The organism is Oceanisphaera marina (assembly GCF_014643915.1).
Taxonomy (GTDB): Bacteria; Pseudomonadota; Gammaproteobacteria; order Enterobacterales; family Aeromonadaceae; genus Oceanimonas; species Oceanimonas marina.
Genome location: NZ_BMKE01000016.1, coordinates 1 through 57,671 on the forward strand (window position 1 = coordinate 1; position 57,671 = coordinate 57,671).

Consider the following 57,671-nt stretch of genomic DNA (forward strand, 5'->3'; position numbering starts at 1 on the left):
ACAAAATTTGCTCATCAAAACAGGCCGAATATACGTATGCAGTTTTATCCTGATTACCCAAAATAACAGAAACCCCACTTGCAGAAAGCGAGGTGTCCATATATGTGCCTGCAGCGTGTCGGTGGAGGAGGCCCTTGGTCCGACTTTTATAGAGCAAGAAAATAGATCTGCTATTTAATCTGTTTGGTATGACTCCTGCGATCACAATCTTTACGAAGTATCACAGACGCATATTTTTTGTTTACTGCTGTCTGTATCACGACGTTAACGGCACCAAAAAAAGCCCCGGCGGTGAGGCCGGGGCTTTTTGTTCACGGTTTATCTGTATCAGCTGGTCGCGGTGAGCGGCGGTTTGATCCCTTCAGCTGGCTGGCGGCGGCGTTGCAGCCATACCACCAATGCCAGTATCAGGAAGCCGGGGAACCACATCAGCTCTTTAAGCCAGCGTTCGGTGGGGGCTCTGACCAGCACGATTTCCTGGTCAAAGTCGAGTCCCGCATCGGCAGCCAGGCTGTTGAAAGCCACGCTGTCGATCAATACCTTGCCATCTTCTTCATACAGCGTCAGGCCCAGCTTTTGCAGACGTTCGGCACCGCTGTCACCTGCCGGAACCGGCAGTAGCATGCTGAACTCCTGTGTCTCACCTACCGCATCTATTCCCTTGATGCGCAGGCGCAGCTGGCTTTCTGCATCCACATCGCCTATTACCTGCTCCAGCTGGGTCGGTGCGACGTCACGATAAGGGTCGTGCAGCATATCCATCCAGAACCCTGGGCGGAACAAGGTAAAGGCCACCAACAGCAACAAGACTCCTTCATACCAGCGACTGCGTACCAGGAAGAAGCCCTGGGTACCGGCGGCGAAGATCAGCATGGCGGCGGTGGAAATGATAAAGATCACTATGCCATGCCAGAAACCCACATCAATCAGCAGCAAGTCGGTGTTGAAGATGAACAGGAAAGGCAGGGCGGCGGTACGCAGGCTGTAATAAAACGCGGTAAGACCGGTTTTTATCGGATCGCCCTTGGACACGGCCGCGGCGGCAAACGACGCCAGGCCCACCGGCGGCGTGACGTCTGCCATAATGCCAAAGTAGAACACAAACAGGTGTACGGCGATCAGTGGCACTATCAGGCCGTTTTGCTGGCCCAGGGTGACCACCACAGGCGCCAGCAGGCTGGACACCACTATGTAGTTGGCGGTAGTGGGCAAGCCCATGCCCAGAATGAGGCTGAACACGGCAATCAGTACCAGCATCAGCAATAAATTGCCCATCGACAGCAACTCAACCAGATCGGCCAATACCAGACCGACCCCGGTTTGCGAGACCGCACCTACAATCAGGCCGGCGGCGGCGGTGGCAATACCGATACCAATCATGTTGCGGGCACCGGCCAGCAAGCCTTCACGCAAGTCGACCAGACCGTCTATGAAGGTGCCATGATCATGTTGACCGTCGGTACGCATCCAGCTCAGTAGCGGGCGTTGGGTGAGCAGAATAAACACCAGCATCATGCTGCCCCAGAAGGCAGACAAGCCGGGTGATAAACGTTCTACCATCAAGCACCAGACCAGTACCACGACCGGCAGCAGGAAATGCAGGCCAGACAAAAGTACGGCACGGGTTTGGGGCAGTGAGTCGAGCGGCGCATTGGGGTCTTCCGGTGGCAGCGGTGCTACGCTGGCGGCTACTTTCAACAACCCCAGGTAGGCAATCGCCAACAGTACGCCTACGCCTTCCAGCACGTAGTCGCCCAGCACGGGTTTTAGCCAGCCCAGTCCGTAATAAACCGCCAGTGACAAGCCACTGATCAGGGCCGCGCCGAAGGCAAAGCCGGTCAGGCGACGCAGCCACGGCTTGGGCTGATGGCCGCCTATGGGCTGTAAACCCAATTTAAGCGACTCCAGGTGCACAATATAGAGCAAGGCAATGTAAGAAATGGCGGCCGGCAAGAAGGCATGCTTGATGATTTCTACATAGGGCATGCCGATGTACTCAACCATCAAGAAAGCGGCGGCCCCCATCACCGGCGGCATGATCTGGCCGTTAACCGACGAGGCCACTTCAACGGCGCCGGCCTTTTCGGCAGAAAATCCGGTGCGCTTCATCATGGGAATGGTAAAGGTGCCCGTGGTGACTACGTTGGCAATGGATGAACCCGAGATCATGCCGGTCAGACCGGAGGCGACCACGGCGGCCTTGGCCGGGCCACCGCGCAAATGACCCAGCAAGCTGAAGGCCAGCTGAATAAAGTAATGGCCGGCACCGGCGCGTTCCAGCAGGGCGCCAAACAGTACAAACAGGAATACAAAGCTGGTCGATACGCCCAGCGCTATGCCAAACACGCCTTCGGTGGTAATCCACTGGTGATTGGCCAGCGCGCTGAAGGTAACGCCGCGGTGCGCCAACAGGCTCGGCATATAAGGGCCGGCCAGGCTGTAGGCCAGAAAGACCAGGGCAATAATGGCCAGCGGGGGGCCCAGGGCACGACGCGTCGCCTCCAGCAACAGCGTAATACCCACGCAGGCGGTAACAAGATCGGCGGTGGTTAAACTACCAGGACGCTGCGACAGTTCCTGATAAAAAATAAACAGATAGGCCGCACTGGCTGCAGCAATCAAGCCAAGGGCAATATCGATGAAGGGAACGCGATCGCGGGGGGACGATTTAAAGGCCGGAAACACCAAAAAAGCCAGCATCAGGGCAAAGGCTAAATGAATGGAGCGGGTTTCCGTACTGTTGAGCACGCCCACACCCAGCAGGAAGGGGAGGGGCGAAGCAATCCAGAGCTGGAACAGGGACCATAGCAGAGCCAGGCCCGCGCTCACCCTGGCGATAACGCCACTGGGAGTCCGCGCACCCACATCCTGGGCAATCAGCTCTTCTACGGAGAGTTTTTTTTCTGACATAGGGTGTATCCTATCCTGGTGTTGCAATAGAGAAGACCAAACCTCTTCTGATGAAACAGAAGAGGTTTGGTTTATGATAAGAATACATCAGTTAGGCAGAAAGCCTGATAGCGATTATCTCATTGTCTCTACTGAAGGTAGCAGACTGTTATAACCAGCCTTTCTCTTTGTAGTAACGCTTGGCGCCTTCATGCAGTGGTGCGGTAATACCGGCACTGATCATGTCTTCGGCTTTCAGGTCGGCAAACGCCGGGTGCAGGCGCTTGAAGCGATCCAGGTTATCAAATACCGATTTAACCAGCTGATATACCACTTCAGGGTCGGTTTCTTCGGTGGTTGCCAGCACCGCTTTGCCGCCCATGGAAGGAATCGGCTTATCAACACCCGGGTATAAACCGGCAGGAATATCGGCACGAGTAAAGTAGCTGGCTTGTTCCAGCAGTTTGTCGACGCCTGGGCCTGTGACCGGGATCAGCTTGGCATCGGCGGTCGTCAGCGCTTCTTGAATGGCGCCGCTGGGGTGACCGACCACATAGGTGATGGCATCCAGGTTGTTATCGCCCAATGCGGCGGCCATTTCGGCAGGCTTGAGTTCGGCGGCCAGGGAGAAGGTCTCCTTATCCCAGTCGTTGGCTTTCATCAGCTCTTCAAAGGTATCGCGGCTGCCAGAGCCGGGAACGCCAATGTTGACGCGCTTGCCTTTCAGGTCTTCCAGAGTGTCGATATTGCTGTCGTTACGCACCACTACCGTCAGTATTTCGCTTTGCAACGAGAACACGGCACGCAGGTTTTTTACCGGCTTTTCATCGAAAGGTGCCTGACCCTCCAGGGCCTTGAACTGGTGATCCGATTGAATAAAACCAAAGTCATAATCTTTATTTTGCAGGGCAACGATGTTGCCTACGCTACCCGCCGATGAAGGTGCATTACACTTGATGTCATGCTCTTCGGCACCGCGATTAAGGAAACGGCACACGGATTGTCCCGCAGTATAATAAACCCCGGTCTGTCCACCGGTTCCTATGGTCACATAACGGGCTTCTGCACTTACTTGAGTGCTCAGCAACAGGGCGGTCATGGCGCCAGTCATTAGCTTGATCATGTTATGATTCTCCATTCATCTCTTTGGGTTATTTTCCAAATAACATCGACACTGCATCTATGTACCAAACATTGTTTAATGTGTAGTCATATGAGCCGAATACGTTAATGTAATCCTGATCCTTTTGCTAATAAAATGTTGGTAACCGAGACGGCGCGCATAAAAATAATCAGTCGGACAGCTGTAAACCGGTTAATGCAATCTCGGATGGCTCATTATCGATCACATTTGCCAGGCTGGCAGCACTGCCACAGGCCAGGGTGAACCCTAGGCTGCCATGGCCGAGATTGAGCCACAGATTCTTGATGCCGCTTTTGCCCAGTAAAGGAGTGCCCTGTGGAGTGGTGGGTCTTAGTCCCGCCCAGGCTTCAGCCTGTTGATAATCCCCCGCTCTGGGAAAGCTGGCTTGAGCCTGTTGGCGCAGCGAGGCAATTCTACCGGCATCCAGTTCGGTGCTGGCATTGCCAATATCGACCATGGCGGCCACGCGTAACTGCTCACCGAGGCGCGCATAGACAATTTTACGATCGTAATCGGTAACATTGGTCTGCGGCACACTGGCGTTGTCCTGAACCGGTAAGGTCAGGCTATAGCCCTTTAACGGATACAGCGGCACCTTGACTCCCACCGAGTTCAACAGGCCCAGGCTGCCCATGCCGGCAGCCACCACCAGATGATCGACAGCCACTTCGTCATTATTCAGTACCAACCCGCGCACCTGTCCGTTTTCTACCACCAGTTTTTGCACGCTCGTGCTGGTGTGCAACCTGAAATGCGGATGGGCATTCAGCTGCTGCAACAGTTGCCGACAAAACAAATGGCAGTCACCCACTTCATCACCAGCAGAAAAGATGCCGCCCTGTAACTGTGGCGCCAGATCGACCAGGGATGGCTCGGCATTGACACACTGTCGGGCCGTCAGCACTTTCTGGGAAGAGGGCTCGGTTATTTTACTGGCGGCATGGCTGAAATGGCTGCCATCGCGATAAATCACCAGCTTGCCATTGGCGCGCCAGGCAAAGTCTTTTAGCCCAAAGCGCGCCTGCCAGTCATGCAGCACCGCCTGACTGTGCAGTGCCAGACGTAATAAATGGGCGGTATTGGTCTGATTGACGCTGGCACGACAGGCGAGCAAAAAGTCCAGACACCAGTGCCATTGACTTATGCTCATCCGGGGTCGAAAGCGAAGTGGTGAGTCTTTTTTGAACATCCAGCCCAGCGCTTGCCAGGGCACGCCGGCATCGGCCAACGGAGACACATAGCGATAGCTGAGCTGGCCGCCATTGGCAAAACTGGTGGCCATGCCCACGGCGTCATGCTGTTCGAACAAGTCTACTTGATGGCCTTTATTAATCAGTGCAAAGGCGGTGGTCAAGCCAATGACCCCACCGCCAATAATCGCGACGCGCATGCCGGTCTCCTGTAAAACGCAATGGCCTCAGCATAGGTATTGTGGTGTCAAACGAACAATGAAAAGATAAGACACAGGTATAACCACAGGTTATACCTGTGTCAGGAGAGAGTGAATGCGATTACGTCATATCGAGTTGTTTCAAGCCATTTTACAAACCGGCAGTTTAACGGCGGCGGCCGAGCTATTGCATATTTCACAACCGGCCGTCAGCAAGAGTTTGCAGCATGCCGAACAGCAGTTGGGATTTGCCCTGTTTCATCGTGTGCGCGGCAAGTTGCAGCCCACAGCCGAAGCCTTGATGTTGCAAGCCCCCACCGAGCAACTTTCGTCAGACTTGCAAAACCTGCGGCGCCTGGCTGCCAACCTGCGTCGTGCCAACGCCACTCGACTGCGTTTGATATGCACGCCTACGCTGGCACAAAGCGTGTTACCCAAAGCGCTGGGACAATGGCGGTTACAGTATACCGACACCGAGTGCGAGCTGGCCACTCAGCATACCCGCGAAATGATACAGGCCTTGCTGCTGCAGGATGCGGACATCGGCCTGACACTGACACGGGTCGAGCACCCCAGTTTGCAGGTTGAGGCGTTGGCGGAGAGCCGCTTGATGGCGATCGCTCCTGCCGGCTGGTGGCCCGAGACCGACAGCCATCGCCCATTGCGCCTGCAATGTCTGGCCGGTCTCAGCCTGATAGGGCTGGATGGCCGAGATGGCCTGGGCGCCTTGCTGAACAGCCATTTACAGGAACTGAAGCCTGCGGTGAACATGATGACGCGGGTACAAACCTATCAATTGGCGCGCCAGATGGTGGCGGCAGGGCAGGGCCTGGCATTGGTGGACCCTTTTACTGCCTTGATGGGCCCTTCGGGCGATATACAAGTGCGCCCGTTGGAGCCCAGGCTCGGCGTTACGCTCTACGTGTTACGCCGGGCCGGAGAAGCGCCGGTGGCGGCACAGCAAGCGTTGCTGGAACAGATCCAGAATACCGCGATTGAGTTACTGCAAGCTGTAGAGTGTTAGCGTCGGCAATACTCTGAGCGCCAGGGAAGTCAGCCTCCCACCTGCTTTACCTTGAGTCCGGCCTTGACGAGCAGAGCTTGCACCTGTGCCAGGCGATCGCCCTGGATCTCGATCACCCCTTTCTTGATGGCGCCGCCGGTGCCCAGCTGCTTTTTCAGCTGTTTGGCGAGCGCGCCTACGTCCTGGCCGGGCACGCCATAAATACAAATGACTCCGGCACCCTTGCGGCCCTTGGTTTCGCGGCGCAGCCTGACAACGCCGTCGTCGGGAAACAGGCTGTCTTGCCCAGGGGCGGAAGCTTGAGAGTCTTGCCAATCGGGGTCTGTGCTGTATACCAGTTTATTCATAACGCTAACCTGTTCGCATGATTAAGATGAGGGTTTTGCTACTCACTGAATTGACCGTTTACCAAGGTGTTTCTAACGGTTAAATCTTCGTTCAATACCACTAAATTGGCGACTTTGCCCACGGCAATCGAGCCCAGCTCCTGATCTTTACCCATGGCTCGTGCCGGATACAGGCTGGCCATGCGCAGCGCTTCCGATAGCGGCAGGCCGATACGTTCAACCAGATTGCGTACGCCGGCAATCATGGTCAGAGACGAGCCGCCCAGAGTGCCTTGCTCATCTACGCATTGGCCGTTTTGTATCAGCACACGGGTACCGCAAAAGTTGAACTGCGTCAGTTCGGGGCCGGCACCGGCGGCGGCCGTGGCGTCGGTGACCAAGCACAGCCGTGCACCCAGTACCTTGTGCGCCAGACGTATGTTGGCGTCGTGTACATGAACCCCATCGGCAATAATACCGGCATAAATATCTGGGCTGTCGTATATGGCGCCGACCACCCCGGGTTCTCGGCCGTTGCCGGTGGGCGTCATGGCATTGTAAAGATGAGTCGCAAAGCCTATACCGGCGGCAATGCCTTGCATGGCTTCATCATAACTGGCCGCTGTGTGTCCCAGGGCGACCATGATGCCCGCCGCCTTCAAGCGACGAATGTGCTGTAAATGATTACATTCGGGTGCCAGAGTGATTTTGGCAATCACGTTGGCATGCTGGCACAAAAACGCCAGCATGGGCTCGTCCAAGACGCGGATCTGTTGGCCCGGATGAATGCCTTTACGCTTGATATTGGTATAAGGGCCTTCCAGATGCAGCCCCAATACCTGATGGGCATGTTTTGCCATGTAGGCTTGCGTCACGGCCACGGCCCGTTTCATATCTGCGTCGGGCGAGGTGATCAAGGTCGGCAAAAAGCTGGTGGTGCCGGAGGCCAGGTTAGTGCGTTGCATGGTCGCCAGCGTCGCCTCGCTGATGTCGCTGTTGAACATGACGCCACCGCAGCCATTTAATTGCAGGTCAATAAAACCGGCGCTTAGCAGGGCACCATTCAGGGCATGGCAAGGCAGTTCAGGGGCAAGGCTGGCGAGCGGAGTGATGGCACAGACGCGGTCACGGTTGATGATGACCGCATGGTCATGCAGCCATTGTTCACCATTGAAAATCTGACATTCGGTTAATGCAAACACGAGCAGCCTCTCTCGTTCAGATGATTAGACGGCGACCGGGATATCGTGAACATCCGGGATCTGCTTAAGGGCAGTTGTAGCGGCGTGGTCGCACACTATCATGCTGCGTTGATGCAGTCTCAAACAGGAAATGGGCCACAGCGGCGAGATCTCGCCTTCAACGGCTGCCCGCAGCGCCTGAGCCTTGTGCTTACCGGTGACCAACAGCATCACTTCTTTTGCGTCCAGCAAGGTGCCCAGCCCAACGGTAATGGCGTGAGTGGGCACCTCGGACAAGTCATTATCAAAAAAGCGCGAGTTGTCCTGCCGAGTGATGTCGGTGAGGGTAGCAACCTGGGTACGGGAGTCAAACGCCGTCATCGGCTCGTTGAAGGCAATATGCCCATTGCTGCCCACGCCGCCCATAAACAGATGAATGCCGCCGCACTCACGAATCGCGTCTTCATATTGCCGACATTCAACATGGATATCGGCGGCATTGCCGTTGGGGATATGAATGTTGCCCGGCAAAATATCGATATGCTGAAAGAAATGCTCATGCATAAAGTGATGATAGCTGTGCGGGTGAGTGGCAGGCAGGCCTATGTATTCATCCATATTGAAGGTGACCACGTGGCGAAAGCTCAGCGAGCCTGCCTGATGCAAACGGATCAGCTCCTGATAGGTGGCCAGAGGTGTACTGCCGGTAGGCAGGCCAAGTACGAAAGGGCGCTCGGCCGTGGGAGCAAATGCAGTGATCCGCTTGGCAATGTAATGGGCTGCCCAGTGGCAGACTTGGGCGGCATGGGTAAAGGGGACTAAACGCATGGCAACATTCTCGTCATAAAGTGCCGCAAGCCTACCATATTTCGCCGGATCAATAACAAAGTTGCGTAAGAGATGGTTGTAGAAAGCACAGTACCTTTATTTTTTTATTACTTCATAGCATATGGTGGTTCAACTCGATGAAAAGAGCACTAAAGTCAGCTTGATCTGGCTGTAACTCATCAGTTAATTGTAAATTCATCGTAAGTGCAGCTAAACAGCATGTTGTTTTGGCTGATAGTCAAGTCAATTTTTTTACCGGATGAAAAGGCGGAAGGTTATACACAATGCCGCCGAGCCAGCTGGAGTCAGGCTTGGCACGACTTATCCACTATTTCTGTGGATAAGGTTGTGGGTTACCTCTCCACAACCCGTGCAAAGCCAGTAGTGGCAGGCTTCTCAGATAAGTCGGTAATTTTTTGACCAAAAAATAAATGTTTTAAAATCAGAAGCTTAAAAAAGGCACAGCAAATTATCGTTTATTATCTAACCGATAATAACGATACTTAGAGTAAAAGCACAAAATGTGGGTTTTTATGTTAAAGCAAGAGAGAGGGAGTGGATAACTCTGAAGATATAGAACTAAATTGGCTCCCCCTGCTGGACTTGAACCAGCGACATACGGATTAACAGTCCGGCGTTCTACCAACTGAACTAAGGGGGAATCTCGTGAAGAGGCCGCAGATGATACGCAGCTCGACATAAGGGGTCAAGGATAAAATCAAATTTTTAGTCCTTAGGGCGATTGAGGCAGTTTTTGCTTAATTTAACTGCTTCACAGGGGGTAAACTGGCGATAGAGACGAAAGGAGACTGAAAAATGAGCAAAGACTTCCAACTGGTCAGCGGCTATGAGCCCGGTGGCGATCAGCCAACGGCGATTGCCCAGCTGCTGGAGGGGATAGATGCGGGTCTGGCGCATCAAACCTTGCTGGGAGTCACCGGCTCGGGCAAAACCTTTACCATGGCCAATGTGATTAACACCCTGAACCGGCCCACCATGATACTGGCGCCCAATAAAACACTGGCCGCCCAGCTGTATGGCGAGATGAAGGAGTATTTTCCTCATAACTCGGTTGAGTATTTTGTGTCTTATTACGATTACTATCAGCCCGAAGCTTATGTGCCGACCACGGATACCTTTATTGAGAAAGACGCCTCCATCAACGATCATATCGAGCAAATGCGCCTGTCGGCCACCAAGGCGTTGATGGAGCGGCGCGACGTGATCATTGTGGCTTCGGTGTCGGCCATTTACGGTTTGGGCGATCCCCAGTCTTACTTGAGCATGATGCTGCATTTGCGTACCGGCGACGTGCTTAACCAGCGCGATATGCTGCGCCGCCTGGCCGAGCTACAATATACCCGTAACGATGCGGGCTTTCAGCGCGGTACCTTTCGAGTGCGCGGCGAAGTGATCGACATTTTTCCGGCCGAGTCCGACAACCAGGCGCTGCGGGTAGAATTATTCGATGACGAAATAGAACGCCTCAGCCTGTTTGATCCCCTGACCGGTGGGGTATCGCAAACGCTGGCGCGCTTTACCATCTATCCTAAAACCCATTACGTCACCCCGCGTGAAAAGCTGCTGGATGCCGTCGAGCATATCAAGGTCGAGCTGCAGGAGCGCAAGGCGCAGTTGCTGTCGGCCAATAAACTGTTGGAAGAGCAACGCATCAGCCAGCGTACCCAGTTTGATATCGAAATGATCCAGGAGTTGGGCTATTGCTCGGGTATAGAAAACTATTCGCGCTATTTATCCGGGCGTGGCGAAGGCGAGGCACCACCCACGCTGTTCGACTATTTACCGGGCGACGGCCTGCTGATCATCGATGAATCCCATGTGACGGTGCCGCAAATCGGCGGCATGTATAAAGGCGACCGTTCGCGCAAGGAAACCCTGGTGGAATATGGTTTTCGTCTGCCTTCGGCACTGGACAACCGGCCGATGCGCTTTGAGGAATTTGAAGCCTTGATGCCGCAAACCGTGTTTGTGTCGGCCACCCCAGGGCCTTACGAGTTGGATAAGTCCGGTGATGATGTGGCCCAGCAGGTAGTGCGTCCTACAGGCCTGCTTGACCCTGTCATCGAGGTGCGCCCGGTGGCCACCCAGGTTGACGATGTGTTGTCGGAGGCCAGACTGCGGATTGCGGTGAACGAGCGGGTATTGGTGACCACCTTAACCAAGCGCATGGCCGAAGACTTGTCGGAATATTTAACCGATCATGGCCTTAAGGTGCGCTATCTGCACTCGGATATCGACACTGTAGAGCGCATGGAGATCATCCGGGATCTGCGGTTGGGGGTATTCGACGTGCTGGTGGGCATTAACTTGCTGCGCGAAGGGTTGGATATGCCTGAGGTGTCGTTGGTGGCGATTCTGGATGCCGATAAAGAAGGCTTCTTGCGTTCGGAGCGTTCGCTTATTCAGACCATAGGTCGCGCCGCGCGTAACCTCAATGGCAAGGCCATTTTATATGCCGACAAGGTCACCCGCTCCATGGCCGCGGCCATTGGCGAAACCGAGCGTCGACGGGAACTGCAGCAGGAGTTTAACCAGCAGCACGGCATCACGCCCAAAGGGCTGACCAAGGCGGTGACCGATGTACTGGATCTGGACGGCACCAAACGCATTGGCTCCAAGCGTGCCAAAGACAAAACGGCGCTACCCGAGCACCTGCCCACGGCCAAAGAGCTGGATAAACAGATCACCGAGCTGGAAAAACTCATGGTGACGCAGGCCCAGAATCTGGAGTTTGAACTGGCAGCCGCCACCCGCGACCGCATTCATGCGCTGCGCGAACAACTGATCCGCAGTTAAAGCACCGCTGTACGCCGTCAGTAAAAGATAAGCACCGTCTTCTTTACCGATAGCGTGCAGCGTAAGGCGTATACTTTAGTTCAGTCAACCAGCTCTATGTTGAGGCTGTACAGCAGGCTCAAGGCCTCAAGGCGGGAAAATCGGGACCCCTCTTTTGTGTTTTCCAACATATTTATGTTGAAGTCAGAGGCGTCGGTAAAGTCGACGCCTTGCAGCTTGGTACGCATAAACAGGCTGTTGCTGAAAAATCACAGTGCTTAAAGAGGCAATCTTCAAACTTCACGCCTACCCAGTGGGTCTCAGCCAGTGCCAGCGCACAAAGTGCTACTCGACACAGGTTTCATTATTCCGAAGAGACGGCACTGGATTCCCCGGGCTGCCGATATGCCAGGGTTCCCCACAAGGGCACCGTAGACATGGCGTGCTTGTAGCTGCCGCTGGTTTCCTTGGTACTGTAGGCCAGATACAGCAAAGACTGGCTCTGTTCATCATAGATGCGACGTATTTTCAGGCTTTTCAAGAAAATGCTTTTTGATTTCTTGAATACGATATCGCCACTTTTCGAGCGATCGATGCCAGCGATCATGGCCGGTGTGATCTCGCCGGTTTGCCGGCAGCTAATCGACATATCAGACGGATCGGCCAGGTTCAGGTTGGCGACCACGTTCGACATGTGACAGGTGACGCCGGGCACCAGCGGGTCGGTCAGCACTTCTATTTTAATGTCTTTGGTGGTGAACAGGCCCAGAGAAACATCACCCACTTCATTGTTGTCACAACCGCTAAGAACTAATACGGCCATACTGGCCAGTATCCGTTTTTTCCACATAGCACTCTCCTTGAGTTACAACCAGCCTTTGCGTTTAAAGAAATAATAGGTGCCACAGGCCGACATCAGCATCATCACCAGCGACATGGGATAACCATAATCAAAACCGAGTTCGGGCATGATTTCAAAGTTCATTCCATAAATGCTGGCGATCAGGGTAGGAGGAAGAAACACCACGGCGGCGACCGAGAAGATTTTGATCACCTTGCTCTGCTCCAGGCTGGTAAAACCCATGGCCGCTTCCAGCTGAAAGTTTATCTTGTCGAACAAGAACTGGGTATGTGGCAGCAGAGATTCAATGTCGTACAGCATCTCGTCAATCCAGCGGCGTTGCTCGTCGTCCGATACCTGACGTAAAGCACGTTTGATAAAACGCAGTGCCCGTCGCGTATCGTACAGCGCCAGTCGAATGTGACCGTTACCGTCTTCCTGCAGCATCAGCTCCGACATGGTGGTGCGCAAGTCATTAACGTGCAGTACCTGCTTGGCGGTTTCTTCCAGGGTTTTGTAGCCGTCTTCGATGAGGTCGGAAATATATTCGATTTTAAGCTGAAAAATTTCCAGCAGCAGCTCGGTGGCATTGCTAGCCTCGAGGCGGTCGTGGCGCATATAGTGGCGCAGCAGACGCATCAGCCCCAGATCATCTTCCCGAAAACTGATCAGCATGTCTTTGCGCAGGGTAAACAGCACGTTGATGCCGTCTATTTCTTTGCCCATGCGCTGCGGAAACAGAGAATGTATGTGCAGGCCGTCTTTATCACGATAAAAACGGGCCGAGGCTTCAATGTCGTCCAGCTCGTCGAGCTCTGGTAATTCTTCTACAAACAGCTGCTTCATCCACAGCTGTTCTTGCTCGTCTGGTTTGTGAATATCCAGCCACAAGGTATTGGGAGGGACGGCACTCTCCAGGTTGAGTAGCTGAATATGGAGAGATTTACCATCCAGGGTGTAGGCTGTGATCATGCAGCGCTCCAACCAATTAACAATGTGCTGCACTATATAGAGGCCAAAGACGGATGTCAGGCCATCTGTCGCTTTTACTGCATTTTTTGCTGCTTAACCCGAGCAAATAAGTTTAGACTCAAATGACTTGGTGCCACCAGCTACTTATAATGATGCGGTCTGCCGCCTATAATGATGGGATGCTGGCGCAAATATGATTTCGGAGAGCTATTGTGAAACAGCTTGGGTTTGCCTTGATAGTCTTGCTGGCGATGCCTGCCATGGCCAATGAAATGGTGCTTAAAGCGCGCCAAACCGTGGATATTTATGGCTCCAGCGCCCTCGTGCCCAGCCTGGCCGATGTGGATTACCGGTTATCCTGGCAGCTATCGGGTGAGCAAACCGAGGCTGGCTGTCAGCCCTCCCAGGTGCTGGTGTCGCTGACCGCCACCGTGACCGAGCCCCTTGAGTGGCCGCAAACGCCGGCCTGGCAAAACTACCGTCTGGCATTAACCGGTTACGAGCGGTTGGTGCGTGAGCGCGCCTTGTTGTCTGCCGAATGGCTCGAACAGTCGTTATTCAGTATTGCACCACAACCGAGCTGTGAGCATTTGCAGCAGGTGGCGGACAATGTGGGTTATCATCAGCTGGATATTGCCCGCACCCTGTTAAGAGACTTTCAGCAACAAAACGACTACGGACGTCACCTGGGTCTTATTCGCCCCGAATAACGTTTACGGCCAACCGAGCTTATTCTACCGGCTTTCCTTTCAGTAGTTTTCTTACCCAGTGGCGGTTGGGATTCAAGGCGGCCAGCTGCGTCTGCGACAAGGGATAGGGCTCATCCAGCAACTGTGCCGCAATCAACTCTGCCAGCAAGGGGGCTGAGCACAGGCCACGCGACCCCAACCCCGACAGCACATACAAACCCGCATGATCTGCCGGCAACGGCAAGGCTTCACGGTGACGGCGCGGCATTTGATGATATTGCGCCAACTGTTCGGTCTTGTCGGGGGCGCTTCCCACCAGAGGTAAGTGATCACGGCAGGCTGCGCGCACACTGACTCTTCCAGCACCTGCCTGTGGCGTCATATCGTCAAGCGCCGGCAAGGTGCGCAGCAACTTGTTAAGATTTTCCTGTTCGTCTTGCTCTCTGTAATCCAGCGCGGTTTGCCTGCGACCATAACTGGCGCCAATGCAGTGACTGCCTTGCCAGGCGGGTGTTAAATAGCCTTCGTAGCAAATCACGGTTTTCAGTGGGCTGACGGTGGGGCTGGTGGCTTGATAGTTCACCTGGCCGCGAACCGGCGACAATGCCAGAGACTGGGTTTGTGGCCAGGACGTCATTTGATGGCCATTAGCCAACACCACATTGTCGGCCACGATTACCTCGTTCGGGGTTTCAAGGTGCCACTGGTTATCCTGTGGATGCAACGCCATGACGTTTGTTTGATACCGACAATGCAGCAAGCCGGTTTGTTGTGCTTCTTCAAGCAGGGCGGCGGTTAATTCAAACGGACAAATCCAGCCTCCCAACGGATATTCAATGCCGGGCAAATCGACGGTAATACCGGTGCGCGCATTAACCTGTTCTGCGGTTAGCGGCTGCAGCAAACCGGGTGTCAAGGAGCTGGCCAGCAGCTTGTCGATTTTGGCGCTGCTTTTGTCGTTATAGGCCAGCTGGACCACACCACACCAGTCATGATGCACCCGATGGCGATTGGCCAGGGCTGGCAGCATGCGGCGACCGTATAAAAAGGCCTGTAAAAAAAACTGGCTCAGGGTGTCATGGTCGCCATTGAGCAAGGGATATATCGCCGCCTGACGATTACCGGAGGCCCCCTGGGCGGGTGCGTCATTCTGCTCCAGCAGGGTTACACGCTGGCCACGGCGGGTTAGCGCATGGGCCAGGGTGGCTCCGGCAATGCCCGCACCCACTATAACCGTATGGCCAGTACGACCCGGCTGGCGCCAATACCAGGGCGTCGGGTAGGGGGCGCGTTGCTCACAACTGCGCATTCCTGCCAGCATTTCGCGCTTGCGGCCAAAGCCTTTGACTCGTGACACCTTAAAACCAGCTTCATTCAGACCACGACGTACGAAACCGGCCGCCGTAAAGGTCGACAGGGTGGCGCCATTACGCGCCAGGCGCGCCAGTTGTTGAAACAACTCGGGAGTCCACATCTCGGGATTTTTGCTGGGAGCAAAGCCGTCCAGATACCAGGCATCCACCTTGCCTGACAGGCCGGTTTCCATCTGTACCAGCACCTCGGCCACGTCGCCCAGCCAGAGATCCAGGCTCACATTGTCGTCCAGCCACAACCTGTGGCAGCCGGGTACGGCAACAGGATATTCAGCTAACAAACGTTCGCTTAAAGTGCTAAGCTCTGGCCATTGGCTCAGAGCCTGCTTTAGATCGGCGCGGGTGAGTGGAAATTTTTCTACGCTGATCAGGTGCAGGCGCTGGGTGTTACCTTGCGGATGTTGCCGACGATAGTCTATAAAGGCTTGCCAGGTGGCCAGCATGTTCAGGCCGGTGCCAAAGCCGGTTTCGGCCACCACAAACAGCGGGCGATCGTGTTGTGACCAGCGGTCAGGCAGGCCATTTTGGCCGAGAAACACATAGCGGCTTTCGGCCAGACCATCGTCGTTGGAAAAATAGACATCGTCGAACGCAGCGGCGACCGGCGTGCCCTGGTCATTCCAGTCCAGACGCGCGGTTGTAATGAAGTGGGGTGACACTGAACCTCCGGGGCCGTAAAAGCGGCTATTTTATGTGAAAGCAGACCACTTTGACCATTTTTTATGGTTAGAATTGGCGCTAAATCAATACAGTAGGAAGGATAGATGAGAAGAGCAGTCATTACCGGTATCGGTGTGGTGTCCAGCATTGGTAACAATCAGGAAGAGGTTTTGGCCTCACTTAAAGCTGGCCGCTCCGGTATTAGCTTTTCCCAGCAGTTTGCTGATCATAAGTTGCGCAGTAATGTTTGGGGGAACATCAACATGGTTCCGTCCGAACATATTGATCGTAAAGTGATGCGCTTTATGGGTGATGCCGCCGCTTTCGCCTATCTTTCCATGGAGCAGGCGATTGCCGATGCTGGCTTGGATGAGTCTATGGTGTCCAACGAGCGTACTGGCCTGGTTGCCGGCTCGGGCGGTGCGTCATCCAAGAACCAGATTGAAGCGTGCGATATTCTGCGCGAAAAAGGCGTACGCCGCGTGGGTCCTTACATGGTGCCTCGTACCATGTCGTCGACCACCTCTGCGTGTCTGGCTACCCCATTCAAAATCAAGGGTATCAACTACACTATCAGCTCGGCCTGTGCCACTTCTGCGCACTGCATTGGCCATGCCCTTGAGCAAATTCAGCTGGGCAAGCAAGACATCGTTTTCGCCGGTGGCGGCGAAGAAGTGGATTGGACGCTGGCACTGCAGTTTGACGCCATGGGCGCGTTGTCCAGCAAGTACAACGACACACCAGAGCTGGCCTCCCGTACCTATGATGCCGGCCGTGACGGCTTTGTCATCTCTGGCGGTGGCGGCATGGTGGTGGTTGAAGAGCTGGAGCATGCCTTGAAGCGTGGTGCTAAAATCTACGCCGAAATTACCGGCTACGGCGCGACTTCAGACGGCTACGACATGGTGGCTCCGTCTGGCGAAGGCGCAGTACGCTGCATGCAACAGGCCATGGCCACTGCTCCGGCACCTGTGCAATACATCAACACCCACGGTACTTCTACCCCGGTAGGCGATGTAAAAGAGCTGGAAGCCATCAACAACTTGTTTGGTGATAACGCGCCTTTCATCTCCGCCACCAAGGCCATGACCGGTCATGCGCTGGGTGCGGCCGGCGTACACGAAGCCGTGTATTCCCTGCTGATGATGGAGCACGGTTTTATTGCGCCCAGCATCAACATTACCGAGCTGGACGAAAAGGCCAAGAACCTGCCTATCGTGACCGAGTATAAAGAAGCCGAACTGGACACAGTGATGTCCAACAGCTTTGGTTTTGGCGGCACCAACGCCAGCCTGGTGTTCAGCAAGTACAAAGGTTAATCGCCTTAATACTGCTGTCGCCAGCAAGTAAAAAGGACGCCTCGGCGTCCTTTTTTGATTGTGAGGGTGAAGTCGCACCAAGCGATTTAGTGTTATCTCGTCCTCCTTACCCTTTACACTTCACTCTTCACCGGTTTTTTCTAACTGCGCCAACGCCTCTGGCGTATTCAGGTTGGTAAAGGCTTCGGCCTGGTCGCTGAAATCCACGGTAAGCACCTCATGCCGGGCAAACCACAGCTGTAATTTACGATCGCCGCCTTCCAGGTAATCATTGAGTGATGGCAGTAGTGACTGATGCAGCAGGGCAGTGGCGGCATGCAGGCGGCTGCCATCGTCAACCACGGCAATTTGTCCCGGGTGACTAATGGCGGCGCACAGGCGCTCGGCCAAATCCGTGGGCACCAGGGGGCTGTCGCAGGGTACAAACAAGACCCATTCGCTGGGGGCGTGGCTCAAACCGGCTTCAAACCCGGCCAAGGGGCCGGCAAATCCAGCCAGGCTGTCGCTGATCACGGGAGCATATTGCCGATAGTGTTGCTGATTGCGATTGGCGTTGATGATAACGGTGGCAACCTGTGGGGTCAGGCGTTTCAGCACATGTGCTACCAAGGGTTTATCCCATAAACCAAGCAGTCCCTTATCGGCCCCTTGCATGCGGCGGCCTTCGCCACCGGCTAAAATAACAGCAGTGATTTGTTTTGGATCTAACATCACATTCCCCATTGTTAGCGATTACGCCTACCCGCTCCGAATGCCAGCAAAAGGCGGTGTCTATGGCGTCATAGATGACGACTTAACCATTTGCGCTCTGTGCAGACAGATCCTACCATGGACGGCCTTGATTTTGCTGCCAATAACAATGGTTGGCATACTGGACTTTTAGTCTGAGGCGTCATCCTCTCGCCCCTGGCCATTTATTTCATCGCGTACCTAAGGAATGATAATGACGACAAGTTCGCCCTACGGGCCCTTTGCCGGTCGCCCCGTGATTGCCTTGCTGGCCAGTGTGGCTTTGATGCTGGCGGCCGCCAATTTACGCGGTGGCCTGGTGGTGGTCGGGCCCCTGGTCATGGAAATTCGCGCCGCCCTCGATATTAGCGCCAGTGCTTTCAGCATGCTGACCACGCTGCCGTTACTCTGTTTTGGCATCATGTCTATTTGTGTTCCCTGGCTGACTCGGCGCTGGGCACCCCAGTGGCTATCGATTGTCGGGCTCATGGTCATCAGCCTGGGCGTGGGGCTTCGGCTGGTGGATAACTATGCGCTGGTTATCTTGGGCACCTTGTTACTGGGGTCGGCCATTGCGGTGCTGAATGTATTGATCCCGGGGCTGGTAAAGGCTTTTTTTCCACACCGAGTAGGCCTGATGACCGGCTTGTATTCGGTGACCTTGAGCGCAGGTGCCGGCCTTGGGGTCTATCTGGCCATTCCCCTGTTGGAGCAGTTTGATAACTGGCGGGTACCGGTGGCCATGTGGGCTGTATTTCCTCTGTTGTGTATATTGTTCTGGCTACCCATGATCCGGGTAAAAGGCGTGGGGCGGCCCGCCAATCCGATACGAGTCAGTCTGTGGCGAGACAAGCTTGCCTGGTCCATCACCTTTTATATGGGGCTGCAGTCGTTCTATTTTTACTCCATGGCCACCTGGCTGCCAAAGATACTGCTGGAAAGTGGTCTGAATGCCCATGAGGCGGGCACGGCCACGGCGCTCATCAATTTGGTCAGTATTCCCTTTAACCTGCTGGTGCCCATCTTTGCCGCCAAAATGACCAATCAGCGGTTGCTGGTACTGGGAACCTTTGTGGTGTCATTTACGGGGATTGCCGGTGTTTGGTGGCAACCTACCGCAGCCCCCTTGCTGTGGGCATCTTTGATTGGAGTAGGTTGCGGCAGTGCCTTGAGCCTGGCGCTGTCCTTTTTTGTACTGCGTGCCAGCAATACCGCACAAGCGACCGCCTTGTCGGCCATGGCGCAAAGCATTGGTTATCTGCTGGCCGCCTTTGGTCCTGTTTCGCTGGGGCTGATGCGTGATATCAACGGCCACTGGCAGTGGGCGCTGGTATTGCTGCTGGCTTTGCAAGTGGGGCAGTTGATAGCCGGCTGGTATGCGGCTCGCCCCCTTAATGTGACGCCGGACCAAGACCGTAAACACAGCCGTCAGCGATAAGCTGTCAGCGATCAGTTCAAGATACACACCGTCTCTTGTCGATACGGCGACTATCTACGGATTCTGTGTACTAAAAATAGTGCTTTCGCTGTTATCGCTTTTCTTCCGTGGCCAAAAGCGCTTAGGCTTTGCTCTTTCGGTTGCTGATCGCTTACAGCTTAAGGCTTGTTGCTGCCTAAAGAGGCTATGCTTGGTGGTTAACGGTTGATTTTTGTACCGCCTTTTTGTTGCCAGACAGTGAGGGGTGTACATGAGCAGGTTAGCGTTATGGTTGCCGTTGGTATTGTTGTCGAGTGCTGGGCACGCCGAGGGTATAGCTCCGCCACCGGTGCAGTTGGCCGCGGACTACCAGCAACAGGATGCCAGTCTGTATCGGGTCAGCGAAAAGCTGGATGGCGTGCGAGCCTATTGGAACGGGCGCGAGTTACTGTCGCGCAACGGCCATCGCTATTCGGCTCCCGAGTGGTTTGTAGCGAACTTTCCCGACACGCCGCTCGACGGTGAATTGTGGCTGGGCCGCGGCCGCTTTAGTGAACTCTCTGCCGCAGTTCGTCGTTATCAAGCCAACGAGGCCGAGTGGCGACAAATCCGCTTCATGGTGTTCGATCTTCCCGCCAGTGAATTGCCGTTCGAGGCAAGATTAACTCAACTGAAACGCCTGTTTTCCCGTCACGACTCTGCCTATCTTGAGCTTATTGAACAGCGATTGTTGTCCGATAATGCGGCTCTGGCAGCCTACCTGGATGAAGTGGAATCCTTGGGCGGAGAAGGGGTGATGCTGCGCCGCCGCGACAGCCTCTATTCGCCAGCCCGCAATCCGGACCTGCTCAAGCTCAAGCGATTTCAGGATGCCGAAGCCCGCGTGCTGGCGCACCTGCCTGGGCAGGGAAAATACCAGAACATGCTGGGTGCCTTGCTGGTGGAAACAGAAGATGGCCGCCGTTTTCGGCTGGGCACGGGATTCAGCGATCAGCAGCGTCTGCAACCACCGTCGGTAGGAACCACTGTGACCTATCGCTATCGGGGGGAAACCGCGCAGGGGTTGCCGCGTTTTGCCAGCTTTATGCGGGTAAGAAATGACATGCCGCAGCAGCCCTGATACTGGATTGGCGCGATACTCGGGAGTAAAGTATGGCCTTATCTATCTCATGTGAGGAGCCCCGCTTTTGTGTCTTATCGCCTTTTCCTGGGAGCCGGAACAGCGCCGCTTGCACCTGCTTGCCAATCGGGACGAATTTTATGCCCGACCCACGGCAGCGGCCGACTGGTGGTCGGATGCGGCCTATATCTGGGCCGGTCGGGATTTGCAGGCCGGAGGCACCTGGCTGGGACTGAGCCGGGCCGGGCGCTTTGCCGCTCTCACCAATGTGCGCGAAGGTAGTCCTGGAGCGGGCCTGCGCAGCCGAGGCGAGCTGGTGGCCGATTTTCTGGCAGGCGAGCAGGCACCGGCCGCTTATTTGCGGTATGTGCTGGCAAATGGCGACGATTACGCCGGTTTCAATCTGCTGGTGGGGGATCTGGCCCGGGGCGAGCTGCATTACGGCGGCAACCGGCCGGGCGCAGATGCACGCCAGTTGACGGCGGGGCTGTATGGATTATCCAACGCCATGCTCGACACCCCCTGGCCCAAGGTTGAGCGGCTCAAACAGGGGCTGGCCACACTCGGCCCGGTGCACGAAGGCTCGGCGTTTGGCCTGCTGGATGACGACACGCGAGCCGCACTCGAACAGTTGCCCAATACCGGCGTGGGGCCGGAGTGGGAAAGCTTGTTGTCGTCCATTTTCATTCAAAGCCCGGACTACGGCACCCGTGCGCAAACGGTGCTGTGTGTGGAGCAGGGTAGAGTGGCTATTACCGAGCAAGGAAGAGGAGAAAAAGGCATATTGCTGGAGCGTAACAGTGAGTGCTGGCAGTTGTAAGCGAACAAAAAAGGCGAGCCAGAGGCTCGCCTTTTCTATCATCTCAGTTCGCCGTTATACCAGCTCGCTGTTATTCTTTTTCGCGGCACGCATGTCCTTCAATACCGCGCGGCACAGCACTACCAAAATCCACAGGGTGAGGGCGGGCCAGATTAAAATATAGGCACCTAATGTTAATTCGTTCATGAAGACTCCTTGGCCAGACGGGCAGGGTTAGATTTAGCGCGACCCTTGCCCTTTTTAATATCAGAAATTAACTCGTCTCGGTCGTCGTAGTGACCCACTCGCTGAGCAATCAGATCAAAATCGAAGTGCTCTTTGCTAAGCAAGCTGACACCCACACACACCAGGGTGCTCACACCATAGGCCACCAAAGACGACAACAGCACGGTATATTCACGCAAGAAGCCGGTGGCAAAATACATCAAGGCCAGTCCGGCCAGAATACCGGCAAAGAAGCCGATGCGCTTGCCCAAAAAGCCAAACGCCATCAAGCCTATTACCACGCCACCGCCGACACTGGCCAACAGTTCAAACAGCACGGCAATAATGCCTGTCATCGGCAGTACTTCAAATCGAGCGGCACAGAACATGACCAGTCCGGCAATCACGGCACTGGTAAAGGCTTTGTTGGTCACCCGATTCCAGAAGCAGCTGGCAATCACCGGGAACACTATGGCTCCCCATAGTGCGCCCACAAACACCAGCATCACCAGAATATCAAGCGAGAAGCTGGCCAGTACAATGCCGATCATGGTGGCGGCGACCATGGTCAGGCGGCCAATCAACAGCATACGCTTGGGGCACGCCTTGCCCTTGGCAATATTTTTGCCATACACGTCGGCCATGACGATGGCCGAGAGTGCCGACAAGTCAGAGTCGGCAGTCGACGACAAAGAGCCGATCACCAGAATAAAGAACAGGGCAATAAACACCGGCGGCAAATAAGACGACACCATTTGCGGGATCAGGTTGTTCATGTCACCGTTCAGGGGTTCAACACCCAGCGTTAGTGCCATTAACCCAATCATGCCCAAACCGACCACGATGGCCCCGTAGCCCAGGGTGGCGGTAATAAAAGTCGGTTTGATGTGATCTTCGTTAACCGCAAATAATCGCTGCGAAATCGTCTGGTTACCAATGGCATAGGCCAGCACCGCCACAAAGTAGGGTGCCCCTTGATACATGATGGCATCAAAAGAGAAAAAATCGGCCTGTTCCAGTGTCAGCTTGTCGAAGCCGTCAATCATGGTGGCAGGGCCCCCCATGGCAAACAGCACGGCCGGAATAATCACGATGGCAATGGCCATCAAGGCAATCAACTGGGCAAAGTCGGTGAGTACCGAGGCACGAAAGCCAGACCAGAGGGTGTAACTGAGCACGCCGACACCGGCAATCATGACGCCGGCCTGAAAGGACAGGGGCGACAGCACAGACACCAGGGCACCGGCGGCGGTAAAGTTCACCATCAGGCTGATAATACTGCCCAGCAGGTTGGACAATGCCAGGATCAGCTGGCTGGATGAACCGTGGCGGGCGTGGATCACTTCGCCCAGGGTGTGCGCCTTGGGGGCCAATGCCCGAAAGCGGCGGCCAAAAGGATAGATGAACAAAATCATCAAGGCGCCCCACAAGCCGTAATGCAGCGGGCCGGAGATGCCATAGGTATAACCCGACGTCGCCGCAGCATAAAACGAGGCCGCCCAAATCCAGGTGGCGGTCATGCTGGCGGCACCCATGCCAAAGCCGATGCGTTGGTTGGAGACCATGAAGGCGTCGGTGTCTTCCTGGTCTTTTTTGATAAAGGTGGTTAAAAAATAGGTTCCGCCGTAAAAGGCGGCCAGCAGTAGTAATACCGTGGTGGTAGAAAATTGATAGAGTTCCAAGATCATCTCCATTACTCAAGCGAGTAGACAAAACTCAAGCAGGTAAACAGACAAACGCACAACAGGCACCAAAAGTGGCGACTGCAGCGAATGGTTAGACGACCAGGCTGGCGGCAACGGACGCGTAAATAGCGTTAATAAAACGATTTAGCAAAAACGATAACTAGAGACGTTGGCGATAGCCGGGTAATGTGTGGTCGACGACACTGAAGGTCGTGAGTCAGGGTAAAGCTTCGATGGCACCCATCATGGCTGTTGCACCTCCTTTGTATACATGAACTTAACCAGGCGTTGTTGAACTTTCGAGAGAGTATTTGCACTGCTGCGGTTGAGATGAACCGCGTTTATCTTGAACAAACTTTAACCGCGAAAGGTCAACAGACCCTGATGTGAGCGGGTTACTTTAGCGTTACCTTAGGGTTATGTCCAGCTTCTGCCATTTCTGCGCATCCCCGACTAGCCGCCAAACCGCCATTTCGCTATAATTCGCGCTCCCCCGGATCCACCAGAATGCTGAACGTTTTTGCAGCGTTGCAAAAACGTTCAAACCTTGTTGAACAGGAGTAGTCATGCAAGCAAAAGTTGCCGTCATCATGGGCTCGAAGAGCGATTGGCCCACCATGCAGGGTGCCGCCCACATTATGGATACACTGCAGGTTGCCTATGAAGTGGAAGTGGTGTCGGCGCACCGCACGCCAGACCGCCTGATGGAATTTAGTCACGATGCCGTGTCGCGTGGTTTTGAAGTGATTATTGCCGGTGCCGGTGGTGCGGCGCACTTACCCGGCATGGTCGCCTCCAAAACCCGTTTGCCCGTGCTGGGCGTGCCGGTACAAAGCCGTGCTCTGAATGGCATGGACAGCTTGCTTTCTATTGCACAAATGCCCAAAGGCGTGGCGGTAGGTACCCTGGCCATTGGCGAAGCAGGTGCCTTTAACGCCGGCCTGCTGGCGTGCCAGATTTTGGCCAATAACGATCCGGCCCTGGCTGAACGACTGGACGCGTTTCGCCAGCAGCAAACCGAGACCGTACTGGCCAACCCAGATCCTCGGGAGGAAGCATGAGCCGTATTTGGGTACTGGGTGCCGGCCAACTGGGCCAGATGCTCAAGCATGCGGGTATGCCGCTGAATCTGGACGTACAGCCGGTCGATATCGAGTCTGAAGACACCTTTCCTTTGCAGGCGCACGAACAGGTGACCGCCGAGCGGGAACAGTGGCCAGAAACCGCCGCCACGCGTCAGTTGGCCAGCCATCCGGCCTTTGTCAACCTGCAGACCTTTCCGATACTGGCGGATCGCTTTACGCAAAAATCCCTGATTGACGAGCTTGAACTGGCCACGGCTCCCTGGCAGTTAGTGGATAATGACACCGACGCCAACGCCCTGCATGAAAAACTGGGCGAGCGAGTATTGTTAAAGCGCCGCACTGGCGGTTATGACGGTCGCGGTCAGCACTGGCTGCGCGAGCCCGGCCGCGATGCCGTGCCGGCCGACTGGCATGAGCTGGCCATTGCCGAGCAAGCCATCGACTTTGATGAAGAAATGTCGGTGGTGGGTATGCGCGGTGCCGACGGCCAGTGCTTCTTTTACCCACTCACGCTGAATTTGCATGTGAATGGTATTTTGCTGGGCTCGGTTGCCCCTCTGGCGCGACTGGCACACTTGCAAAGCGAAGCCGAGCGTATGCTGGGCAAGTTGATGGATCACCTGGACTATGTGGGTGTGATGGCCATGGAGTGTTTCCGTGTTGGCGATCGGTTATTGATTAACGAGCTGGCGCCCCGGGTACACAACAGCGGTCACTGGACTCAGGCCGGTGCCAATATCAGTCAGTTTGAAGCTCATTTGCGTGCCGTGGCCAAGCTGCCGCTGGTGCAGCCGACCGTTAAAAACACCAGCGTCATGGTGAATCTGGTGGGTACCGAACGCAACGATGCCTGGTTGTCCGTGCCCGGTGCCGAGTTGTACTGGTACGGCAAAGAGGTACGCCCCGGGCGCAAGGTCGGGCACATCAACTTTAGCCTCGACTCCCACGCCGACACCAAGGTCGCGCTTGATCAGCTGCAGTCGCTATTGCCGGTGAACTACGTGGAAGTGCTCAACTGGCTACGCAGCCAGCTGGATTAAACCCTTAATATTCCGCAACACAAAGCCCCGATCAGCATTGCTGATCGGGGCTTTTATGTGGAGCGCGGTACGCCATGTGTTCATCGGATAAGGTATAGTTTACTGCTGATAGCTTATCGCTGTTATGGCTGTTGCCGTTTCGGTGGAATTGCTATGCTGAGTCTCTACTCTATTTGATATGGAAGGTCGGCCATGGCGGTAAACGGGGCAAAAGGGTGGCTTAATCGGCATAAGAAGTGGGGTGGTTTGCTGCTGATATGCCTGGTCTTGCTGTTCTGGCTATGGCGCGGCGAGCTGTATCTGGCTCAAGACGCCGACGCGCCGGCACCCCTTGCCGAGACTGAGACCCCGTCAGCGCCGGCGGATACATTTTATGTGCAGGTACGCCAGTTTCATGCCGAGCCCTATCAAGCCCGGGTGTTGTTGCAGGGGCAGCTGTTGCCAGCTCACAGTTTGAGTGTCCGTGCCCAGGTGAGCGGCACTCTGCTAACGCGTCCGGCCTTGGGCCAGCCAGTGGCCGCCGATCAGCAACTGATCACCCTGAGTAACGATGGCCGCAGCGCCGGTCTTGAGCAAGCCAAGGCCGATTTCGCCCTGCGTAATGCCGAAGTCAATGCCGCGGCGCGGTTGCGTCGTAACCAGCTGGTGTCCGAAACCGATTATCTGTCATTAAAGGCGGCAGCAGCAGCCAGCGAAGCCGCCTTGGCCGCCGCTCGGCTGGCGCTGGCCCATACGCGGATCACCGCGCCATTTGCCGGCAGCGTAGACGCTTTGCCGGTAGAAGAGGGCCGTTTCGTACAAGCCGGTGACGATCTGTTAACCCTGGTCGATGTCTCAGCGCTTAAATTATCGGCCACCGTGCCCCAGCAACAGGTGGCCGACTTGACCCTTGGCTTGCCGGTCACCGCCGTGCTGCTCGACGGGCGAGAGCTATCGGGTGAGCTGACCTTTATTGCCCAGGCCGCCGATGCACAGACCCGCAGCTATGCCCTGGAAGCCCGGCTGAATAATCCTGACGGCTGGCGAGTTGCCGGAGCCAGTGCCGGTTTGCATATTCGTCTGCCAGCGCAATTGGCTTATCGGGTATCGCCTGCCTTGCTGGCGCTGGACGATAACGGTCGGCTGGGTGTGCATCTGGTGGATGAGCAAAACCGGATGAAATGGGTAGCGGTCAAGCTGCTGAGCATTACCCCGGATGAAGCCTGGATCAGTGGGCTACCCGACCCGGCGCGCATTATTACCCGCGGTGCCGGCTTTGTCAGTGAAGGCGAGCCGGTCAATATTCGCCTGCAGGAACCCGGCGCATGAGGGCCCTGATCAATGCGGCCGTGTATCGTAGCCGAGCGACCCTGATGGCGTTTGTATTTTTGCTGCTGGGTGGCTACGGCGCATATCAGGCCATTCCCAAAGAAGCCAATCCGGATGTGACTATCCCCATGATGTATGTGTCCATGGGGCTGGAAGGCATTAGCCCGGAAGATGCCGAGCGGCTGCTGGTGCGCCCCATGGAACAGGAGCTGCGCACTCTTGAGGGGGTAAAAAAAATGACCTCTACTGCCGGCGAGGGGCATGCGTCTGTCATGCTGGAGTTTGACGCCGGCTTCGATCCCAAACAGGCATTGCAGGATGTGCGGGAAAAAGTCGACGCCACCCGCAGCAAGCTCCCTCAAGAAGTGGATGAGCCCCAGGTTCACGAAATTAACGTCTCGCTGTTTCCGGTGCTGTCTGTGGCCTTGTCCGGTCCCTTGTCCGAGGCCGAGCTGGTGATGACAGCGCGACGGCTGAAAGACGAGATTGAAGGCATTGCCGAAGTGCTGGAGGTCGACATTGGCGGCGACCGCGAAGACGTGTTGGAAATCCTGGTTGACCCGCAAGTGCTCGACAGTTACGGCATCGATTACACCCAGCTGTTTAACCTGGTGTCGCGCAATAACCGTCTGGTGGCCGCCGGCAGCCTGGACACGGGCGCGGGTCGACTGGCGATCAAGGTACCGGGCATTATCGAAAATCTGGACGATGTACTGGGCATGCCGATCAAGGTGGATGGCGATAAGGTGGTGACCTTTGGCGACGTGGCCACCTTGCGTCGCACCTTTAAAGATCCCGCCGGTTTTGCCCGACTCAACGGCCAGCCCGGGGTGGTGCTGGAAGTCAGTAAACGCGCCGGTGCCAATATTATCGACACCATAGAGCAGGTGAAACAGTTGCTGGCAGCAGCGGCACCGTTACTGCCCGAGGGCGTGGCCATCGACTACATCATGGATCAATCTACTCAGGTAGAAACCATGTTGTCGGACTTGTTGAATAACGTGCTCACCGCCGTGGTACTGGTGCTGATTTTGATTTTGCTGACCATGGGCATGCGCTCGGCGGTGATGGTGGGCTTGACCATACCCGGTGCCTTTTTGGCGGGCATTCTGATCATCTGGGCCATTGGCTTTACCATGAACATTATCGTGCTGTTCGCGCTGATCCTGGTGGCGGGCATGCTGGTGGATGGTGCGATAGTGGTATCTGAGTTGGCCGATCGACATCTGCACGAGGGCCAGGCTCCCAAGCAGGCGTGGATTAACGCCGCCCACCGTATGAGCTGGCCGGTGATTGCCTCCACCATTACTACGCTGGCGGTATTTGCGCCGTTATTATTCTGGCCCGGCGTGGTGGGGGAGTTTATGAAATACCTGCCCGCCACCGTGATCATCTGCCTGCTGGCGTCTCTCGCCATGGCACTGATATTTTTACCCACCATGGGCGGGCTAACGCGCCAGCAACACAACAAGACGCCGGTGACCGTGGTGGGCTTGGCCCAATATCGCGCCCTGCTCAGCCGCTTGCTGCAACGTCCGGGCCTGACGCTGGTGGGCACCCTGGTGATTATTGCGCTGGTGTACGCCGGTTATGCCCGCTTCAACCATGGGGTGGAGTTCTTCCCCGCCATCGAGCCCGACAGTGCCCAGTTGCAGGTGCGTGCGCGCGGCGATTTATCTGTGTATGAAAAAGACGCCATCTTGCAAGAAGTCGAGCAGCGGCTGCAGGGCATGAGTGAAGTTAAGGCCCTGTATGCGCGCAGCTTTGCCATGGCCGATAATCAAATGGGCAGCGACGTGATAGGCGTGTTGCAGTTTCAGTTTGTGGACTGGTTTGCGCGCCGTCCGGCGAGTGCCATTAAAGACACCATGCTGGCGCTTACTGCCGATATTCCCGGCATCATTCTCGACTTTAGACAGCAACAAATGGGGCCGGGCGGTGGCAAGCCGGTCGAACTCAGGCTCAATGGCCAGAGTGAGGCGAGCGTGGCACAGGCCACCGAGCGGTTGCGCGCCGCCATGTTGGAGCTGGGTGGCTTTATCGACATTGAAGACGATCGCAGCCTGCCGGGCATAGAGTGGCGGCTCAAGGTGGACAGAGAAGCTGCGGCGCGCCTGGGCGCCGATGTGTTGAGCGTGGGCAATGCGGTACAGTTGGTCACCAATGGCCTGAAGCTGGCCACTTATCGACCGGAAGATGCGACGGATGAAGTCGATATTCGGGTGCGGGTGCCGGTGAATTTTCGCTCCCTCGATCAGCTTGCTCGATTAACCCTCAACACCCAGCGCGGTCAGGTACCGCTCAGTCACTTTGTAACCTTCAGCTCGGCGCCCAAAGTGGGTACTCTGCACAGAGTCGACGGCAAGCGCACCATTACCATCAAGGCCGATATTGATGAAGGTTATCGACTGGACGAACGGTTAAACGCCCTGCGCGAGCAGGTAACCCGCCTGCCCGATGGCGTCAATCTGGTGGTGGCCGGCGAGGATGCCGATCAGCGGGAAGCGGGGCAGTTTTTGGTGAGTGCTTTTGCCGTGGCCATTTTTATGATGACGCTGATCTTGGTGACCCAGTTCAACAGCCTGTATCAAACCGCGCTGGTCCTGTCGGCCATCGTATTCTCGACCGCCGGCGTCTTGATTGGTCTGCTGTTGAACGGTCAGTCGTTTGGCATTGTCATGGTAGGCATGGGCATCATTGCCCTGGCGGGCATAGTGGTGAACAACAATATTGTATTGATCGATACCTTTAACCAGCTGCGCATCGAGGGCATGAGCCCGACAGAAGCGGCACTGGAAACCGGCTGCCTGCGCCTACGGCCGGTGTTGCTGACCGCCATTACTACTGTGCTGGGCCTGATGCCCATGGTACTGGGCGTTAACGTCGACTTGCTCGGGCCAAGCCTTGGCATAGGTGCGCCTTCCACCCAGTGGTGGACTCAGCTCTCCAGTGCCATCGCCGGCGGCCTCACCTTCGCCACCTTGCTCACCCTGCTACTCACCCCCTGCATGCTGGTGCTGCGCCCGGGGGAAATCGCAAAGAGTGAAGAGTGAAGGGAAAACACCACATCCACAGACGCGGTGTTTTTTCTTACGGCTTACGGCTGTGTGTTATCCAAACACCGCCAATTCTTCGCGATAGGGTGTTAAATCGCCAATATTCTCGGCGACCCATTGCGGGTTGTAGTAGGTATCCAGGTAGCGTTCGCCACCGTCGCACATCAGGGTCACCAGGGAGCCGCGCTCGCCGTTTTGCTGCATGCGCTTGGCCAGCTGCAGCACACCCCACAGGTTGGTGCCGGTCGAGCCGCCGGCCTTGCGGCCCAGGATATGCTCCAGCCAGTGAATGGTGGCAATGCTGGCGGCGTCCGGCACCTTGATCATCTCGTCGATCACCTCGGGCAGAAATGACGCTTCTACCCGGGGCCGGCCTATCCCTTCAATACGGCCGCCAGCCTGGCTGATCAGGCTGGCATCGCCACTTTGATAGCTGTCGTAAAATACCGAATGTTCCGGATCGACCACCACCAGTTTGGTATCCAGCCCTAAATAGCGGGTGTACCGCCCCAGGGTAGCCGAGGTGCCGCCGGTGCCGGCGCTCATCACGATGGCGTGGGGAATCGGATGCGGTTCCTGGGCCAGTTGATGAAAGATACTCTCGGCAATATTGTTGTTGCCTCGCCAGTCGGTGGCCCGTTCGGCAAAGGTGAACTGATCCATGTAATGGCCACGATATTCCCGCGCCAGTCGCTCGGCTTCGGCGTACACCTGCGCGCCGTGATCGACAAAATGACAATGGCCGCCCAGGCGCTTCACCTGTTCTACCTTTTTGCAGGTGGTGTGGCGCGGCATCACGGCGGTGAAGGGTAAGCCCAGCAGCTTGGCAAAATAGGCTTCGGATACGGCCGTGCTGCCCGACGAGGCTTCCACGACATGGGTGCCTTCGTTGATCTTGCCACTGCAAATGGCGTGCAAGAACAAGGAGCGTGCCAGTCGGTGCTTAAGGCTACCGGTCGGGTGGGTGCTTTCGTCTTTCAGATAAATGTCGATACCGCTTAGGCCAGGCACATCCAGCAAATACAGGTGAGTATCCGAGGTGCGCAGCTGATCGCTCGACAAGGTTTTAAGGGCGGTGCGGGTCCAGTTATTCATGATCTTGGCATCCAATGCTTGAAAGAGTCGGGAGAACCAAGCGGTTCTATTATGTAAGAATTATATCCCTCTATTCAGGTAAAAGTTTTTCCATCTTTACCTCAGTGGTGTTATTTTTTGGAAAATTATTCTTCATTCAAGGGTTTAAAGAGTGGATGTTTTCGATCGCCATATACTGGCGCTACTGCAGCAGGACGCCTCTTTGGCACTGAAAGATCTGGCCGAGGCGGTGAACCTGTCTACTACCCCCTGCTGGAAGCGGGTAAAAAAGCTGGAACAGGGCGGATATATTCGCGGCCGGGTGGCCTTGCTGGATGCAGACAAACTGGGGCTGGGACTGTCGGTATTCGTGCAGCTGAAAACCCAGCATCACGACAGCCGTTGGCTGGCGCAGTTTGCCGAGACCGTGACCGCCTTCGACGAGGTGGTGGAGTTTTATCGAATGTCGGGCGAGTGGGACTATATGCTGCGGGTAGTAGTGGCAGACATTGCGGCGTTCGACTGTTTTTACAAAAAGCTGATTACCAACACGGAAGGCTTGTCGGATATTACCTCCAGCTTCGCCATGGAACAGATCAAATACACCACGGCACTGCCACTCGGCTAACCAGCAGATAGCAGATGGGCAGGCTGAAAAAGTCTAAAGACACTAACTGCGCCAGCGTTCCGGCGAGTAAGAAAACACCGGCAGCGACCAGTGCCAGCGAATCGCGGCCAGTCGAATGCTCAGGCCCACCACAAACGAGGCCAGCATGTTGATATTTTCGCTTATTCCCAGATCGCGCAGCAACAGGTAGAGCAGCGCCACCAGCAGCGATACGCTGGCATAGAGTTCGTGGCGCAATACCTGAGGTGTGCGGTTACACAATACATCGCGCAATATACCGCCGAAAATACCGGTAGTAATGCCGGACATCACCACAATAGGCAATGAATAGTCGAGCCCCTGGGCCACATTGCAGCCGATGATAGTAAAGGCAATCAGGCCCATGGCATCCAACAGTAAAAAAAAACGATGCAGGTGGTGCATGATCCTGGCCAGCAAGATGGTGGTAAGCCCTGCGCTTATGGTGAGATAGATATAGGGCGGATGCTGGGTCCAGCCAATGGGAAAGTTACCCAACATGACATCGCGTACCGTGCCGCCGCCAAGAGCGGTCAGAAAGGCTATCAGACTGACGCCGAACAGGTCCATATTTCGGCGCCCGGCAGCCAGTGCTCCGGACATGGCTTCGGCGGTAATGGCGATCAGATAGATATAGAGAAGCATCAGGAAACCCTGCGTGGTAAGTGCCCCTCCCGCTGTTCTTGGTACCTGAGGGTTTCACGGCGAGCCGTTTGCCCCTTCGGTGGGTGCTGTTGTCACCGCTCTCCAGTTGGCGTAATAGAATTGTCGCAGTACATGAGCCTGAGCGTTTATGGGAGTTTGCGCCTTCGGCGGAAGTTAAGAATCTTCTCTCTTCTGCGAGGCGCGGATTATACCCATAATATGGTCGTTGTTAACTGAAATATGCTGATATGCCTACTTTCAAGGCCGTTGTTGAAGATAATCGCCTGGGGTGCGGCCGATAAACTCACGAAAAGCGGCAATGAAGGCCGATAGGCTGTCGTAACCACAGGCCAGAGCCACGTCGGTGACACGATCTCCCGCCTCCAGTTGCGGCAGAGCAGCCAGTAATCGACTCCGCTGACGCCATTGGCGAAAGCTCATACCCGTTTCACGTTGAAAGGCGCGGCTCAGGGTTTTATCGCTAATACCCAGTTCATGGCTGAAATATCTCAGGGGATGGCGACAATCAGGATGGCTGGCGAGATAACGACACAGAGCCGTCAATCGGTGGTCTTGTGGCCAGGGTAATACCAAATTACCGGGCTTGGCTTCGGCTAGCCGGTCGAGTAATACCATCACCAGCCGCCCGTCGGCACCTTGCTCGTCGTACTCCTCCGGCAGCAGGCTAAAAGCCACAATCAGCTCTCTTAACAGCGTATCAATGTGCAGCACCTTGCATTCCTGCCAGGGCAATCGGTCGGCGGCGATATACAGGCTGCGGATCACCGTATGGGGTGGGCACTGTACGCCGTGCTCCACACCGGGTGGAATCAGCACCGCACGGGTGGGCGGTGCCACAAAGTGTCCCGTCGTCGTCTCCACCGTGATCACGCCTTGCTTGGCATAAGACAGTTGTGCCCAAGGATGGTGATGGGGAGTGGCAATGGCGTGATTAGGTAAAGACACCACCTGACCCAGCACCGGTCGGGGCAGGGTACTCAGGGCGTCTAGCTGGCTGAGCAGCTGCTGTTGCTGAAGTGATGGCGTTCTGTTCATGGCGGGATGATGCAGAACAAGTAGTCGATTAACAAGCTGTAAAACCCTCTATTGCAGGGCGGCAATCATGCAGTGAGCGATGTTAGTCTTTAACTGACAGCTGCGCAAACGTGATGTCCTTTCAGCGATACTGGCAGTCCAAATACCGACAAACTGCAGCTGGACTCTGGGGTAGAGTAAGGTTTTTATCTGACCGGAGAAATCGGATGTTTGGCTATGTGCGGCTGCTGTTTGATAATTTTACCTTGATTTTGTTGGCGGTGATTGCCACCGCCACCTTGTTGCCAGCCCAGGGGCAGGGGGCCGAATTTTTTAATGGGCTAACCGTGGCGGCCATTGCCTTGCTGTTTTTTATGCATGGCGCCAAGTTGTCGCGCCAGGCCATTATAGCCGGGGCCACTCACTGGCGGCTGCACCTGCTGGTATTCGGCTGTACCTTTGTCATGTTTCCCTTGTTGGGGCTGGCGGCCAAGCCGCTGCTGTTGCCCTTGCTGGGAGAAAAGCTCTACATGGGGGTGCTGTTTTTGTGTGTGCTGCCGGGCACGGTGCAGTCTGCTATTGCCTTTACTGCCCTGGCCGGAGGTAATGTACCCGCCGCAGTCTGCAGCGCCTCGGCCTCCAGTATCCTGGGTATTATATTAACGCCCTTGTTGGTGGCTTTGCTGATGCAAGTGGATGCCAGTGAAGGCTCATCACCATTGAGTTCCATTGGTGCCATCAGCATGCAGTTACTGCTGCCGTTTGTGTTGGGCCATAGCCTGCGGCCGTTGATCGGCCGCTGGGTAGACAAGCATAAAAAGCAGCTGAGCCGACTGGATCAAACCTCTATTCTGCTGGTGGTGTATACGGCGTTGAGTGCCTCGGTTGTCGAAGGCCTGTGGCATACGGTCTCGCCCATGGCACTGACTCTGTTAACCGGGGTGTGTTGTCTACTGCTGGCCGTGGTGCTGTTGTTAACTGCCTGGCTGGGGCGCAGCTTTGGCTTTAGTCGTGAAGATCAGATCACCATTGTCTTCGGGGGCTCAAAGAAGAGCATGGCCACCGGTGTTCCCATGGCGCAGGTACTGTTTGCCGGACCGCTGCTGGGCCCGGCCTTGCTGCCGCTGATGATATTTCATCAGATCCAGTTAATGGTGTGTGCGGTGATGGCGCAGCACTATGCTCGCCAGGGAGCCGGGCTCACAGCCACTGACTGATGCCGACCACCATCAACGGCAGGGCAAAGAATACCCCCCCTATATAGACGGCCACATAAGTCTTGTTGCGCATGGCCTGGGTGGCCAGGGTCTCGGCCATCGCCACCGGAACCTGACGCAGGAAGGGCAGCACATAGATAACGGCAATCGCCAGCAGATTGAACAGCAAATGCACCAGGGCAATTTGCAGCGCCACCGTGGCGGCGGCGCCGCTGATGGCGGTGGCCGCCAGTAAAGCGGTAATGGTGGTGCCGATGTTACTGCCCAGTATAAAGGGATAGACCTGCTTAAGGGTGAACACGCCGGTGCCGGCCAAGGGTACGATTAATGAGGTGGTGGTGGAAGACGACTGCACCAGCACGGTGATCAGGGTGCCCGATGCCATGCCCGAGGCGGGGCCACGACCCACGGCGGTATGCAGTATGTCCATGGCACGGCCGACCATCAGGGTGCGTAGTACCTTGCCAATCTGGGTCACTACCATCAGGATCAGGCCGATGCCGATCAGAATCAAGGCCACGCCAGACCAGATGCCGGGCAGCCAGGCCACGCTGGCCTTCAGTATGTCGGAGGCAGGAGCAAGCAGCACCTTCATGAAGTTCATGCCGCTCATGCTGACGCTGGCGTCGCTGACCAGCAGGCCGGCAAGATACTCGGAAGCCGTGGCGAGCGGACGAAACAGCAACTCAAGCGGCAGCAATATGGCTACGGCCAGAATGTTGAAGCTGTCATGCACGGTGGCGGCTGAAAAGGCCCGTTTGAACTCCTCGCCATTGCGAATATGGCCCAGGCTGACCAGGGTGCTGGTCAGCGAGGTGCCAATATTGGCGCCCATGATCATGGGAATGGCGATGGAAATGGGCAGGCCACCGGCGACCATGCCGACAATAATGGAGGTGACGGTGCTGGAACTCTGGATAAGGGCGGTGGCCACTACCCCGACGATCAGCGCGATACCCGGGTTGGAAGCAAAGGCAAACAGCGATTTGGCATCGCTACCGGCGGCGGCCTTGAAGCCGGAACCGATGGCGCCCACGGCGGCCAGCAGCACATAAATCAGCAAGGAGACCAGCAGCCAGGACAGCCAACTGGACTGGACGTTACTTTCGTTAGCGGAGCCGGGCAGGGCGGTGGTTTGAAGGCTCATCATGCATCCTCATCTCAAAGTTGGCGCCACTATGCCGAGCCTTTATGACGGTTTCATTACAATGCGACAGTTTTATGACAGATATGGTTTGTTTGAATCTTACGTAGTTGCATAAGAGATACACTTGAGTCACAAATCCTGGCTGGAGCTGCTGTAACAGTGTCACGCGCTTATCCTGTAATCCAAACATAGCGCTTTGGCCGCCTGGTGCTGGTCGTTCACTCGATGTTATATGACATCGTAATAGATAAAACCTGTCTTCTGATAGCTGTTAGAGTCTGCTGACCTTTCGCGGTTAAATTTCGTTCGAGTTAAACGCGTTTTATCGCGGCGAGTGGGATGCAGCCTAGACATTCAAAGACACCACAAACTGCTGCAAAAATCATATCGAAAGGTCGACAGACCCTAATGTATTCCGCAATAAATAAAGGGTTATTTATGCTGGCTGGCGACAGGCAATATTTTATACCCGCTGACTCTGCTGTGATATAACATCACTGTCAGAAAAATAGGTGTACTATTTTTAAGGTTATAGGGGTAATAAGTGTTAATACCTGACAAAAACTGACGCCAAACATTGCTTAAAAAATAAAAAATGCATTGGTTATCTTATGGTGATGCCGTTATTTGTAATTCCGCAAATATCCATCATTTAATTTAGGTTGTTGATTTTTATTGTATTTTTAATTTCTGTTGGCTGTTTTGTGTGCGCATGTCTTCTTGAGGGTGATGTTATTATTTAAAGGGGGAAGAGTTTTTGTGCATTTTACTACTTGATGTGATTATCAAGCTGGTCTAAAAGTGAAAGGGCAGAACGCGAGAGGTTGTTAATATTCTTTTTAAATGCAAGGTTGTTAACCCAATGTTCAAATCGCAACATGAGGAAAGAAAAATGAAAAAGACTCAATTTTCATATTCGATGATGGCCGTTGTGTTGAGCTCTGCTTTGGCCAGTGGCGCTGCGCTCGCAGAGGATACCCTGTCTGACAAAGCCAGCATGATGTCGACCAAAGCCGAGAATGCGGCCGAACGTACGGGTGATAAACTGGATCATGCTGCCGACAAGGCGGGTAATGCCGTTGAAAATACGGCTAACAAGGCGGGTAGCGCCGTTGAGAGCACAGTCGACAAGGCTGATAATCTGGCCGAACGCACTGCCGATAAAACCGGCGACTTTATGGGCGACAGTATTATTACCACTAAAGTCAAGGCACAATTGCTGGATAACGAGGCCATAGAAAGCGGAGATATCTCGGTTGAAACCAAAAGCGGCGTGGTGACCTTGTCCGGCTTTGTTGCCAGCCAGGAGCAAATTAAAGGTGCCATTGAGCTGGCAGGCAAAGTGGAAGGCGTTACCTCGGTTAGCGATAAACTCATCGTAAAAGGTGAAGAAGAGCAGTCGCTGCCAGAATATGCCGATGACGCCATCACCACCAGTGCGGTAAAAGCCAAGTTGCTGACCGATGGGGTTGTGCCTTCACTCGGTGTGTCGGTGGAAACACACAACGGTGTGGTACAGCTGACCGGTGAAGTGGAAACCCGGGAACAGGCCAGCCAGGCCGAGCAAATTGCCAAAAGCGTTGATGGCGTGCAAAGCGTGAAAAACGACCTTAAAATTAAACAGTCGTAATAAGAGATCATGTTCTAACATTGGATCGCTGAGCATTATTTTACTGAACACTTGCTCCCGGAATCTCGGGAGCAACATCCAACAAAGTAGGACAGGTTTCGTCTGCTAAGATAATGAATGATGCAATTTTCCATCAGGATAAGGAGCAGTATATGTTTCGTTGGGGCATTATATTTTTAGTCATCGCACTCATTGCCGGGGCCTTGGGCTTTGGGGGAATGGCAGGAACGGCTGCATGGGCGGCAAAACTGGTCTTTGTTGTGGGGATTATTTTGTTCATTATCAGTTTGATTACCGGGCGTCGAGCTCCTTGACCCTGAATGTCGCTTTCACTTAAGGCCACCATTGTCTAACCAGTTTGCCATCTGGCTGTTAAGCTGGGTGCGTAACCTATTAGACAAGTGGTGACAGCTGAAGTGGCAATAATATCGACCAACAAACAATCCAATAGCGAGACTCGGTCTCGCTATTATCGTAATGGCCCCGACCATGGGGCAGGCGAGCACATTGACTTTGTCCATGTCAGACGTCGCTTCGACTTTTGCAGTATCGAAATAGGCCGCTGGGTCACCCGGGCTGAACGTGAACACGCGGCCGGGCTTTTTTATGATGCCCTGTGCGATTTAATGTTGATCCTGCAAGGTCCCGAACCGCTTATCTCGTTACGTGGGAGTTTGTCACTGCAATATGGCATTGGCGGTCGACCCGGGGTATCAGCGCATTATAATCCTGCCAGTCGCAGTTTTTCGCTGGCCAAAAACGCCGGGCCTGGCAGTATTGCCCATGAGTGGTTTCATGCCTTTGATCACTACATAGCCAGCAAAGCGATAATGGGTGCCAGCACGCGCACCTTTGCCTCGCGCGCCTGGCTCGATAATGCGCCACCGGTTGCCCACCCGATGAATACTCTGTTGTTCGACTGTTTCAGCACCATATTGCTGGATGCCAGTGGCCAACAGCCCAGCACGCTGTTCACCGCTTCAGCGGCGGCCGATCGACAACTCAATACCCTCTATTACAGCCAGCCCGAAGAGATGTGTGCCCGCGCCTTTGAAGCGTTTGTGCAAGATGCCACCATCAAGAACGGCTTTCTGGTCAAGGGCACCAAGGCCACCAAAGAGGCGGAGCTGGGGTTGTACCCCCAGGGCGAACAACGACTGCAGATAAATGCCGCCTTTGATCGCTACTTTCGTACCCTGGGCGCCGCACTGCAGCGCCAGGGCTAACCGCTTTCATTTTGTTGCGGCTGTGCTAGGGTGCTGCACCAGACTCCCTATTGCCCTGTGCAGTGCAAGGATATCTTCATGAGCTCCTCATTTTTGCCACCATTGGCTGGCCAGGCCCGCACCTTGATGGTGCAGGGCACCGCATCCGATGCCGGCAAAACCACTCTGGTGGCCGGGCTATGCCGCCTGTTCGCCCGGCGTGGCGTCAAGGTGGCGCCATTCAAACCGCAAAACATGGCGCTGAACAGCGCCGTGACCATAGACGGCGGCGAGATCGGCCGTGCCCAGGCGTTGCAGGCGGCGGCGTGCTTTTTACCGGCCAGAATCGATTTTAATCCCATACTGCTCAAGCCCCAAAGCAACACCCAGGCGCAAGTCGTGGTGCAAGGGCGGGCCTTGTCGGTGATGGAGGCAAAAGACTTTTTTGGCCCCGAAGCCAAACAGTACAAGCAGCGGATGCTGACGGCGGTGCTGGACTCTTTTACGCGACTGCGCAGCCAGCATCAGCTGATATTGATTGAAGGGGCGGGCAGCCCGGCGGAAATCAACCTGCGTGATAACGACATCGCCAACATGGGCTTTGCCGAAGCCGCCGACTGCCCGGTGATTCTGGTGGCCGACATCGACAAGGGCGGCGTGTTTGCCCAGTTGGTAGGCACTCTGATGCTGCTGAGCGAGTCTGAGCAGGCGCGCATCAAGGGCTTTGTCATCAACCGTTTTCGCGGCGACATCAGTTTGCTGAACAATGGCCTGAGCATGCTGGAAGAGATGACCGGCAAGCCGGTGCTGGGAGTGGTGCCCTACCTTGATAATCTGCAACTGGATGCCGAAGACGGTATCAGCGCGACCGCGACAATCAGTACAGAGCCACAGCCGCTCAAGGTATTGGTGCTGGTCACGCCGCGCATCAGCAACCATACCGATCTGGATCCGCTGCGCCTGCATCCACGGGTGGAATTGACCTGGGTTCACAGCAGTAGCGATGCCACAGCCTGCCCGGCGGCCGATCTGATTATCTTGCCCGGCAGCAAGGCGGTGCGTGACGATTTGGCCCATTTGCGCCAACAGGGGTGGCATCACGCGCTGGATAAACATCTGCGTTATGGCGGCAAGCTGCTCGGCATTTGTGGTGGTTATCAAATGTTGGGGCAATGTATTAGCGATCCCACCGGCATAGAGGGCACAGCCGGTAACAGTCAGGGGTTAGGCTATCTGCCGATGATCACCGAGTTGCAAGGCGAAAAGCAACTGCGTAATGTGAGCGGCACCTTGGTGCTTAACGGCAGCCAGTGCGACATTAATGGCTACGAAATTCACTGCGGTCAGAGCAGAATGTTAGACGGGAGCGAACCGCCGTTACGGCTGTTTCCCCTTGATGCTCATCACGAGCCAGGCGACATGGGCAGGGCCGACGGAATGCTGTCGGACGACGGGCAGATATTAGGTACCTATCTGCATGGACTGTTTGATGGTGTGGATGCCTGTAACCAGTTACTGGCCTGGGCGGGTTTACCCCATAGCCAGCAGGCGCAAGATTTACATGCCATTCGCGAAGCCAACCTTGACCGACTGGCCGACACCTTAGAGCAACATCTCGACTTAGCATTACTTCAACACTGCATTCAATAAGGAACCCCATGAGCGAAGCCAATGACAATAACCGCGATCAGGTAAAAGCCGAGCGCCATCAGCAACGCCAGCAAAAAGTAAAAGAAGCCGTGGATGCCAAGGTAGCCAGCGCTCAGGATGAGCGAGGCGTACTCATGGTGATCACCGGCAACGGCAAGGGCAAAAGCACCGCCGGTTTTGGCACCCTTACCCGCGCCGTTGGGCACGGCAAGAGTGCGGCAGCAGTGCAGTTTATCAAGGGCGGTTGGGAATGCGGTGAGCGCAATCTGTTGCAAAAAGTGGGTGTGCCCTTTGTGGTAATGAACACAGGGTTTACCTGGGAAACCCAAAACCGCGAGCAAGACATCATCGCCTGCGAGAAGACCTGGCTACCGGCCGAAAAAATGCTGGCCGACCCCAGCATCGACATCGTATTGCTGGATGAGCTGACCTACATGGTGGCCTATCATTATCTGGATCTGGATCGGGTACTGACGGCGCTAAAAAATCGCCCGCCACATCAGCATGTCATTATTACCGGCCGCGGCTGTCATCGCAGCATTATCGAACTGGCCGACACCGTCAGTGAAATTCAATCGGTAAAACACGCCTTTGAAGCCGGCGTAAAAGCCCAGCCAGGATTTGATTATTAAGTCGGGTTTTGATGATTGAGGCAAGTTCAGCGTTCAGGCAATACCGGCTCCGGTTTTAGGAAGGGGGCCGGATCAACCGGGCCGCCCGCGTAAATGCCAAAGTGAAGATGGGGTGGGGTGGTTTTGGCATTACCTGTGTTACCGACGTATCCAATAATATCTCCTGCGTTCACCCTACTGCCGGATTCAATTGCGAATGAATCCAGGTGAGCGTAGTAATAGCGGGCTTCGCCAATGCCCAGTATACTGCCCGATAGCCACACATGATTGCCGCCAATGCCTCCGGTACCGGTTTTGGCATGGCCATTAATGACGGCTCTCACCGGTGTACCTTTTTTAGCAAATATATCCACGCCGTGATGCTCTCGGGCACCCCCATCTCGAGGCGCGCCAAAGCGGCCGCCTATATCGTGCTGCGATGCACCTGCTACCGGAAACGGCAATGAGCCGCCTTTGGCAATGGCCAGAGAATACGCTGCGCTGGCAAACAGCTCCGGTTGCAGCACCATACGATAATCGCCCGTTTGCGATATTGTTCTGTGGCTGATTGCGCCACCTGCGTCCAGCTCGGTCAAGGTTGTCCAACCTGGATCACCAGTTATGCGCTGCTCCAGGCTTGCGTAAAAGCGACTGTCTGCGGCATCCAGACGAGATAGCTGCCATTTCAGCTTTTCTCCCCGTTCAAGCGTGACTTGGTATACATGTGCTTCAACCTGATTATCTGCAAAAACCTCATCGGTGCGATATTGAGCATCTATGCGTACAGGCTGCTTGCCCGCCCGCTTAACGGCGCCAATCCATTTTTTCCCCAGCGGGCTGTCTGCCAGCCCCGCCAGACGCAAACGCCAGATAAACACCTCTCTTGGTGACCAGCCCAGCAAATCAAAGGCAAGATAACGAACGGCATGCTTACTGCTCTGGGCGGCGTTTTGTCGCAGATCATCACGAACAGCAAGCACAACCATCAGCGCAATCAACAGGCCAAATAGTAGCCAGGGACGCAGAGTACGCTTGCTTGGTGTCCCTGCAGATTGATCTGCGCTGACCGTATCAAGATCAGATATGGGGGGGTGTTGGTTATTGGGTTGTTTGAATGAATCGCTCATATCAACATTCACCCTCTTGCCGTTATCGGCCGTTGGTTATTACGAAGTTTACAATGAAACCGGTTTACCGGAGCAGTATTTACAATGGGTGACTGTGGGGCGGGCTGATGGGCATGGCGTTCAACACGGCGGCGTTCGGCTTTAGTGAGTTGCTGGACACCCTGGCATCCTACTTTGAGGTTCATATCTTTGAACATGACTACAAGAAAATCTTCCTCTGGGACAAAGCCCCAGGTAATGCCATCTTCACCTGCGTGAAGGTATAATATTATGCCCGTAAGAATATGATTGATTTTAAAATTGTGTAATAAAGACAACAGATTCAGTTAATACGATGCGGCACTGGCCACCTTTGCCGAGTAATGGTTGGCTGCAATGCGCTAGGCACGGCTGCAGCCAAATTTTAATTTTTAAAGTGATACTCTATAAGTTAGAACCAAGGCTTGCTACCTACAATATAAGTTTGTTCAAATTCTTCATCTGATTTAACTAGATAAAGAATAAACTCTACGAATGCGATTATACCAATCACTATTGATGGAAGCCCAAGCAATATAAACCCAAGTAAAAATACCAGCAGCATAATTACACCTTGTTTGGTGTAGCCCAAGTAAAATTTATGAGCGCCGAAAGCACCAAGGAAGAAAGCAAACAACGCAGCGGCTATCTTTTTTGAAGCTCCGTTTGAAGCTGATTACTCTACATAAATAGCTTCTGCATTGCCGCCGTTAGCAGAGAAATCAATCTTATTGCCTGCTTTAGGTAATGCAGCTCCCTTCCATTCATTTATTGCAAAAGCATATCTATTGCCGTCATCTCCTGAAATAACACCAGCACGACTTTCTTCATTAAAATCAAGAACTTTACCTTTCATTTTACTGCTCCATTGTTGATTGATTGTCTAACATTTTAATACTGCGTATGTGCGTTTTTACTCATCATGTCAGTGGCTTATCTGTTCATTTTTGCAGCCTGCAGCTGCACTTAAAATTGAATTCAAATGAATCTTTTGCATTATAAGCAATGTGGGTTGCAAAATGGAAGGTGATTAACGGTATCCACAGCGATGTTTACAGGCGACTCGATCTTAGGGGAAGGCAGCGCAGATGACCCACCATGAAATGACAAGGATGTCATTTCTGAGCCCTCAGGGATGAGTTTATGGCGTGTCGTGGGCGGCGGCTGTGCTGCCTAGGATGTATACAACCGCACTGCGGCTTCTTTATGCCTTTAGAAAGCACAGCAAGCCCACATTACAAAACCGTAATCCGTCGGCAATGAGTTTGACGGGGTAGGGCTGGCATCATGACTCCACTTGGCACTTAGCCGAACTGCTTATAACCATTGGAGAATTTTATGATCACTACCGCTCGCCGTTCACTGCTTGCCCTGGCCCTGTGTGTCGCACCGGCCTTTGCTGCCCCTGCGTTAACTACCGACAGTGGTGTTGCCCAACGCGCCGATGTGTCGCTAGCGCTGGCCAATCAACTGCTGGATGCCACCCTGGCGGCTTGCCATGCCGACGGGCGAACTGCTGTAGCGGCCGTGGTAGACAGAGGCGGTAACCTGGTGGCCCTGCAGCGTGATGACAATATCGGACCGCACAATACGGTTGCCGCCCAGCGCAAGGCCTTTACCTCGCTGTCGACCAAAACCACCTCGCGGGAACTGTCCAACATCGCGCGTAATAACCCGGAGTCAGAAAACCTCAATACCCTGGATGAGCTGTTGCTGCTGGGCGGCGGTGTGCCGTTAAAAGTGGGTGATCAGGTGATTGGTGCCATCGGCGTGGCCGGTGCCGGTGGTGCGGCCATCGACGAAGGCTGTGCCCTGCAGGCCATCGACAGCGTGCTGCCGAAAGCCCTGTAAGTTCGCACTAACATCCAGATAACCAACCGGCGTTGTTTTGAGCGACAACTATAATTCCAGTCGCGACGGGCGCAGCGTGAGCACAGCCCACTCGCTCTGATCATGACCGGCAGTGATTTCTTCAAGAGATTCAATGATGAATATGGCCATCAGGCTGCCGATGAATGCCTGCATCGGGTGGTGCAGGCCCAACGATTGTTTCAGGCGGTAAGGACTCTGCAGATCCTAATGTACAGGCCGATTACGGTATGGTAACCATCAGCCTTGGGGTGGCTTCGAGAATCCCTTTCCACCAAAATTGTATCGAATCATTGGTAAGCAGTGCCGAGCAGGTCCTGTATGCAGCCAAGAACCGTGGCCGGGATCAGTTTTGCTCGGCCGCGGATGATGTCAATGTCATGGCCGACGGCACCGTCTGATCTTTCCGGCTTGGCAAATCCCGCCCGAGAGGGCGGGATTTTTCTTTATGCGGTTTTGGCCAGCAGGCGAGTGCTCTGTAGCCGGGACAGCAATATCACCAGCACCAGCTGGGTGGCAATGGCGGCCAGCAGAATTAGCGGGCTTTCTACCCAACCGGCCACCACAAAGCCGCCCAGGGCGATACCGCCGTTGAGCAGGGCGTAGGGCAGCTGGGTGCGGAAGTGCTCAAACTGATCGCAGCCGGAGCCGGTAGACGACAGTATGGTGGTTTCCGATATCGGCGAGCAGTGATCACCAAACAGGCCGCCCGAGAGCACGGCTCCGATGCAGGCATACAGAGGAGCATCTATGGCAATGGCGGTCGGGATCACCAAAGGCAGCATAATGGCAAAGGTCCCCCAGGAAGAGCCAGTGGCAAACGAGATCACCGCCGACAACAGAAAGGCTACTGCCGGTACCAGCCAGGCAGGGAAACCGGCCTGAGCCTGTTCGGCAATGTAGGCGGCGGCTCCCAGATCTTTACCGACGCTGCTCAAGGTCCATGCCAGTATCAGCACTATCGCCACCTGCATCATGTTGCTCATGCCTTTAAGGTAGACGGCAATGCCGTCGGCCACTCGGCGCACGCCGTAATAAGCCATTAAGGCAATCAGCGTCATGGCGGCCATAAAATAGGCGGTGGACAAGGCGGCCCGAAACACCGAGCCCGATACCTTTTCAAACGGAAAGCCCATGGGCCCCAGCATGGCCGCCAATACGCCAGCCATTACTAACAAGGGGGCCCACACAAAAGAAGCCTGGGCATTGTTGTGGCTGAACAGGGTCTGTTGTTCAATCGGGCCATTTACTCGCTCGCCGCGTTCGGCGGCGCGTTCGGCTTCGGCCATGGGGCCAAAGTCCAGCTTTTTGTACGCAATCAACGGCACTATGGCCACTGCCAGTACGGCGTAAAACTGGAAGGGAATAGCCGAAATAAAGGCTTCCCAGTCGGTAAGAGGTAGATCAAGGGCATTAAATTCCTTTTGCAACAGGCCCATGATGTAGACGCCCCAGCCGATAAAGGGCACTAAAATGGCCACAGGCGAAGCCGTTGAATCAATAATAAAAGCCAGTTTTTGGCGCGATAATTTGAGTTTGTCGAATAGCGGGCGAAACACCGGTCCCACGATCAGTGGCGTACCCAGATCGGAAAAGAAAATGACAATACCGCCCAGCCAGGCCGCAACCTGGGCACGGCATTTGGTGCTCACCCAGTGGGTGACCTTGCGGGCAAAGGCCTGGCCGCCGCCAGACTGCTCCATCAATGCCACAAAGCCACCGATAAAGACCAGCAACACCAATACGCCGGCGTTATAGCTGTCGGTCAGTTGCCCGACTAAGTGGTCTTTGACCAGGATGCCAAAATTATCCAGTGGATGACGCCAGTCGTTGAGCATGACTACGCCACTGGCCACACCGGCAAAAAGACCAATCACTACATTGCGTGTGCCAAGGGCGAGTACAAGGGTGATCACGATGGGGATCAGTGAGCTGATATGGGTTTGTTCCATTTGAGTTTGCTTCCCGAACAAAGAGGCACTCACAGACGAAGGTCTGGCAGTGGATATAAAAAGTAAAATAAGGGGCTGAACTTTAAAGAAGCGGCGAGTCACTCGCAAGCCAGATACAGGATTTTATGGTGAAATATGCAAGTTTGATGATTATTTAATCCGTAATCATTCCAAAGGCTACAACTTATAGTTGTTGTCATCTTTCAGACATGGTTATGCGTTTGGGACGTCTACCCAAGAAAAACTGGCATACCTCAGGAAAATATTCAGTTTAATTATCGACCAACTTAATTCAGGGAACTAACACGGATTATGTAACTTTATGCATAGTTAGCTTTTTAAATTAACTAAAAATTCACTTTCACTAAAGTAGCCTAGCTGTGATATAACTATTGCATCTAAAACCCTGTCGGAATCTCTCCATTGAATAATATAGAACACCTTTTCCTGCTGACCGGGGTCTTGCTGTGTTTGAGCGTATTGGCCACCTTGTTATCGGCACGTTCCGGCATCCCGATTCTGCTTATCTTTCTGGTCATCGGCATGCTGGCTGGCGAAAGTGGGCCGGGCGGCATCGAATTTGAAAGTTATTCCCTGGCCTACGGTATTGGCAATCTGGCGTTGGCCATTATTCTGCTGGACGGCGGCATGCGCACCCGCATGGAAACCTTCCGCGTCGGGCTGCGGCCAGCGCTGAGCATGGCCACCCTGGGCGTGGTGGTGACCAGTGGCGTAACCGGGCTGATTGCCGTTTATATTCTGGATTTAAGCTGGCTGCACGGCTTGCTGCTGGGAGCCATTGTCGGCTCAACCGATGCGGCGGCGGTGTTTTCGTTACTCAGTGGCAAGGGCATGCACCTTAACCAGCGGGTAGGGGCGTCTCTGGAAATAGAATCGGGCACCAATGACCCGATGGCGATATTTTTGACACTGACCGTGATAGGCCTGATCACCGGCGAGATGGATGGCGCAGGAGATGCGTTGCTGTTTTTGCTGACGCAATTCGGCATCGGTGCCGTGGCCGGTGTGCTGGGCGGCCTGTTGCTGGTGCAGATGATCAAGCGCGTCGAGCTGGCCGCAGGGTTATACCCTATTCTGGTGACCGGTTTTGGTTTAACGCTGTTTGCCTGCACCGCGCTGTTGCAAGGCAGTGGCTTTTTGGCCGTATATCTGGGTGGCCTGGTGTTGGGTAACTCTCGCCTGCGAGACATGGAGTCGATTTTACCGGTACTGGATGGTTTGGCCTGGCTGAGTCAGATTGGCCTGTTTCTGGTGTTGGGTCTGCTGATTTCACCCGCCGAGATGTGGGCCATGGCGTTGCCTGCCAGCCTGATTGCCTTATCGCTTATTTTTATTGCCCGTCCGTTGGCGGTGCTGGTGTCTTTGGTGCCTTTCTTTCGTTTTAACAGACGAGAACTCGGTTTTATTTCCTGGGTCGGGCTGCGGGGCGCCGTGCCCATTGTACTGGCGATATTTCCATTAATGGCCGGCATACCCGAGGGGATGTTGCTGTTCAATGTTGCCTTTTTTGTGGTACTTATTTCGTTGCTGGTACAGGGCTCCAGCTTGCCGCAAATGGCGCGGTTGCTGAAAGTGGAAATGCCGCCCGAGCTGGCGCCACGTCGACGTTCCATGCTGGGTATTTTTCAGGAAGACGACTTTGAAATGTTTCTTTATACCGTAAGCAGCGAATCAATAGACGGCGTTGTGGTACGCAGCCTGACGTTTCCTCCTCATTGCCGGGTGGCCGCGGTCTTTAGAGGCGAAAACCTGTTGCCAGCCTCAGGCAGCACCCGGCTGGCGATGGGGGATACGTTATGTGTTATTGGCCGCAGCAATCATCTGAAAACTCTGAACAACATGTTTGGCGGCGATCTGGATGCGGCACGAAGCAAGGCACGCGCCTTTTTTGGTGACTTTATTCTGGATGCCGATGCCCGCATGGGGGATGTGGCCTTGATGTATGGCGTGGATGTCGATGAAAGCGAAGCCGACCTTGATTTAGGCAGCTTCATGCTGGCGCACAGTAACGGGCATCCGGTAGTGGGAGATAACTTTGTTCGCTACGACATGATCTGGACGGTCGCCGATGTGGATGGCGATCAGGTACTAAAGGTGGGTCTGCGTGAAGATGAAACAGAAAAACCCTGAATCCGCTTTAATACGAAATCCGGCTTAATAAGAGGGGGCGACTGGCTGCTCCGAAGATAAGTCAGCCTCATCATTGAGGTAATCAAAGGTTGCAGTGGGCATCAGGTCTGCCTGCAAGTTGGCTCGTTGAGTTTCATGACCACCGGCTTTCAGCTGCTCAAGCCCGCCTTCAGCTGTTACCTTGTGATAACCCAGTGTGTTCAGCGCCTCATAGGCCTGTTGAGCACGAATGCCGTCTCTGTCGTATAACCTGATCGGCGTTTCTTTATCGGGATAGTGCGTACTTACGCCGCGGGCAATATAGGTATAAGGAATATGAATTGCGTCCTGCAGGTGTTCGGCGGCATATTCTTCCTGGCTGCCTACATCTATCCAGACCTCGTTATTGGCAACCGCCAATAACGGCCAGCCGAATAATAACGCAACAGTCCAAGACTTCATGGGAAACAACCTTCTACACAAGTGAACCCAGAGTGTAAAACAGAAGGAGGGCGGCATCTTCGCCAAAAGGCGCGCAACCGTCAGAAGTCGGCACAGCAAACATCCCCTGCAGGGCAGGGGATTGTTTTATATCGTTAAATGTTTCGGCTTACGACAGCAGGTAAGACAAAATTTCCACAACTTGTTCTGGATGACGACAGGTCGCCTTGGCGGCTTCATCCACTTCTTTCAGCGGGTGATCCAGCTCGGCGTCGTGCAGGGTAACAATGGGCTTGCCAGAAGCAACGGCAAAGCCGGCATCAAAGGCGGCATTCCACTGCTTGTACTTGGGTCCAAAGCGAACCACAACCAAATCGGCGGCCTTGATTTGGGTCGAGGTACGAATGCTGTTGATGCCGGACGCTTTGCGGTCACGCCAGAAGTTGTTTTCTTCGCTACCTAAAATGTTAACGCCAACCATGTCGCTGGCATCGTGATCGGTCACGGCAGAGGTGAACTCAACAGCCAGACCTGCGGCTTTGCTGCCCTCGATAATACGCTCACGCCAGTCACTGTGAATTTCACCAGACAGATACACGTTCCAGATTTTCTGAGTCATTATGTTTTCCTTATTGCTCACAAAAGTAATTGAAATAAAATACAGTTGTTAAATGTTACCGTATTTCAACGGCAAAATCAGCCCCGGAGTCATGGCATTCACATGATCATGTTAAAGCGGGCTGCCAACGGGCCAGGCCTATTCTTGGCCCACAGGGAGCAGCTTCAGTAATTGACCATTTGCCTGGTCGGTAAGCAGGTAAATACCGCCATCGTGCGCTTCTGCCAGGGTCCTGAACCGCAGCCCCAGTTTGTCCAGTAGCGGGTGTTCGCCCGTGATTTGTTGTCCATCCAGTGTCAGTCGCACCAGTTTTCGCCCGGCCAGTGCCCCCACCAGCAATGAATTCTGCCACTGGGGAAATAACTGACCCTGATAAAACAACATGCCGGAAGGCGCAATGGAGGGTACCCATACCCAAAGCGGATCTTCCATGCCCTCTCTATGCGTATGTTGGCTGATAATGCCGCCGCTGTATTCTCGGCCGTGGGTGACCTGCGGCCAACCATAATTGGCGCCGGCCTTGATGATATTGACTTCGTCTCCGCCACGCGGCCCATGCTCGTGAATCCAGAGCACGCCGCTGGGCGGATGAATGGCAGCCCCTTGAATATTACGGTGGCCGTAACTCCAGATTTCGGGCTTGGCGTTGGGAGTTTGTATAAAGGGATTATCGGCGGGCACGCGGCCATCGTCATGCACCCGCAGAATTTTGCCCAGGTGATTATCGAGCCGTTGTGCCAGCTCTCGGGAGTGGTAGCGTTCGCCGGTGGTAATAAACAGATAACCCTGTTTATCGAACACCAAACGAGAGCCAAAGTGGGCGCTGCCCGAGGTTTTGGGCTGCTGCACAAAGATGACTTCCAGGTCGCTAAGGGTACTGTCCTGCAGTTTTGCCCGTGCCACCGCGGTACCGGCGCCGCCTTTGCCGGGCTGACTGTAACTGAAATATAACCAGTTATTGCTGGTAAAGTCGGGGTGCAATGCCAAGTCAAGCAAGCCCCCCTGACCGGCGCTGACCAGGCTGGGCAGACCGGTAATGACACGACGGCTGCCGTCTGCGCTCAGGCGCAGTAAACGGCCCCGACGCTCGCCCACCAATAACTCGCCACTGGGCAGTTCAACCAGCCCCCAGGGATGGTCGAGACCGTCGGCCAGAGTAACAATACGGTATTCTTCAGCGGCCAGTGGCGGGACCAGCAGGCCTAATAACAGCAATAACATCGGCATCACACACTCTCTTGTCATTAAGTGGGCTTTTGCTAACTATATGCCAAGCTGGCCGCATCATGCTCTAGTCGAAGTAAGAACAGCAATAGTCTACCAGGGTGTGGATTTTCAGCTTGAATATGGCATTGGCCGGCACATTGAACGACTCGCCGCCTTTGATGGTTTGCCATTGTTCAGAGCCTGGCAGTTGCACTTCCAGCTCGCCGGCAAGAATTTCCATCAGCTCGGCGGCGGCGGTATCAAAGGTGTATTCCCCCGGCAGCATGATGCCCAGGGTTTTGCGGCTGCCATCGGCAAACTGGATGACCCGGCTGGTTACCTTGCCACCGTCGTATACATTGGCCTGCTTGATCACGGTCACGTTGTTGAATTGTGTCATGTTACTTCCTGTAATAATAAAAAAGGGTCATGGTTATAGCACATGGTCAAAGGCTTGAAACCGGTTTTTTTTGCGAATCCGTTTCTTTGGGTATATGCCGAAAGAGTACACGCACTTGTCGGGTCTGGTGTCAGACGATAATCTGAGTTGAGCAGGGTTACGATAACAATAAAACACAATCAATCAGGGAAGAATATGGAAACACGAGCAAAAACGGTGAGCAAAACACCCTTGTTAACCGGCCATTCGGTCGAGCACAAACGAGCAGAAATCCGAGCGTATTTTCACCAAACTTTCAGCCTGTACGAGAGCCTGTTCGATTGCATTAACAGCGATCAGGCATATTACCTGCGCGCCGAACCGCTGCGTCACCCGTTGATCTTCTATTTTGGTCATACGGCGGTGTTCTTCATCAACAAGCTGCTGCTGGGCAAGTACCAGACGCAACGACTCAACCAACGCCTGGAGTCGATGTTTGCCATCGGCGTGGACGAAATGTCGTGGGACGATCTCAACAGCGGCCATTACGACTGGCCAAGCGTGGCTGACACCCGCGCCTATCGAGATCAGGTACGCCAGGTGGTAGACACCTTGATCAGCGAGATGCCACTGACCTTGCCCATTACCCAGGATTCACCGGCCTGGATTATTTTAATGGGCATTGAACACGAACGTATTCACCTGGAAACGTCTTCGGTGATTATGCGCATGCTGCCGCTCGAGTATCTGGATGCCCATCCGTTGTGGTCTGCTTGCCAAGACAGCGGCCCCGCACCCGAGAATAGCTTATTATCGATACCCGCCGGCACGGTCACCCTGGGCAAGCCTGCCACGGCACACACCTATGGCTGGGATAACGAATACGGCCAGAAAACAGTCACGGTCGGGCCCTTCAAGGTGGCGAAATATCTGGTCTGCAACGGCGAGTTTCTGAGTTTTGTGCAGGCCGGTGGCTATCAAGAGCCCGAGTGGTGGAGTCAGGAAGGGCAGCAATGGCTTGCGTATACCGGCGCCACCATGCCGCGTTTTTGGCAGTACCGTTACGGCGAATACCTGCAGCGCAACCTGTTGCAAGAAATGCCCCTGCCGCTGGACTGGCCAGTAGAGGTGAATTATCTGGAGGCCAAAGCCTTTTGTAACTGGAAAGCTCGGCAAACCGGCACCCATGTGCGTTTGCCCACCGAAGCCGAGTGGACGGTACTGCGTAATCAGCTCGATACCGATCAGCCGCACTGGCAAACGGCTCCTGGCAACATCAACCTCGAACATTATGCTTCCTCCTGCCCGGTCAATCGTTTTGAGCATAACGGCATCAGTGATGTGGTGGGTAACGTGTGGCAGTGGACCGAGTCGCCCATTGATGGCTTTCCCGGCTTTGAAGTGCATCCCCTATACGATGACTTTTCGACCCCGACTTTTGATGGCCGCCACAATCTGTTTAAAGGCGGCTCCTGGATTTCGACCGGCAACGAAGCGACCCGCTACGCGCGTTATGCTTTTCGTCGTCATTTTTTTCAACATGCGGGCTTTAGATACCTAGAGTCCAACAGTGCAGAGGTGCCAGTGGAACCGGTTAATACTTACGAAACAGACGAGCTTGTGGCTCAATATCTGGAATTTCATTACGGCGACAACTACTTTGATGCGCCCAATTACCCCAAGGCCTGTGTGCAGACACTGCTCAGCCATACGTCCGGGTTAAAACGGGGCAGGGCGCTGGATTTAGGTTGCTCTGTGGGGCGCGCCAGTTTTGAGTTGGCAATCCATTTTGATCATGTGGATGGCATCGATTTTTCGGCGCGCTTTATTCAGCACGGCTTTCAGTTAAAAGAAACCGGCCATACCCGTTTTGCCATCCCCACCGAAGGCGAGCTGGTGGAGTTTAAAGAAGTAAGCCTGCATCAGCTGGGTTATGGCGAATTGGCTGACAAAATTGATTTTGTGCAGGGTGATGCCTGTAATCTCAAGGCGCGCTTTAGCGGTTACGATCTCGTTTTTTGTGGCAATCTGATCGACCGTTTATATGACCCAACCTTGTTCTTGCAGCAGATCCATGAGCGCTTGAACGCCGGCGGTTATCTGGTGCTCACCTCACCTTACACCTGGCTTGAGCAGTATACCCCCAAAGAAAAATGGCTGGGCGGCATCAAGGTCAATGGCGAAAACGTCACCACCTTCGACGGCCTGAGTGCCGTACTCAGCCAGCATTTTACTCTGGTTGCCCAGCAAGACGTGCCGTTCGTGATCCGTGAAACCCGCCGCAAGTTTCAGCACACCCTGGCCGAGATGACGGTGTGGCAGTTGAAATAATCGTCAACAGCAAGCCGTAAGCGATACGCTTTCAGACCCCAGACAAATCAAAGCCAAAGGGCCGACAAGATTCGGCCCTTTTTTGATCATCACGACGCAGCCACTTTGCAACTGTTGGCGTGCCCTGCGTAGTAGGGCTGTGTTGTAACAGCCCTTAAAGTACAGCTGACGGCTTATGGATTCCGAAAGGCTGTTCAAACACCAAAAAGCCGGTCTTTCGACCGGCTTTAACCGTATTACAAGCACTGTGGAATCGCCTCAAGGCTTACCCTTTCAGTTAGTTGCCTGCGTTGTCATCTCTTTTTTTTGGGCAGTATCGGCCACTGGCGTGTCTTCACCGTTCATGTCACGCTCGATTTGCTCACGCTCGCGGGCTTCATCCTGCAGAGACTTCTTGGGCAACAGCATGTTCATGGTGAAGGCCATGGTGGCCGCAACAATCACGGGGGAGCCAATCAGCATACGTGCGGTATCTGGCAGCAGAGCGATGGCTTCAGGTACAGCGTTAATCCCCATGGCCATGGCCACGGACAGGGCGGCGATGGTGATGTTGCGTGAAGACAGCTCGTCTTTAACCAGCAACTGAATACCGGTCATGGTGATCATACCGAATACGATAATGGTGGCACCGCCCAGCACAGGGTAGGGGATGGTGGTCATGGCGGCACCAAACTTGGGCAGCAGACCGGCCAGTACCATGAAGATACCTGCAATACCCAGTATATAACGGCTAATGACCTTGGTCATGGCCACGATACCCACGTTCTGGCTGAACGAGGCCGTTGGCAGACCACCAAAGATAGAGCCAATCAAGGTGCAGGCACCGTTACCAATCAGGCCACCAGACAGTTCATTGTCTTTCATTTCGCGGCCCATACCGCCTACGGCAGTTGCAGACAAATCGCCAATGGTTTGTACCGAGTTAACCACACAGATAACCACCATGGAGATAACCGCAGACATATGGAATTCGATGCCAAGGGCAAACGGTGCAGGCAGGGTTACCCAAGGGGCATCAGCAATCTTGTCGAAGCTAACCATGCCAAACGAGAACGCCATGATATAGCCCACCAGAATACCCACGATAATGGCGGCCAGACGCAAGTAACCTTTGGCAAACTGTGAACAGCACAGTACAACGGCAAGGGTCGTTAACCCGACCAGCCAGTTTTGACCACTACCAAAACCTTCGGCCGCCATGTTGCCGCTGCCGGCCATGTACTTGATGGCAATGTCATACAAAGACAAGCCGATCACCAATACCACGGTACCGGCAACAACCGGCGGAAACAGGTGGCGGATCTTCTTGATGAAGATACCGACGATGATCATGGCAATACCACCGGCTACCTGTGCACCCAGAATACCGGGAATACCATAGGCTCCACCAATGGCAATCAGCGAAGGCACATAAGCAAAGCCCACACCGAAAATGGTGGGCATGCCGGAACCAAAGCGACCTACAGGGTAAAGTTGCAACATGGTAGACAAACCAGAAAACAGCAAAGCAACCTGCACCAACATCATGGTTTCTTGTGCATTAGCGCCTGCAACGCCGGCAACAATAAGTGGCGGCGTAACGGCGCCCATTATCATGGCAAGAATATGCTGTAACGAAAGCGGCAGTGCCTTGCCGAACGACGGCTTGCCATAAAAATCGAATATTGACTTGCTTTGACTGTGTTTCATTGCAATAAGTCCCTGAGTTTTGCTCAAGTGGGGTTTAATCTGTGGCCTACGCTGTGGTGCATGATGGCGTAAACCAGAGACTACCACCGATAATGACGTATGTTGCCGGAGCTCTGGTGAAGGAGCTTTCTGTGCACTTTTCAGGGGGATTATCCCAAACGGCACGCCGACATCCGGCTAAATCAGACGCACAACTTATGATGCGACTTGCGTTGTGTTCGACTGCTTGGTTAAACACTGGGTGCAATGTATACATTTTTGTAAACATGAAATCAACATTTTGTTTGTTTTTGTGTGCGATCTCACGGTTAAGATCTCATATCCTAAACAATCCGCTTGTGTACAATAATGAAGTGATCATGGGGCATCAATAGATGCGCCGACGGATGCCGGTGCGCTCCAGTATTCTGACCGAAATTTCCTCTACCGAATGGAAAGTGGTGTCGATAAAAGGAATGGCTTCCATGCGGAACAAACGCTCTACCTGCTGTAGCTCGTAGCGGCACTGTTCTGCGGAAGAATACTGGCTACCCGCCATACGGCGCTGGCGTATTTCCTGCAATCGAGTGCCATCAATGGTCAGGCCAAACAGCTTGTGCCGGTTGGCTTTCAGTGCCTTGGGCAGTTCCATCTGCTGCATGTCCTGATCAATAAATGGATAGTTGGCGACTCGAATACCAAACTGTAATGCCAAATACAGACTGGTGGGGGTTTTGCCGCAACGAGACACGCCCACCAGTATGATATCGGCTTCATCATAGGCTTTGGTGGTCACGCCATCGTCATTTTCCAGTGCATAGTTCACCGCATCAATACGAGTATCGTAGTGCTTTTTGTTTTCCATGCCGTGAGTGCGATTAATGCGTGGATCGGCTTTTACGCCGAGTTGTTCTTCTATGGGCGCAACGAAGGTGTTAAGGAAGTCGTAACATTTAGCGTCACAGGACGTGATAATGTTACGCAAGCTGGTATCAACTATGGTGTGGAATACCAGTGGCAGCTTACCGCTTTGATGATAACAGTCGTTAATTTTGGCTTTCACGTCTTCTGCCTTGCCAGTATCGCCCACAAAAGGGATGGTGACCTGCTCAAAAGGCAAAGGAAACTGGCTTAGCACGGCATGGCCGAACACTTCGGCTGTGATCGCCGTCCCATCAGAAACATAAAAAACCGTGTGCATCAGGCCTCCAGATCTCACTTTTGTGTATTGGTACAGGTTAAACGTTTACCTGAATTTTAAGGCCATTGTAGAATCATTCTGTGCCGAGTCATATAAAGGTATTCAATAATAACAAGCTCGCACGCACACTTATAAAAAATGACGCAACCCAAGAACATCTTTGTTGGAGACGTGGCCGTGAAGGAATATGTAATTTGGTACGAACAGCTCGGAATGCATGATGTAGACCGAGTGGGTGGCAAAAATGCCTCATTAGGCGAGATGATTAGCCAATTGGCCGGTGCTGGAGTATCGGTACCTGGCGGGTTCGCGACCACCGCCTACGCCTTTAACGAATTTCTGGAGCAAAGTGGCTTAAACGCCAAGATTCACGACTTGCTCGATACTCTGGACGTCGACAATATCGCCGCCTTGGGGCAAGCCGGGCAAGATATTCGTCAGTGGGTCATCGATACGCCGTTTCAACCCGAGCTGGAAAGTGCCATTGCTCAAGCGTATGGCGAACTGACTGGCAAGGCCGGCGACCAAGCCTCATTTGCGGTGCGCTCTTCTGCTACCGCAGAAGACATGCCGGATGCCTCCTTTGCCGGGCAGCAAGAAACCTTTTTGAACGTACGCGGCCTGGATGCCGTCATGATCGCCATCAAGCATGTATTTGCTTCGCTGTTTAACGACCGGGCTATTTCTTATCGGGTACATCAGGGCTACGACCACAGAGGCGTGGCTTTGTCTGCGGGCATTCAGCGCATGGTGCGCTCGGATATTGCCGCCTCTGGCGTGATGTTTACCCTGGATACCGAATCGGGTTTTGACCAGGTGGTGTTTATTACCTCTTCTACCGGTTTGGGCGAAATGGTAGTGCAGGGCGCGGTAAACCCCGACGAGTTTTATGTGCACAAGCCGACGCTCAAGGCGGGCCGCCCGGCGGTGGTGCGCAAGACGCTGGGCTCCAAGTTGCAAAAAATGATTTACGCCGAAGGGGTGGATCTGGGCCAGCAGGTGGACATTAAAGAAACCAGCAAAGCCGAGCGCAGCCAGTTCTCGTTAACCAACGACGAAGTGATGGAGCTGGCCAGGCAGGCGGTGACTATCGAGCAGCATTACGGCCGCCCCATGGACATTGAATGGGCAAAAGACGGGGTAGATGGTCAGCTTTATATTGTGCAGGCGCGTCCCGAAACCGTACGCAGCCGTCAAGACACGAATGTGCTGGAGCGTTTTGCGCTGGCAGAGCAAGGTGAAGTGATCATCGAAGGCCGCGCCATCGGTCACAAGATAGGTGCGGGTCCGGCCAAGGTGATTGCTTCTCTGGAGCAGATGGACGACATCAAGCCAGGGGACGTGCTGGTGACCGACATGACGGATCCGGACTGGGAGCCGATCATGAAACGGGCGGCAGCCATTGTGACCAATCGTGGTGGGCGCACCTGCCATGCGGCCATTATTGCCCGCGAGCTGGGCATTCCTGCCGTGGTGGGGTGTGGTGACGCCACCAGCCGCATTAAAGAAGGCCAGGAAGTGACCGTTTCTTGTGCCGAAGGGGATACCGGTTTTATTTATCAGGGCATACTCGATTTCAATATCAATACCTCGGAAGTGGGCTCCATGCCTGCCTCGCCGGTTAAAGTGATGATGAACGTGGGTAACCCCGACCGTGCCTTCGACTTTACCCAATTGCCCAATGCAGGTGTAGGCCTGGCGCGACTGGAATTTATCATCAACCGCATGATAGGCGTGCATCCCAAGGCGCTGCTGAATTACCAGCAGGAAAGCCCCAAGCTGCAGCAGCAGATTGACGACATTATTGCCGGTTACGACAGCCCGCGAGAATTTTTTGTCGCCAAGCTGACCGAAGGCATTGCCACGCTGGCCTCGGCCTTCTGGCCCGAGCGAGTGATCGTTCGCCTGTCCGACTTCAAGTCAAACGAGTACGCCAACCTGCTGGGCGGCGAAGCTTACGAGCCCGATGAAGAA

Annotated in this window: 52 protein-coding genes, 1 tRNA gene and 2 riboswitches (1 of these 55 running past the window's edge); of the genes, 25 read left to right on the forward strand and 28 right to left on the reverse strand. The window is 54.4% G+C overall.

Translation table 11 applies throughout. The annotated features are described in order from the left end of the window. Positions 1–327 precede the first annotated feature (327 nt). The 3 genes from IEW52_RS10415 to IEW52_RS10425 form a co-directional block, all read right to left on the reverse strand. Complete coding sequence (locus tag IEW52_RS10415; RefSeq protein ID WP_188630014.1) at positions 328–2,910, reverse strand: TRAP transporter permease; 2,583 nt, start codon at positions 2,908–2,910, stop codon at positions 328–330. A gap of 148 nt (positions 2,911–3,058) precedes the next feature. Further along, positions 3,059–4,027: a TAXI family TRAP transporter solute-binding subunit gene (locus IEW52_RS10420; RefSeq protein ID WP_188630015.1), complete on the reverse strand. Its 969-nt coding sequence runs from the start codon at positions 4,025–4,027 to the stop codon at positions 3,059–3,061. 154 nt (positions 4,028–4,181) lie between these two features. Beyond that, on the reverse strand, positions 4,182–5,423 hold the full coding sequence (locus IEW52_RS10425; RefSeq protein WP_188630016.1) for a D-amino acid dehydrogenase: 1,242 nt from the start codon (positions 5,421–5,423) through the stop codon (positions 4,182–4,184). Between the two features lie 115 nt (positions 5,424–5,538). On the opposite strand from IEW52_RS10425, the gene IEW52_RS10430 reads away from it, so the two are divergent. Next, positions 5,539–6,447 carry a LysR family transcriptional regulator gene (locus IEW52_RS10430; RefSeq protein ID WP_188630017.1) on the forward strand — a complete coding sequence of 303 codons (909 nt, stop codon included), beginning with the start codon at positions 5,539–5,541 and terminating at the stop codon, positions 6,445–6,447. A gap of 29 nt (positions 6,448–6,476) precedes the next feature. Here the strand turns inward: IEW52_RS10430 and IEW52_RS10435 are convergent, their stop codons facing one another. The 4 genes from IEW52_RS10435 to IEW52_RS10450 form a co-directional block, all read right to left on the reverse strand. After that, the gene (locus tag IEW52_RS10435) at positions 6,477–6,794 is read right to left on the reverse strand and encodes a translation initiation factor (RefSeq protein ID WP_188630018.1); all 318 of its coding nucleotides are present in this window, start codon (positions 6,792–6,794) and stop codon (positions 6,477–6,479) included. A gap of 38 nt (positions 6,795–6,832) precedes the next feature. Beyond that, complete coding sequence (gene nagA, locus IEW52_RS10440; protein ID WP_188630019.1) at positions 6,833–7,975, reverse strand: N-acetylglucosamine-6-phosphate deacetylase; 1,143 nt, start codon at positions 7,973–7,975, stop codon at positions 6,833–6,835. A 24-nt stretch (positions 7,976–7,999) separates the two neighbouring features. Further along, on the reverse strand, positions 8,000–8,782 hold the full coding sequence (gene nagB / locus IEW52_RS10445; protein WP_188630020.1) for a glucosamine-6-phosphate deaminase: 783 nt from the start codon (positions 8,780–8,782) through the stop codon (positions 8,000–8,002). A gap of 585 nt (positions 8,783–9,367) precedes the next feature. Next, positions 9,368–9,443 (reverse strand) — tRNA-Asn (locus IEW52_RS10450). Between the two features lie 155 nt (positions 9,444–9,598). Between IEW52_RS10450 and uvrB the strand changes: the two genes are divergently transcribed. Continuing rightward, entirely contained in the window at positions 9,599–11,599 is a 2,001-nt protein-coding gene (gene uvrB / locus IEW52_RS10455) for an excinuclease ABC subunit UvrB (protein WP_188630021.1), read from the forward strand. An 80-nt stretch (positions 11,600–11,679) separates the two neighbouring features. On the opposite strand, the gene IEW52_RS10460 is transcribed toward uvrB, so the two are convergent. The 3 genes from IEW52_RS10460 to corA form a co-directional block, all read right to left on the reverse strand. Continuing rightward, the gene (locus IEW52_RS10460; RefSeq protein WP_188630022.1) at positions 11,680–11,826 is read right to left on the reverse strand and encodes a hypothetical protein; all 147 of its coding nucleotides are present in this window, start codon (positions 11,824–11,826) and stop codon (positions 11,680–11,682) included. 116 nt (positions 11,827–11,942) lie between these two features. Next, on the reverse strand, positions 11,943–12,428 hold the full coding sequence (locus IEW52_RS10465) for a CreA family protein (RefSeq protein WP_188630023.1): 486 nt from the start codon (positions 12,426–12,428) through the stop codon (positions 11,943–11,945). Positions 12,429–12,443: 15 nt separating this feature from the next. Further along, entirely contained in the window at positions 12,444–13,391 is a 948-nt protein-coding gene (gene corA, locus IEW52_RS10470) for a magnesium/cobalt transporter CorA (RefSeq protein WP_188630024.1), read from the reverse strand. 212 nt (positions 13,392–13,603) lie between these two features. Here corA and IEW52_RS10475 point away from each other — a divergent pair, with 212 nt between their 5' ends. Continuing rightward, the gene (locus IEW52_RS10475; protein ID WP_229667896.1) at positions 13,604–14,101 is read left to right on the forward strand and encodes a DUF922 domain-containing protein; all 498 of its coding nucleotides are present in this window, start codon (positions 13,604–13,606) and stop codon (positions 14,099–14,101) included. Between the two features lie 19 nt (positions 14,102–14,120). Here the strand turns inward: IEW52_RS10475 and mnmC are convergent, their stop codons facing one another. Beyond that, the gene (mnmC, locus tag IEW52_RS10480) at positions 14,121–16,112 is read right to left on the reverse strand and encodes a bifunctional tRNA (5-methylaminomethyl-2-thiouridine)(34)-methyltransferase MnmC2/FAD-dependent 5-carboxymethylaminomethyl-2-thiouridine(34) oxidoreductase MnmC1 (RefSeq protein WP_188630025.1); all 1,992 of its coding nucleotides are present in this window, start codon (positions 16,110–16,112) and stop codon (positions 14,121–14,123) included. Positions 16,113–16,217: 105 nt separating this feature from the next. Here mnmC and fabB point away from each other — a divergent pair, with 105 nt between their 5' ends. Continuing rightward, complete coding sequence (fabB, locus tag IEW52_RS10485; RefSeq protein ID WP_188630026.1) at positions 16,218–17,432, forward strand: beta-ketoacyl-ACP synthase I; 1,215 nt, start codon at positions 16,218–16,220, stop codon at positions 17,430–17,432. 120 nt (positions 17,433–17,552) lie between these two features. Here the strand turns inward: fabB and mobA are convergent, their stop codons facing one another. Further along, the gene (gene mobA, locus IEW52_RS10490) at positions 17,553–18,143 is read right to left on the reverse strand and encodes a molybdenum cofactor guanylyltransferase MobA (RefSeq protein WP_188630027.1); all 591 of its coding nucleotides are present in this window, start codon (positions 18,141–18,143) and stop codon (positions 17,553–17,555) included. A 232-nt stretch (positions 18,144–18,375) separates the two neighbouring features. Here mobA and IEW52_RS10495 point away from each other — a divergent pair, with 232 nt between their 5' ends. The 3 genes from IEW52_RS10495 (at position 18,376) to IEW52_RS10505 (ending at position 21,518) form a co-directional block, all read left to right on the forward strand. Beyond that, the gene (locus tag IEW52_RS10495; RefSeq protein WP_188630028.1) at positions 18,376–19,599 is read left to right on the forward strand and encodes a CynX/NimT family MFS transporter; all 1,224 of its coding nucleotides are present in this window, start codon (positions 18,376–18,378) and stop codon (positions 19,597–19,599) included. Positions 19,600–19,849: 250 nt separating this feature from the next. Further along, positions 19,850–20,698 carry a DNA ligase gene (locus tag IEW52_RS10500; RefSeq protein WP_188630029.1) on the forward strand — a complete coding sequence of 283 codons (849 nt, stop codon included), beginning with the start codon at positions 19,850–19,852 and terminating at the stop codon, positions 20,696–20,698. A 67-nt stretch (positions 20,699–20,765) separates the two neighbouring features. Continuing rightward, positions 20,766–21,518, forward strand: a complete 753-nt coding sequence (locus tag IEW52_RS10505; RefSeq protein ID WP_188630030.1) for an NRDE family protein — start codon at positions 20,766–20,768, stop codon at positions 21,516–21,518. Between the two features lie 54 nt (positions 21,519–21,572). Here the strand turns inward: IEW52_RS10505 and IEW52_RS15750 are convergent, their stop codons facing one another. Both IEW52_RS15750 and IEW52_RS10510 read right to left on the reverse strand, forming a co-directional pair. Next, positions 21,573–21,704, reverse strand: coding sequence for a putative transporter small subunit (locus IEW52_RS15750; protein WP_229667897.1), 132 nt, complete (start codon positions 21,702–21,704; stop codon positions 21,573–21,575). Continuing rightward, complete coding sequence (locus IEW52_RS10510; protein WP_188630031.1) at positions 21,701–23,410, reverse strand: sodium:solute symporter family protein; 1,710 nt, start codon at positions 23,408–23,410, stop codon at positions 21,701–21,703. Before IEW52_RS10510 ends, IEW52_RS15750 begins: the two co-directional genes overlap by 4 nt. A gap of 563 nt (positions 23,411–23,973) precedes the next feature. On the opposite strand from IEW52_RS10510, the gene purE reads away from it, so the two are divergent. From purE to IEW52_RS10530, 4 genes are all read left to right on the forward strand, one after another. Next, complete coding sequence (purE, locus tag IEW52_RS10515) at positions 23,974–24,468, forward strand: 5-(carboxyamino)imidazole ribonucleotide mutase (RefSeq protein WP_188630032.1); 495 nt, start codon at positions 23,974–23,976, stop codon at positions 24,466–24,468. After that, the gene (gene purK / locus IEW52_RS10520; RefSeq protein WP_188630033.1) at positions 24,465–25,532 is read left to right on the forward strand and encodes a 5-(carboxyamino)imidazole ribonucleotide synthase; all 1,068 of its coding nucleotides are present in this window, start codon (positions 24,465–24,467) and stop codon (positions 25,530–25,532) included. The genes purE and purK overlap by 4 nt, the downstream gene beginning before the upstream one ends. A 192-nt stretch (positions 25,533–25,724) precedes the next feature. After that, complete coding sequence (locus IEW52_RS10525; protein ID WP_188630034.1) at positions 25,725–26,840, forward strand: efflux RND transporter periplasmic adaptor subunit; 1,116 nt, start codon at positions 25,725–25,727, stop codon at positions 26,838–26,840. Further along, entirely contained in the window at positions 26,837–29,893 is a 3,057-nt protein-coding gene (locus IEW52_RS10530) for an efflux RND transporter permease subunit (protein WP_188630035.1), read from the forward strand. Before IEW52_RS10525 ends, IEW52_RS10530 begins: the two co-directional genes overlap by 4 nt. A 57-nt stretch (positions 29,894–29,950) precedes the next feature. Here IEW52_RS10530 and IEW52_RS10535 read toward each other — a convergent pair whose 3' ends face one another. Further along, on the reverse strand, positions 29,951–30,991 hold the full coding sequence (locus IEW52_RS10535; RefSeq protein WP_229667898.1) for a PLP-dependent cysteine synthase family protein: 1,041 nt from the start codon (positions 30,989–30,991) through the stop codon (positions 29,951–29,953). Between the two features lie 151 nt (positions 30,992–31,142). Between IEW52_RS10535 and IEW52_RS10540 the strand changes: the two genes are divergently transcribed. Further along, positions 31,143–31,598: an Lrp/AsnC family transcriptional regulator gene (locus IEW52_RS10540; protein ID WP_188630036.1), complete on the forward strand. Its 456-nt coding sequence runs from the start codon at positions 31,143–31,145 to the stop codon at positions 31,596–31,598. A 42-nt stretch (positions 31,599–31,640) separates the two neighbouring features. Here the strand turns inward: IEW52_RS10540 and IEW52_RS10545 are convergent, their stop codons facing one another. Then, positions 31,641–32,261, reverse strand: coding sequence for a trimeric intracellular cation channel family protein (locus IEW52_RS10545; RefSeq protein WP_188630037.1), 621 nt, complete (start codon positions 32,259–32,261; stop codon positions 31,641–31,643). A 22-nt stretch (positions 32,262–32,283) separates the two neighbouring features. Further along, positions 32,284–32,377, reverse strand: a riboswitch (glycine riboswitch). Next, positions 32,378–32,466: riboswitch (glycine riboswitch) on the reverse strand. A gap of 53 nt (positions 32,467–32,519) precedes the next feature. Then, entirely contained in the window at positions 32,520–33,317 is a 798-nt protein-coding gene (locus IEW52_RS10550) for an AraC family transcriptional regulator (RefSeq protein WP_188630038.1), read from the reverse strand. Between the two features lie 224 nt (positions 33,318–33,541). Here IEW52_RS10550 and IEW52_RS10555 point away from each other — a divergent pair, with 224 nt between their 5' ends. Then, positions 33,542–34,513 (forward strand): bile acid:sodium symporter family protein, encoded by a 972-nt coding sequence (locus tag IEW52_RS10555; protein WP_229667905.1) that lies wholly within the window; start codon positions 33,542–33,544, stop codon positions 34,511–34,513. On the opposite strand, the gene IEW52_RS10560 is transcribed toward IEW52_RS10555, so the two are convergent. Continuing rightward, positions 34,497–35,660 carry a Na/Pi symporter gene (locus tag IEW52_RS10560; RefSeq protein ID WP_188630087.1) on the reverse strand — a complete coding sequence of 388 codons (1,164 nt, stop codon included), beginning with the start codon at positions 35,658–35,660 and terminating at the stop codon, positions 34,497–34,499. The two genes, IEW52_RS10555 and IEW52_RS10560, sit on opposite strands and share 17 nt — an antisense overlap. Positions 35,661–36,552: 892 nt before the next feature. On the opposite strand from IEW52_RS10560, the gene osmY reads away from it, so the two are divergent. The 5 genes from osmY (at position 36,553) to cobO (ending at position 40,777) form a co-directional block, all read left to right on the forward strand. After that, positions 36,553–37,290 (forward strand): molecular chaperone OsmY, encoded by a 738-nt coding sequence (osmY, locus tag IEW52_RS10565; RefSeq protein WP_188630040.1) that lies wholly within the window; start codon positions 36,553–36,555, stop codon positions 37,288–37,290. 113 nt (positions 37,291–37,403) lie between these two features. After that, positions 37,404–37,604 carry a DUF1328 domain-containing protein gene (locus IEW52_RS10570; RefSeq protein ID WP_444544017.1) on the forward strand — a complete coding sequence of 67 codons (201 nt, stop codon included), beginning with the start codon at positions 37,404–37,406 and terminating at the stop codon, positions 37,602–37,604. 102 nt (positions 37,605–37,706) lie between these two features. Next, positions 37,707–38,516 carry a CLCA_X family protein gene (locus IEW52_RS10575; protein WP_229667899.1) on the forward strand — a complete coding sequence of 270 codons (810 nt, stop codon included), beginning with the start codon at positions 37,707–37,709 and terminating at the stop codon, positions 38,514–38,516. 78 nt (positions 38,517–38,594) lie between these two features. After that, on the forward strand, positions 38,595–40,145 hold the full coding sequence (locus IEW52_RS10580) for a cobyric acid synthase (RefSeq protein ID WP_229667900.1): 1,551 nt from the start codon (positions 38,595–38,597) through the stop codon (positions 40,143–40,145). An 8-nt stretch (positions 40,146–40,153) separates the two neighbouring features. Continuing rightward, on the forward strand, positions 40,154–40,777 hold the full coding sequence (gene cobO, locus IEW52_RS10585) for a cob(I)yrinic acid a,c-diamide adenosyltransferase (protein ID WP_188630041.1): 624 nt from the start codon (positions 40,154–40,156) through the stop codon (positions 40,775–40,777). Between the two features lie 26 nt (positions 40,778–40,803). On the opposite strand, the gene IEW52_RS10590 is transcribed toward cobO, so the two are convergent. After that, positions 40,804–41,883, reverse strand: coding sequence for a M23 family metallopeptidase (locus tag IEW52_RS10590; RefSeq protein ID WP_188630042.1), 1,080 nt, complete (start codon positions 41,881–41,883; stop codon positions 40,804–40,806). 113 nt (positions 41,884–41,996) lie between these two features. On the opposite strand from IEW52_RS10590, the gene IEW52_RS10595 reads away from it, so the two are divergent. Further along, positions 41,997–42,149, forward strand: coding sequence for a hypothetical protein (locus IEW52_RS10595; protein ID WP_188630043.1), 153 nt, complete (start codon positions 41,997–41,999; stop codon positions 42,147–42,149). A gap of 164 nt (positions 42,150–42,313) precedes the next feature. Here IEW52_RS10595 and IEW52_RS15875 read toward each other — a convergent pair whose 3' ends face one another. After that, on the reverse strand, positions 42,314–42,550 hold the full coding sequence (locus IEW52_RS15875; protein ID WP_268236658.1) for a TM2 domain-containing protein: 237 nt from the start codon (positions 42,548–42,550) through the stop codon (positions 42,314–42,316). Between the two features lie 27 nt (positions 42,551–42,577). Beyond that, entirely contained in the window at positions 42,578–42,757 is a 180-nt protein-coding gene (locus IEW52_RS15760; protein ID WP_229667902.1) for a hypothetical protein, read from the reverse strand. A 482-nt stretch (positions 42,758–43,239) separates the two neighbouring features. On the opposite strand from IEW52_RS15760, the gene IEW52_RS10605 reads away from it, so the two are divergent. From IEW52_RS10605 to IEW52_RS15950, 3 genes are all read left to right on the forward strand, one after another. After that, positions 43,240–43,752 carry a GlcG/HbpS family heme-binding protein gene (locus tag IEW52_RS10605; protein ID WP_188630044.1) on the forward strand — a complete coding sequence of 171 codons (513 nt, stop codon included), beginning with the start codon at positions 43,240–43,242 and terminating at the stop codon, positions 43,750–43,752. A 102-nt stretch (positions 43,753–43,854) separates the two neighbouring features. Next, a complete protein-coding gene (locus IEW52_RS15880; RefSeq protein ID WP_188630045.1) occupies positions 43,855–44,007 on the forward strand; it encodes a diguanylate cyclase domain-containing protein in 153 nt (50 codons plus the stop codon). After that, entirely contained in the window at positions 44,001–44,171 is a 171-nt protein-coding gene (locus IEW52_RS15950) for a diguanylate cyclase domain-containing protein (RefSeq protein WP_188630046.1), read from the forward strand. The genes IEW52_RS15880 and IEW52_RS15950 overlap by 7 nt, the downstream gene beginning before the upstream one ends. Positions 44,172–44,216: 45 nt before the next feature. Here IEW52_RS15950 and IEW52_RS10620 read toward each other — a convergent pair whose 3' ends face one another. Further along, positions 44,217–45,722 carry a Na+/H+ antiporter NhaC family protein gene (locus IEW52_RS10620; RefSeq protein ID WP_188630047.1) on the reverse strand — a complete coding sequence of 502 codons (1,506 nt, stop codon included), beginning with the start codon at positions 45,720–45,722 and terminating at the stop codon, positions 44,217–44,219. 423 nt (positions 45,723–46,145) lie between these two features. Here IEW52_RS10620 and IEW52_RS10625 point away from each other — a divergent pair, with 423 nt between their 5' ends. After that, a complete protein-coding gene (locus IEW52_RS10625; protein WP_188630048.1) occupies positions 46,146–47,873 on the forward strand; it encodes a potassium/proton antiporter in 1,728 nt (575 codons plus the stop codon). Positions 47,874–47,897: 24 nt separating this feature from the next. On the opposite strand, the gene IEW52_RS10630 is transcribed toward IEW52_RS10625, so the two are convergent. From IEW52_RS10630 to ppnP, 4 genes are all read right to left on the reverse strand, one after another. After that, a complete protein-coding gene (locus IEW52_RS10630; RefSeq protein ID WP_188630049.1) occupies positions 47,898–48,314 on the reverse strand; it encodes a rhodanese-like domain-containing protein in 417 nt (138 codons plus the stop codon). A gap of 148 nt (positions 48,315–48,462) precedes the next feature. Further along, positions 48,463–48,912, reverse strand: coding sequence for a YtoQ family protein (locus IEW52_RS10635; protein WP_188630050.1), 450 nt, complete (start codon positions 48,910–48,912; stop codon positions 48,463–48,465). Positions 48,913–49,050: 138 nt separating this feature from the next. After that, positions 49,051–50,139: a PQQ-dependent sugar dehydrogenase gene (locus tag IEW52_RS10640; protein WP_308424528.1), complete on the reverse strand. Its 1,089-nt coding sequence runs from the start codon at positions 50,137–50,139 to the stop codon at positions 49,051–49,053. Positions 50,140–50,203: 64 nt separating this feature from the next. Continuing rightward, a complete protein-coding gene (ppnP, locus tag IEW52_RS10645; protein ID WP_188630052.1) occupies positions 50,204–50,518 on the reverse strand; it encodes a pyrimidine/purine nucleoside phosphorylase in 315 nt (104 codons plus the stop codon). Between the two features lie 195 nt (positions 50,519–50,713). Between ppnP and ovoA the strand changes: the two genes are divergently transcribed. After that, positions 50,714–52,828: a 5-histidylcysteine sulfoxide synthase gene (gene ovoA / locus IEW52_RS10650; protein WP_188630053.1), complete on the forward strand. Its 2,115-nt coding sequence runs from the start codon at positions 50,714–50,716 to the stop codon at positions 52,826–52,828. 273 nt (positions 52,829–53,101) lie between these two features. Here the strand turns inward: ovoA and IEW52_RS10655 are convergent, their stop codons facing one another. Further along, positions 53,102–54,517, reverse strand: a complete 1,416-nt coding sequence (locus IEW52_RS10655; RefSeq protein WP_188630054.1) for a uracil-xanthine permease family protein — start codon at positions 54,515–54,517, stop codon at positions 53,102–53,104. A gap of 367 nt (positions 54,518–54,884) precedes the next feature. Continuing rightward, positions 54,885–55,697: a posphoenolpyruvate synthetase regulatory kinase/phosphorylase PpsR gene (gene ppsR, locus IEW52_RS10660; protein WP_188630055.1), complete on the reverse strand. Its 813-nt coding sequence runs from the start codon at positions 55,695–55,697 to the stop codon at positions 54,885–54,887. Between the two features lie 177 nt (positions 55,698–55,874). Here ppsR and ppsA point away from each other — a divergent pair, with 177 nt between their 5' ends. Next, positions 55,875–57,671, forward strand: the 5' portion of a protein-coding gene (ppsA, locus tag IEW52_RS10665) for a phosphoenolpyruvate synthase (RefSeq protein WP_188630056.1). 579 nt of this gene lie beyond the right edge of the window; the window shows 1,797 of its 2,376 coding nt (coding positions 1–1,797); the start codon lies at positions 55,875–55,877; the stop codon falls past the right edge of the window.

Excerpts from the sequence above, each read along its gene's own strand:
- IEW52_RS10415 (WP_188630014.1), bottom strand. The coding sequence starts at position 2,910 with ATGTCAGAAAAAAAACTCTCCGTAGAAGAGCTGATTGCCCAGGATGTG.
- IEW52_RS10420 (WP_188630015.1), bottom strand. The coding sequence starts at position 4,027 with ATGGAGAATCATAACATGATCAAGCTAATGACTGGCGCCATGACCGCC.
- IEW52_RS10425 (WP_188630016.1), bottom strand. The coding sequence starts at position 5,423 with ATGCGCGTCGCGATTATTGGCGGTGGGGTCATTGGCTTGACCACCGCC.
- IEW52_RS10430 (WP_188630017.1), top strand. The coding sequence starts at position 5,539 with ATGCGATTACGTCATATCGAGTTGTTTCAAGCCATTTTACAAACCGGC.
- IEW52_RS10435 (WP_188630018.1), bottom strand. The coding sequence starts at position 6,794 with ATGAATAAACTGGTATACAGCACAGACCCCGATTGGCAAGACTCTCAA.
- nagB (WP_188630020.1), bottom strand. The coding sequence starts at position 8,782 with ATGCGTTTAGTCCCCTTTACCCATGCCGCCCAAGTCTGCCACTGGGCA.
- uvrB (WP_188630021.1), top strand. The coding sequence starts at position 9,599 with ATGAGCAAAGACTTCCAACTGGTCAGCGGCTATGAGCCCGGTGGCGAT.
- IEW52_RS10460 (WP_188630022.1), bottom strand. The coding sequence starts at position 11,826 with ATGCGTACCAAGCTGCAAGGCGTCGACTTTACCGACGCCTCTGACTTC.
- IEW52_RS10465 (WP_188630023.1), bottom strand. The coding sequence starts at position 12,428 with ATGTGGAAAAAACGGATACTGGCCAGTATGGCCGTATTAGTTCTTAGC.
- corA (WP_188630024.1), bottom strand. The coding sequence starts at position 13,391 with ATGATCACAGCCTACACCCTGGATGGTAAATCTCTCCATATTCAGCTA.
- fabB (WP_188630026.1), top strand. The coding sequence starts at position 16,218 with ATGAGAAGAGCAGTCATTACCGGTATCGGTGTGGTGTCCAGCATTGGT.
- mobA (WP_188630027.1), bottom strand. The coding sequence starts at position 18,143 with ATGTTAGATCCAAAACAAATCACTGCTGTTATTTTAGCCGGTGGCGAA.
- IEW52_RS10495 (WP_188630028.1), top strand. The coding sequence starts at position 18,376 with ATGACGACAAGTTCGCCCTACGGGCCCTTTGCCGGTCGCCCCGTGATT.
- IEW52_RS10500 (WP_188630029.1), top strand. The coding sequence starts at position 19,850 with ATGAGCAGGTTAGCGTTATGGTTGCCGTTGGTATTGTTGTCGAGTGCT.
- IEW52_RS15750 (WP_229667897.1), bottom strand. The coding sequence starts at position 21,704 with ATGAACGAATTAACATTAGGTGCCTATATTTTAATCTGGCCCGCCCTC.
- IEW52_RS10510 (WP_188630031.1), bottom strand. The coding sequence starts at position 23,410 with ATGATCTTGGAACTCTATCAATTTTCTACCACCACGGTATTACTACTG.
- purE (WP_188630032.1), top strand. The coding sequence starts at position 23,974 with ATGCAAGCAAAAGTTGCCGTCATCATGGGCTCGAAGAGCGATTGGCCC.
- purK (WP_188630033.1), top strand. The coding sequence starts at position 24,465 with ATGAGCCGTATTTGGGTACTGGGTGCCGGCCAACTGGGCCAGATGCTC.
- IEW52_RS10525 (WP_188630034.1), top strand. The coding sequence starts at position 25,725 with ATGGCGGTAAACGGGGCAAAAGGGTGGCTTAATCGGCATAAGAAGTGG.
- IEW52_RS10530 (WP_188630035.1), top strand. The coding sequence starts at position 26,837 with ATGAGGGCCCTGATCAATGCGGCCGTGTATCGTAGCCGAGCGACCCTG.
- IEW52_RS10535 (WP_229667898.1), bottom strand. The coding sequence starts at position 30,991 with ATGAATAACTGGACCCGCACCGCCCTTAAAACCTTGTCGAGCGATCAG.
- IEW52_RS10545 (WP_188630037.1), bottom strand. The coding sequence starts at position 32,261 with ATGCTTCTCTATATCTATCTGATCGCCATTACCGCCGAAGCCATGTCC.
- IEW52_RS10550 (WP_188630038.1), bottom strand. The coding sequence starts at position 33,317 with ATGAACAGAACGCCATCACTTCAGCAACAGCAGCTGCTCAGCCAGCTA.
- IEW52_RS10560 (WP_188630087.1), bottom strand. The coding sequence starts at position 35,660 with ATGAGCCTTCAAACCACCGCCCTGCCCGGCTCCGCTAACGAAAGTAAC.
- osmY (WP_188630040.1), top strand. The coding sequence starts at position 36,553 with ATGAAAAAGACTCAATTTTCATATTCGATGATGGCCGTTGTGTTGAGC.
- IEW52_RS10570 (WP_444544017.1), top strand. The coding sequence starts at position 37,404 with ATGAATGATGCAATTTTCCATCAGGATAAGGAGCAGTATATGTTTCGT.
- IEW52_RS10580 (WP_229667900.1), top strand. The coding sequence starts at position 38,595 with ATGAGCTCCTCATTTTTGCCACCATTGGCTGGCCAGGCCCGCACCTTG.
- cobO (WP_188630041.1), top strand. The coding sequence starts at position 40,154 with ATGAGCGAAGCCAATGACAATAACCGCGATCAGGTAAAAGCCGAGCGC.
- IEW52_RS10590 (WP_188630042.1), bottom strand. The coding sequence starts at position 41,883 with ATGAGCGATTCATTCAAACAACCCAATAACCAACACCCCCCCATATCT.
- IEW52_RS10595 (WP_188630043.1), top strand. The coding sequence starts at position 41,997 with ATGGCGTTCAACACGGCGGCGTTCGGCTTTAGTGAGTTGCTGGACACC.
- IEW52_RS15760 (WP_229667902.1), bottom strand. The coding sequence starts at position 42,757 with ATGAAAGGTAAAGTTCTTGATTTTAATGAAGAAAGTCGTGCTGGTGTT.
- IEW52_RS10605 (WP_188630044.1), top strand. The coding sequence starts at position 43,240 with ATGATCACTACCGCTCGCCGTTCACTGCTTGCCCTGGCCCTGTGTGTC.
- IEW52_RS15880 (WP_188630045.1), top strand. The coding sequence starts at position 43,855 with ATGACCGGCAGTGATTTCTTCAAGAGATTCAATGATGAATATGGCCAT.
- IEW52_RS15950 (WP_188630046.1), top strand. The coding sequence starts at position 44,001 with ATGGTAACCATCAGCCTTGGGGTGGCTTCGAGAATCCCTTTCCACCAA.
- IEW52_RS10620 (WP_188630047.1), bottom strand. The coding sequence starts at position 45,722 with ATGGAACAAACCCATATCAGCTCACTGATCCCCATCGTGATCACCCTT.
- IEW52_RS10630 (WP_188630049.1), bottom strand. The coding sequence starts at position 48,314 with ATGAAGTCTTGGACTGTTGCGTTATTATTCGGCTGGCCGTTATTGGCG.
- IEW52_RS10635 (WP_188630050.1), bottom strand. The coding sequence starts at position 48,912 with ATGACTCAGAAAATCTGGAACGTGTATCTGTCTGGTGAAATTCACAGT.
- IEW52_RS10640 (WP_308424528.1), bottom strand. The coding sequence starts at position 50,139 with ATGCCGATGTTATTGCTGTTATTAGGCCTGCTGGTCCCGCCACTGGCC.
- ppnP (WP_188630052.1), bottom strand. The coding sequence starts at position 50,518 with ATGACACAATTCAACAACGTGACCGTGATCAAGCAGGCCAATGTATAC.
- ovoA (WP_188630053.1), top strand. The coding sequence starts at position 50,714 with ATGGAAACACGAGCAAAAACGGTGAGCAAAACACCCTTGTTAACCGGC.
- IEW52_RS10655 (WP_188630054.1), bottom strand. The coding sequence starts at position 54,517 with ATGAAACACAGTCAAAGCAAGTCAATATTCGATTTTTATGGCAAGCCG.
- ppsR (WP_188630055.1), bottom strand. The coding sequence starts at position 55,697 with ATGCACACGGTTTTTTATGTTTCTGATGGGACGGCGATCACAGCCGAA.